This window comes from Geodermatophilus saharensis (assembly GCF_900188205.1).
Lineage (GTDB): Bacteria > Actinomycetota > Actinomycetes > Mycobacteriales > Geodermatophilaceae > Geodermatophilus > Geodermatophilus saharensis.
In genome coordinates this window covers 419387-477057 of record NZ_FZOH01000003.1, presented here as the reverse complement: position 1 = coordinate 477057, position 57671 = coordinate 419387, and the positions used below count along the sequence as shown (strand labels likewise).

Here is a 57671-nt window from a genome sequence, read left to right as displayed (position 1 = left end):
CGCGCTGCTGTCGGCGATGCGGGTGCTCACCGACCCCGCCGAGACCGGCGCGGTCACCCTCTGCTTCCCGCAGGACGTGCAGGCCGAGGCCTTCGACTGGCCGGTGGAGCTGTTCGCCGAGCGCACCTGGCACGTGGCCCGCCCCCAGCCGGAACCCGCGGCGCTCGCCCGCGCCGTCGAGGTCATCCGCTCCGCCCGCCGGCCCCTGGTCGTCGCCGGCGGAGGCGTCGTCTACTCGCACGCCACCGAGGCCCTCGACGCGTTCGCCACCGCCACCGGCGTCCCCGTCGCGCAGACCCAGGCCGGCAAGGGCGCCCTGGCCTACGACCACCCGCAGTCGGTCGGCGCCATCGGCTCCACCGGGACGACGGCGGCCAACGCCCTGGCCCGCGACGCCGACGTCGTCATCGGCATCGGCACCCGCTACCAGGACTTCACCACCGCCTCGCGCACCGCCTTCAGCGACCCGGACGTCCGCTTCGTCAACGTCAACGTCGCCTCCCCCGACGCGGTCAAGCACGCCGGCGTGGCGGTGCAGGCCGACGCCCGCGACACCCTCACCGCGCTGACTCGGGCCCTGGAGGGCTGGTCGGCCGACGACGCCCACCAGGCCCGCACCGCCGAGCTCGCCGCCGCCTGGGAGGCGACGGTGGAGGCGGCCTACCACCCGGAGGTGCCCAGCGCCGGCGAGGGCGGCCGGCTCACCCAGAACGAGGTCATCGGGCTGGTCAACGAGGTGTCCGCGCCCCGCGACGTGGTGGTCTGCGCCGCCGGCTCCATGCCCGGCGACCTGCACAAGATGTGGCGGGTCCGCGACCCGAAGGGCTACCACGTCGAGTACGGCTACTCGTGCATGGGCTACGAGATCCCCGGCGGCATCGGCATCCGGATGGCCGCCCCCGACCGCGACGTCTTCGTCATGATCGGCGACGGCTCCTACCTGATGATGCCGACCGAGCTGGTCACCGCCGTGCAGGAGGGCGTCAAGATCGTCGTCGTCCTGGTGCAGAACCACGGCTTCGCCTCGATCGGCGCGCTGTCGGAGCAGCTGGGCTCCCAGCGGTTCGGCACCCGCTACCGCGCCCGCGCCGGCAACGGCCGGCTCGAGGGCGGCCTGCTGCCGGTGGACCTGGCGGCCAACGCCGCCAGCCTCGGCGTCGACGTCCTCACCGCCCACGACGGGCCCGGCCTGGAGGCGGCGCTGCGCAAGGCGAAGGCGTCGGACCGCACCACCGTCGTCCACGTCGAGACCGACCCGCTCGTCGACGCCCCCTCCAGCGAGTCGTGGTGGGACGTGCCGGTCAGCGAGGTCTCCACCCTCGAGTCCACGCAGCGGGCCCGCGCCGTCTACGAGCAGTGGAAGGCCCGCCAGCACCCGTACCTGACGCCGTCCGAGCGTTCCTGAGCACCCCCTCCGAGGAGAGCAAGACATGACCGTGCAGCAGCCCGGAGGCGCCCGCATCCGCGTCGGGTCGGCACCCGACTCGTGGGGCGTCTGGTTCCCCGACGACCCCCGGCAGGTCCCCTGGCCGCGCTTTCTCGACGAGGTCAGCGCCGCCGGCTACGAGTGGATCGAGCTCGGCCCGTACGGCTACCTGCCCACCGACCCCGCCCGGCTGGGCGAGGAGCTGGCCGCCCGCGGCCTGCGCGTCTCGGCCGGGACCGTGTTCGAGCACCTGCACCGCCCCGACTCCTGGGACGACGTGTGGCGCCAGGTCGGCGACGTCGCCACGCTCACCGCCGCCATGGGCGGCACCCACGTGGTGGTCATCCCCGACGTGTGGCGCGACCACCGGACCGGGGAGGCCGTCGAGCCCCGCGAGCTGACCGCCGAGGCCTGGGCGCGCCTGGCCGCGGGCCTGGACCGGCTCGGCCGGGCGGTGCAGGAGGAGTACGGCCTGTCCATCGCCTTCCACCCGCACGCCGACAGCCACGTCGGGCGCCAGCCCGACATCGAGCGCTTCCTCGCCGAGACCGACCCGCGGTACGTGCCGCTGTGCCTGGACACCGGCCACGTCAGCTACTACGGCGGCGACAACCTCGACCTGATCCGCCGCCACCCCGAGCGGATCGGCTACCTGCACCTCAAGCAGGTCGACCCCGCCGTCATCGAGCGGGTGCACGCCGAGGACGTCCCGTTCCCGCAGGCCGTGCAGCTCGGCGCCATGATCGAGCCGCCGCACGGGGTGCCCGACCTCCCGCCGCTGCTGGCGGAGGTCGACCGGCTGGGCCTGGACGTGTTCGCCATCGTCGAGCACGACCTCTACCCCTGCCCGCCCGACGTCCCCCTCCCCATCGCGCAGCGCACCCACCGCCTCATCGGCTCCTGCGGGCTGCCCTCGCTGGAGATCGGCCGCCCCCGCACCCCCGTGCAGGAGCCGGCGTGACGGCGACCGAGGTCCTCCCCGCCTCCCCCGCGGCCGGGGCGGCCCCGGCGGAGCTGCGCGTCGCCGTGCTCGGCGTCGGGCTCATGGGCGCCGACCACGTCGCCCGGCTGACCCGCCGGGTCTCCGGCGCCCGCGTGGCCGTCGTCACCGACGCGGCCACCGAGCGCGCCGACCAGGTCGCCGCCGAGGTGCCCGGCTGTCGCGTGGTCCCCGACCCGCTGGCCGCGATCGCCGACCCGGACGTCGACGCGGTCGTCATCGCCACGCCCGGCCGGTTCCACGAGGAGCAGGTGCTGGCCTGCATCGAGCGCGGGATCCCGGTGCTGTGCGAGAAGCCGCTGACCATGGACGCCGCCAGCTCCCTGCAGATCGTCCGCGCCGAGGACGCCCACACCGCGCGCACCGGCCGGCGGCTGGTGCAGGTCGGGTTCATGCGCCGCTTCGACCCCGAGTACGCCGCGCTGCGCGAGCTGGTCGCCTCCGGCGGGCTCGGCGAGCCCCTGCTGGTGCACTGCGCGCACCGCAACCCCGCCGTCCCGCCGGGGGTCACCACCGAGTCGATCGTCAACGACTCCGTGGTGCACGAGGTCGACGTCGCCCGGTTCCTGCTCGGCGAGGAGATCGCCGCGGTCACCGTCCTGACCCCGCGGTCGACCCGGCACGCCGCCGAGGCGCTGTCGGACCCGCTGCTGGTGCTCCTGGAGACCACCGGCGGCCGGCTGGTCGACGTCGAGTGCTTCGTCAGCACCGGCCTGGCCTACGAGGTGCGCACCGAGGTCGTCGGCGAGGACGGCAGCGCGGTGATCGGCCTGCCGCACGGCCCGGTCCGGCAGTCCGCCGGACCGGGCGGCGCGGTCCGCGGCACCGCGGTCACCCCCGGCTTCCGCGAGCGCTTCGGCCTCGCCTACGACGTCGAGGTGCAGCGCTGGGTGGACGCCGCCCGGCGGGGCGACGTCGACGGCCCCGGCGCGTGGGACGGCTACGCGGCGCAGGCGGTCTGCGCCGCGGGGGTGGAGGCGCTGCGCACCGGCCGGCGCACCGAGGTCCGGATGGAGTCGCGAGGAGGAACCCCGTCATGAGGATCGCGCTGGACCCGCAGATGCTGCGGACCACACCCCTGCTGGAGCTGCCCGACGTGGTGGCCGGCATGGGCTACGAGTGGATCGAGCTCTCGCCCCGCGAGGACTTCGTCCCGTTCTTCAAGCACCCCCGGGTGGACACCGCCACCGTGCGGGCGTTCAAGAGCCGGCTCGCCGACGCCGGCGTCGGCGTCACCTCGCTGCTGCCGGTGATGCGCTGGTCCGGGCCCGGTGAGGTCGAGCGGCAGGCGGCGGTGCGCTACTGGCGCCGCGCCGTCGAGATCTGCGTCGAGCTCGGCGTCGACACGCTCAACAGCGAGTTCAACGGCCGCCCCGAGGCGCCCGAGCTCGCCGAGGCGATGTTCTGGCGCTCCATGGAGGAGCTGCTCCCGCTCCTGGAGCGGGAGGGGCTCAAGCTCGCCCTCGAGCCGCACCCCGACGACTTCATCGAGCTCGGCCGGCCCGCGGTCGACGCCATCCGCGGCATCGACAGCCCGTGCGTGTCCTTCCTCTACTGCACGCCGCACACCTTCCACCAGGGCGACGACGCCCCCGGCATCATCGCCGCCGCCGGTGACCTGCTCACCCACGTGCACGTCGCCGACTCGATGGACCACCGCGCCTCCGACGGGCTGCGCTACATCACCAACCCGCCGGGCAACACCACCCGCGTCCACCAGCACATGGAGATCGGGCGCGGCGACGTCGACTTCGACGAGGCCTTCGCCGCCCTCGCCGGGATCGGCTTCGACGGCGTCCTGACCACCTGCGTCTTCGGCTGGGACGACCAGGCCCGCGAGTCGGGCACCCGCATGCTCGGCGCCATCCGCGAGCTGGTCACCAAGCACTTCCCCGACGGCACCCTCACCTGAGGAGCACCCCCATGACCACGACCACGCACATCCCGCACTGGATCGACGGCGCCCGCCGCGAGGGCACCAGCGGCCGCACCGGCGAGGTGACCGACTCGGCCACCGGCGAGGTGCTCGGCGAGGTCGCCCTCGCCTCGACCGAGGAGGTCGACGCCGCCGTCGCCGCCGCCGTCGCCGCCTTCCCCCGCTGGCGGGACACCTCGCTGGCCAAGCGCACCGCGGTGCTGTTCCGCTTCCGCGAGCTGCTCAACGCCCGCAAGCCCGAGCTGGCCGCGATCATCACCGCCGAGCACGGCAAGGTCCTCGACGACGCCCTCGGCGAGGTCTCCCGCGGCCAGGAGGTCGTCGAGTACGCCTGCGGCGTCCCCTCGCTCGTCCGCGGCGGGTTCACCGAGAACGCCTCCACCAACGTCGACGTGTTCTCCATCCGCCAGCCGCTCGGGCCGGTCGCCGTGATCAGCCCGTTCAACTTCCCCGCGATGGTCCCGATGTGGTTCTTCCCCATCGCCATCGCCACCGGCAACACCGTCGTGCTCAAGCCCAGCGAGCAGGACCCGTCGGCGGCGCTGTGGATGGCCGAGCTGTGGAAGGAGGCCGGCCTGCCCGACGGCGTGTTCAACGTCGCGCAGGGCGACAAGGTCGCCGTCGACCGGCTGCTGGAGCACCCCGACGTCAAGGCGGTGTCCTTCGTCGGCTCCACGGCGATCGCCAAGTACGTCTACGAGACCGGCACCCGGCACGGCAAGCGGGTGCAGGCCCTCGGCGGGGCGAAGAACCACATGGTCGTGCTGCCCGACGCCGACCTCGACCTGGCCGCCGACCAGGCGGTCAACTCCGGCTTCGGCTCCGCCGGCGAGCGGTGCATGGCCATCAGCGCGGTGCTCGCCGTCGGCGGCATCGGCGACGACCTGGTCGCCCGCATCGCCGAGCGCACCCGCACGCTGCGCACCGGCGACGGCCGCAAGGGCTGCGACATGGGCCCGCTGATCAGCCGCAGGCACCGCGACCGCGTCGAGTCCTACGTCGAGGCCGGCGAGCAGGAGGGCGCGAAGGTCGTCGTCGACGGCCGGCAGGTGCAGCCCGACGGCGCCGAGGACGGCTTCTGGCTCGGGCCGACGCTCGTGGACCACGTCGAGCCGCACATGAGCGTCTACACCGACGAGATCTTCGGCCCGGTGCTGTCGGTGCTGCGGGTCGACACCTACGACGACGCCGTCGGGCTGATCAACCGCAACGAGTACGGCAACGGCACGGCGATCTTCACCAACGACGGCGGCGCCGCCCGGCGCTTCCAGCACGAGGTGGAGGTCGGGATGATCGGCATCAACGTGCCCATCCCGGTGCCGATGGCCTACTACTCCTTCGGCGGGTGGAAGAACAGCCTCTTCGGCGACTCCCACGCCCACGGCGCCGAGGGCGTGCACTTCTTCACCCGCGGCAAGGTCGTCACCTCCCGCTGGCTCGACCCCAGCCACGGCGGCCTCAACCTCGGCTTCCCGCAGAACGCCTGACCCCGCGCCGCTGCCGGCGGGCCCCCCACCGGCAGCGGCTCCCCCACCCGCAGAGACGAGGAACAGGACAGGACATGGCCTTCACGGCGTTCGACCCCCACCGCTTCGCGGGCCGGGTCGCCTTCATCAGCGGAGCCGGGCGCGGGCAGGGCCGGCAGTTCGCCGTCGACCTCGCCACGGAGGGCGCCGACGTCATCGGCTTCGACATCTGCGAGGACATCCCCGGCGCCAGCACCCCCATGGCCACCAAGGCCGACCTGGAGGAGACCCGCGCCCTGGTCGAGGCCACCGGGCGCCGGATGGTCGCCGAGCGGGCCGACGCCCGCGACTACGCCTCGGTCGAGGCCGTGCTGGCCAAGGGCCTGGCCGAGTTCGGCCGGGTCGACGTCGTGGTGGCCAACGCGGGGATCTGCTGCGGCGCCGGGCCGTTCTGGGAGATCGGCCTGCAGGAGTGGAAGGACACCGTCGACACCGACCTCACCGGGGTCTGGCACACCGTGCGCGCGGCCACGCCCGCGATGATCCGGGGCGGCCGCGGCGGCTCGATCACCATGGTCGCCTCGGCGGGGGCCACGAAGGGCTTCCCGAACATCACCCACTACGTGGCGGCCAAGACGGCGCTGGTGGGGATGCTCAAGCCGATGGCCGCCGAGCTCGGCCCGCACTCCATCCGGGTCAACGCGCTGTCGCCGACCAACGTCAACACGGCGATCTACATGACCGAGACCAACAAGCGGCTCTTCCTCCCGGACAACCCCGCGCCGACCGACGAGGAGTACGAGATCGCCTCCCGGCCGCAGCACGTGCTCCCCATCGGCTGGATGGAGACCCGCGACACCTCGGCCGCGCTGCGGTTCCTCGCCTCCGACGACGCCCGCTACATCACCGGGCTGGAGCTGCGGGTCGACGCCGGCGTCGTGCTGCGCTGACCCGCCGGCCGGCCGCCGTGCCCCGGACGCGGCGGCCGGCCCCCGGACCCGGCAGCGGGCCAGGGTGCCTCACGGGCGCGAGCGGCCCGCCCGGGCGCCGAGGGTGGGGCACCGGCACCCTGCGCACCGGAGAGGAACCCCGGCCATGGCCTCCGACCACCTGCCCACCACCCGCCGCCTCGAGCGGCTCCTCCAGAGCGACGCCCCCCGGGCCGAGGACCGCGGGCCCGACGACGGCGAGGACGCGCGGTGGGCGGTCGGGGCCGACTTCTCCCTCGACGGCGCCACCGACTGGGTCAACTCCCCACCGCTGACCGGCGCCGACCTGCGCGGCCGCGTCGTCGCGGTCAACTTCTGGACCCTCACGTGCATCAACTGGCTGCGCCAGCTCCCCTACGTGCGCGCGTGGGAGGAGGCCTGGCGCGACGCGGGCCTGGTCGTCGTCGGCGTGCACTCGCCGGAGTTCTCCTTCGAGCACGACGTCACCGAGGTCCGCCGCGCCGTCGAGGCCCGCTCGATCCGCTACCCCGTCGCCGTCGACTCCCACTTCGTGGTGTGGCGGTCCTTCCACAACCACTTCTGGCCGGCCCTGTACCTGGTCGACGCCGAGGGGCGGCTGCGCCACCACGCCTTCGGGGAGGGCGGCTACGAGGAGACCGAGTCGGTGCTGCGGCGGCTGCTCACCGAGGCCGGGGCCGGTGACCTCGGGCCCGAGCCGGTGCCGGTCGACGCCCGCGGCGTGGAGGCGCCCGCCGACTGGGACACGCTGCGCTCGGCGGAGAACTACCTCGGCTACGACCGGACCACCGGGTTCGCCTCCCCGGGCCGGCTGGTCGCCGACCGGGCGCACGTCTACGCCACGCCCGCGCGGATGCGCTCCGGGCACTGGGCGCTGGCGGGCGCGTGGACGATCGGCCGCGAGTCCTCGGTCGTCGAGGACCCGGGCGGGCGGCTGACCTGCCGCTTCCACGCCCGGGACCTGCACCTGGTCGTGGCGCCGCCGGCCGGCGGGAGCGCGCGCATCCGCGTGCGCCTCGACGGCCGCCCGCCGGGGGCCGACTCCGGGGAGGACGTCGACGCCTCCGGCGAGGGCGTGGTCACCGAGCCGCGGCTGTACCAGCTGCTGCGGCGGCGGGGCGCGGTCACCGACGCCACCGCGGAGATCGAGTTCCTCGACCCGGGCGCCGGGATCTACGCCTTCACCTTCGGCTGAGCCCGGCAGCACGGGACGCCGTCGGACGCCGCCGACCGCGTCTTCCGGTGGCACGCTCGGGGACGGGGGACATCCCCGCGCGCTACCGGCCGAGGGGGATGGGCCGATGTCGCTGTCGTGGACGGTGCCGGGGCCCCGGCGGTCGACACCGGCCGGACTCCTGGCCGCGAGCCTGGCGGCGTGCGTGCTGGCCGGCTGCGCCGCCACGGGCGGCGGTGCGGCCACCACCGGTTCTCCGGCGGCGGCGTCCGACCGCCGTGCTGCCACCTACCGCGTGACGTGCGACGGGATCGTCCCGGAGGGCATCCCCGCGACGCTCACCGGCGGGGCTGCGGAGGTGCCCGCCGACGGGAGCCGGCCCCCGTACTACGACCACTACGAGATCCGGTTGGCGGCCGAGGCCCGAGGCGACGTCGACGGGGACGGCGAACCGGACGCGGTCGTGCTGCTGCAGTGCTCCCCGCAGCCGTCCAACGGCACCCTCGAGGAGGTGCAGGTGTTCGCCGCGTCCGGCGAACGGCTCGGCCTGCTGCCCAGCCCGCGGACGCTGCGCGAGGGGACGATCCTGCCGCCGCTCTACGACCCGGCCGGGCTGTCCGTGCAGGACGGCGACATCGTCGCCGCGATGCGGGCCTACGCGCCGGAGGACTCCCACGCCAGCGGCCCGTCGCTGCCGATCACCGTGCGCTGGCACTGGGACGGACGGGAGTTCGTCCGCGTCTCCTGACCCGCGGACGAGCCGGCCACACGGCCGGACCGGCGCACGCGTGCCGGGCGGTGCGGTGGCCGCCACGGGCGCACACCACCCGCGGACCGGCCCCCGTGCGCCGGTCCGCGGGGCGGTCAGCCGGCGGCGGGGACCGTGCGGCGGCTGCGGCGCAGCAGCACCGCACCGACGCCGGCGGCCACGGCCACGCCGATGGCCGCACCGGTCCCGTTGCCGTCGGCCGGCATCTGGGTCGACGGCGGGCAGGCGGTGTCGGTCGTGCGGGCGGACAGGTTGGTGCTGCCCAGGTGCCACATCGGCCCGCCGCCGCCGGTCACCGTCACCGAGAACACGCCGCGCCGCAGGCCGGGGGCGAAGCGGGTCGGCTGCGGGGCGCCGTAGCCGGTGGGTGTCACCTTGTTGGCCGGCCCGACGGGGATGTCGACGGTCGCGCCGGTCCGGTTGTCGTAGCCGAACACCGCCGTCCAGCTGCCGTCGCCGTGCCGGGCGACGCAGTCGACGACCGGGACGACGTCGGGCGGGGCGGAGCGGTTCGGTGCCGCGCCGGCCGTGCCGGGGGTCAGCGCGACGACGGCGCCGACCGCCGCGGTGGCGGCGATCCGCAGCGCGCGGGACCGGCCGCGGCGGAGCGGGGTGCTCCTCGTGGGCGACGTCATGGGGCTGGCCGTCCTGTCGTCGGGTGTCTGCAGCTGACACCGGACCTTCGGCAGCCTCGCGGCCGCGGCACAGCCGAGTGCCGCGGTCCCACCCGCCCGGGTGAGGGCTACTCGAAGCGGACCGGCTGACCGGTGGCCTCCAGCACCGACATCCACAGGTCGCCGAGCGGGTCGACGTGGTTGCGGCGGCTGACCGCCAGGGGCATCGGGATGTGCACGAACCGCCGCCGCCGGCGGGCGACGATCACCTCGGTGCGGCCGGCCATCGCCGCGTGCACCGCGGCGTGCGCCAGGCGCAGGCAGTAGGCGCTGTCGTAGGGGTTGGCCGGCACGCTGCGGATGGCGTAGCTCGGGTCGAAGTAGCGGACGTTGTTCTCCACCCCGGCCCGGTCCAGGTGCTCGCAGATCAGCCGGCGCAGCAGCCGGCCGACGTCGCCCAGCCGCACGTTGCCCGAGGCGTCGCGGCCGGGCTCGTGCTCCTCGATGTGCTCCTGCCCGGCGCCCTCGGCCACCACGACGACGGCGTGCCCGCGGTCCTCGACCCGGCGGCGCAGGTGCTCGAGGAAGCCGCGCTCGCCGTGCAGCGCGAAGGGCACCTCGGGGATGAGCACGTAGTCGGCGTCGTCCTTGGCCAGCACCGAGTAGCAGGCGATGAAGCCCGAGTGCCGGCCCATCAGCTTGACCAGCCCGACCCCGCCGGGCGCCGAGCGGGCCTCGACGCTGGCGGCGTGGATGGACTTGGTGGCCTCGGCCATGGCGGTCTGGAAGCCGAAGCTCTGGTCGATGTAGGGGATGTCGTTGTCGATCGTCTTCGGGATGCCGACGACGGCGACCTTCAGGCCGCGCTCGCCGATGACCCGCACGACCTCCATGGCGCCGCGGATGGTGCCGTCACCGCCGACGACGAACAGGATGTTGATGTTGAGGCGCTCGAGCGCGTCGACGATCTCCTCGGGGTCCTGCAGCCCCCGGGAGGTGCCGAGGATCGTGCCGCCCTCGTCGTCGATGTGCTGGACCACCTCGGGGGTGAGGTCGACGACGTCCTCGCCGTAGTGCGGGATGAAGCCGCGGTAGCCGTTGCGGAACCCGACGATGCGCCGCACGCCGTAGTGCCGGCTCAGCTCCAGCACCAGCCCGCGGATGACGTCGTTGAGGCCGGGGCACAGCCCGCCGCAGGTGACGATGCCGACCCGGGTCTTGGCCGGGTCGAAGTAGATGCGCTTGCGCGGCCCGCCGGGCTCCAGGCTGGGCAGCTGCTCGACCGGCAGTCCGCGGGCGCCGGCCATGGAGATGGTGTCGTCGAAGAGGATCCGGTCCTCCTCCACCACCGAGTGCTGCGTCGTCTCCCGCGACGCGAGCCGCTCGGCCAGCGGTGAGTCGATGCGGCACGGACCCAGGGTCCGCACGGCGAGGTCCTCGTGTCCGATCACGGGGGAGAACGGTCCCACACCGGTGCCGGGTCCCCGCGCGCGGCACCCCGGTCGTCAGGACGTCATGTCGAATCCGTGACCGGTGACCTGCTGGAACGGCCCCGGTGCAGGGGCCCGCGCCGAGCGGAGCGAGGCGTGGAGGGCACCAGGCGGCCCCGCTGCAGGGTCCCGCCGCGAGCGTGCGAGTGGCGGGGGGCAGCGGGGTCCTTCCTCAGTCGACCAGGTCGAGGGCGGCGCCGACCAGCGAGTCGACGTCGAGGCCGTGGTACCGGTACACGCTGTCCAGGTCACCGCTCTGGCCGAACCGGGTGACGCCCAGGTGCGTGGCCGGCACGTTCCGCACGCCGGCGAGGAAGGCCAGCGTGTGCGGGTGCCCGTCGAGCACGGTGAGCAGCGGGGTGGCCCGGTCGGCGGGCAGCACGTTGTCGAGCACCCACGGCGAGGCCTCGTCCAGCCCGCGGCGGGCCTGGGCGGCGCGGAACAGCAGCCCGGGGCTGGTCACCACGACGACGTCGGCGGGGAACCCGAGCCCGTCCAGGCGCTCGGCGGCGGCGAGGGCCTCGGGGACGACGGCGCCCATCGCGGCCAGCGTCACCGCCGGGCGCGGCACCCGCCGCAGCGGGTAGGCGCCGGCCACCACCTGGCGACGGCGCCGCTCCCGGGCCGCCGGGTCGGCCGGCACCGCGGCCAGCGCCTGCTCCACCGGGCGCGTCGACAGCCGCACGTAGGCCGACTGGCCGCCGGGACGGCCCATCTGCCCGAGCGCGGCGAGCAGGCACCACTCGGTGTCCAGGGCGAACGCCGGCTCGTAGGACAGGCAGCCGGGCTGCTCCAGGCCGATCGACGGCGTGGTGATCGACTGGTGCGCGCCCCCCTCGGGCGCGAGCGTGACCCCCGACGGCGTGCCGACCAGCAGCGACTGCCCGCCGGCGTAGATCGTGAACGACCACGGCTCCAGCGCCCGCCCGACGAAGGGGTCGTAGAGGACGCCGACGGGCAGCAGCGGCTGGCCCCAGCGCGACCAGGTGGCGCCGAGCTCGCCGAGCGCGCCGACCAGGTTGGTCTCGGCGATGCCGAGCTCCACGTGCTGGCCGGAGGGCCGCTCGCGCCAGTGCAGGATCGTCTCGGGGTCGTCGGCGAACCAGTTCCGGCGGTCCTCGTGCGACCAGACGCCGACCTTGTTCACCCAGCCGCCGAGGTTGGTCGAGCTCGACACGTCGGGGCTGACGGTGACCACCCGCCGGCCGGCCTCGGGCGCGGCGCGGTTGAGGTCGAGCAGGGTGCGGCCCAGCGCCGCCTGGGTGGTGGCGGTGCCCGAGGGGGTGCGGCCGAGGTCGGCGGGGACGGCGGGCACGGCGACGTCGTCGACCGGGGGCCGGGCCAGCCGCTCGGCCGCGTCGGCGAGCAGCCGGGCCGGGGCGCTGCCGGCCGGGAAGCCGGCCCAGGGATCGGCCGGGTCGACGCCGACCCGGGCGGCGAGCTCGTGCAGCTGGGCCTCGGTGAGCAGTGCCGAGTGGTTCTGCGGGTGGCCCTCGGTGGCCAGGCCGTAGCCCTTGAGGGTGTAGGCGAGCACGACGGTCGGGCGGGTGTCGTCGATCTGCGCGAAGGCCTGCCGCAGCGCGGCGAGGTCGTGGCCGCCGAGGTTGCGCACGGCGGCGACCAGGTCGGCGTCGGGGACGCCCTCGATCAGCCCCGCGACCGCGGCCGCGCCCGGCCCCTCCCCCGGCAGGTGCGCGCGCAGCTCGGCCGGGGCGCGGCGGACCATCCGCTGGTACTCGGCGTTGCTCATGCCGTCGATGCGGGCCCGCAGCTCCGGCCCGCCGGGGCGGGTGAACAGCTCCTCGAGCAGCCGGCCGTACTTGACGGTGAGCACCTGCCAGCCGGCGGCGGTGAACATCCCCTGCAGCCGGGGTGCGCCCATCGTGGGGACGACGCGGTCGAGGGACTGCCGGTTGAGGTCGACGACCCACACGACCTCGCCGAGCTCGGCGACCATCGGGTCGAGCACGGCCTCCCAGATCGCCCCCTCGTCGAGCTCGGCGTCGCCGACCAGCGACCACTGCCGCCCGGTGCCACCCGCGCCGAACTGGGTGTTGACGTAGCGGCGGGCCAGCGCACCCCAGATCGGCGCGGTGGCACCGATGCCGACCGAGCCGGTCGAGTAGTCCGCCGGCACCGGGTCCTTCAGCCGCGACGGGTAGGACTGCAGGCCGCCGAACTCGCGCAGCGTGGTCAGCCACGAGGCGTCGAGCTGCCCGAGCAGGAACTCCAGCGCGTGCAGCACCGGGGAGGCGTGCGGCTTGACCGACACCCGGTCGTCGGCGCGCAGCTGCTCCAGCCACAGCGCCGTCATGATCGTCACCATCGAGGCGCTGGAGGCCTGGTGGCCGCCGACCTTCAGCCCGCTCGGGTTGGGGCGCACCCGGTTGGCGTGGTCGACCACCGCGGTGGCCAGCCACAGCACCCGCTGCTCGATGTCGCGCAGGGCGGCGTCGTCGGAGCCGGTGGCGGGCGGCCGCGGGGCGGCGATCGTCATGGTCTCTCCCGTCGGACGGTGGGGGGCCAGCATCCCGTGCGCCCCCGGCTCCCCCGCGCCGAGGTCCCGCCGCGCCCGGTGTCCGTGCGACGCTGGCCTCCACCGGACCGCCGTCCCGGGAGGCCACCGACCATGACCGAACCCGACCGCGACGAGGTCGTCCGGGCGCTGTACCGGGCCTACAGCGCGCACGACCTGGACGCGGTGCTCGACGTGCTGAGCCCCGACGTCGACTGGCCCAACGCCTGGGAGGGCGGCCGCGTGCACGGGCGTGACGCCGTGCGCGCCTACTGGGAGCGCCAGTGGGCGCACATCCGCCCCTCCGCCCGGCCGACCACCATCCGGGACCGCCCCGACGGTTCGGTGGAGGTCACCGTCGCGCTGGTCGTCCGCGACCCGGCCGGCACGCTGCTGTCGCGGACCACCGTCCGCCACGTGTACCAGTTCGCCGCCGACGGGCTGGTGCGGCGCATGGACGTCCGCTACGAGCGGTAGACCGCCGACGGCCCCGGGATGGTGAGGTGCGGGGACGGCCGCCCGTCAGGGGACGAGGATGGCGCGCCCGCGGACCTTGCCGGCGTCGAGGTCGCGGATGGCGTCCACGGCCCGCTCGAGCGGGTACTGCTGGGTGTGCAGGGTGACCTTCCCGGCCTGCGCGAGCACCATCAGCTCGGCCAGGTCGGTGTAGGTGCCGACGATGTTGCCGACGACGTTCTTCTCCGCGGCGACGAACTCCAGCGTCGGGATGCGCAGCTCGCCGCCGTAGCCGATGACGTACAGCGAGCCGGCCGGGGCGGTCATGCGCCAGGCGTCCATCTCCGCGCCCTGCTCGGCGACGAAGTCGAAGACGACGTCGGCGCCCCCACCGGTCAGCTCCTGCACCGCCTGCACCTGGTCGCCGTCGGCCACCACGGTCTCGTCCGCGCCGATCCGGCGGGCGAGCTCGAGGGCGTCGGCGTTGCGGTCGACGACGACCACCCGGGTGCCCGAGAGCGCCGCCAGGCACTGGACGCCGATGTGCCCGAGCCCGCCGGCGCCCTGCACGACCGCCGTCGTCCCCGGGGGCAGCAGCGGCAGGGCCTTGCGCACGGCGTGGTAGGCGGTGATGCCGGCGTCGGCGAGCGCGGCGACGTCGGCCGGGTTGGTCGAGGGGTCGAGCTTGACGCAGGCGCGGGCGGTGGTGCGCAGGTACTCGGCCATGCCGCCGTCGTCGTTGGACAACCCGGGGAAGAAGGCGTTCTCGCACTGCATGTCGCGGCCGGCGCGGCAGGCCAGGCACAGGCCGCAGCTGGGCTGCGGGTGCAGGATCACCGTGTCGCCGACGGCGACGTTGGTGACCCCCTCCCCGACGGCGTGCACCCACCCGGCGTTCTCGTGCCCGATCACGTACGGGAGGTCGGGGTCCTGCAGCTCGGCCCACTGGCCCTCGAGGATGTGCAGGTCGGTGCGGCAGACCCCGGCGCCGCCGATCTTGACGATGACGTCGAGGGGGCCCTGCAGCCGCGGCTCGGGGACGTCGTCGATCGAGGGGTCGACGTGGTACTCGTGCACGCGGACGGCCTTCATGAGCGCACCTCCAGGGGGATCAGCGGTCGGTCATCGGGGCGGGGCGTCTGGTCGGCCTCCGACCCCGGGTAGCGGGTGGTGAGCAGGCCCCGGCAGAAGTGCGCGTTGCCGTCGACGGAGATGCGCACCGAGCGGGCCCGGCGCAGCACCGCCTCGGCCTGCGCGGGGTCGGGGCGGCTGCCGTCGTCGTGCACGAGCACCGGGGCAGCGGGGTCGGTCGGCAGGCCGAGGGCCTCCCGGCGGCGCAGCAGCGCCGCGGTGGTGTGCTCCCCGGCCGGCAGGTCGCCGAGGGTGAGCGCGGCGACGTCGAGGGCGCGGTCGCGGCGCAGCAGCGCGGTCAGCGCCCGCTCCATCGCCGCGGTGTGCGCCTTGCGCCGGAAGGTGGCCCGCAGCCCGTCGAGGGAGTCCTCCGCCTCGTGCCCGAAGGTGCCCCGGTAGCCGAGCCCCGCGGCCAGCCCCCGGTTGATCAGGTCGGAGTCGGAGTGGTCGTCGAGCTCGACCACCACCGACGCCACCCCGGGCACCGCGGACACCGCGTCGTGGGCGTCGGAGACCATCAGCCAGGCGAAGTTGGGCGCGCAGAACGAGGTGGGCAGCCGCAGGTGCACCTCGACGGCGGCGCCCGCCGGCCCCTCGGTCACGGCCACCGAGCGCACGAATCCGACGTCGGTGATCGGCTCGTCGAGCTCGGGGTCGACGACGGTGCCCAGCGCCGCCCGGACGTCGGCCTCGGAGAGCCGCGCGGTGAGGACGGCGGCCATCACACCGACGCCAGGTCGGCCGCGGCCGGCTCGCGCGGGCCGGTCTGCGTCTCGTCGGCCCCGGGCAGCCGCAGGTGCTCCGGGACGTCGAGGCCGTAGAGCCGGGCGGCGTTGAGGCCGAGGACCTTCTTCTTCACCTCGGTGCTCAGCGGGGCGTACTCGGTCATGTCCTCGGGGATCTGGAAGTCCACGAACCGCTCGACCAGCCACTTGGGCGTCCACAGCGCGTAGTCGCTGGCGAAGAGGATGCGGTCCTCGCCGAGCCAGTACACGAGCTCGCCCATGATCTGCGCGAAGTACCGCGGCCGGGTGTGGATGAACGGGATCGCCACGGCCAGGCCCGCGTACACGTTGGGCTCCTGGGTGGCGATCCAGCAGAAGTCCTCCAGCCGCGGCAGGCCGCAGTGCTCGACGACGAAGTCGAGGTCGGTGAAGTCGGTGGCGGCGTGGTCGACGTCGGCGACGTCGAAGGCGTCGCGGTCCAGGGGGCGGATGGTGGGGCCCTTGTGGATGTGGATGTTGCGGATGCCGAGCTCGCGGCAGGCCTCCAGGTAGCGGTAGGCCATCGGGTCGGTGAGCTTCCAGCCGCGGGACTCCCCGTGCCAGTCGGCGGTGTAGAGCTTCACGCCCTGCAGGTTCATCCGCTCGGCGTTGGCCCGCAGCGCGTCCAGGCCGTTCTCGCCGTCGCGCGGGTCCCAGTAGTGGTTGTAGGTCAGCTTGTCGGGGTGGGCCTGGGCGAGGGCGAAGGCCTCCTCGGTCTGGCCGAACCCGCGGTGGTAGAACTCGGCGAGCCGGGCCGGCTGGAAGACCGCGTGGTCGACGATGCCGTCGGCGAACACGTCGCGCATCAGCCGCTCGCCGCCCTGGTAGAGGTACTCCTCGTAGCCCCAGACCTCGGACTCCGGGGACAGGTTGCGGTGGTAGTCGTAGAAGCAGTCGATGAACTGCTTGCCGTGGATGTTGCGCTGGTTCTCCGGGCGGGCGTCCCACAGCGCGATGTGGGAGTCCACCACGTAGTACTGCTCGCCGTCCTTGGTGTACATCCGTCGGCCTCCGTCGGCTCCGGTCTGTGAGGCGGGTCACCTCTGCAGCGTCGACGCTAGAGACGCGGGGATCGGTTGCCCACGGCCCGGTCGTCTCACTCTGAGACACCGCTCTGCGCCCTCGGGCCGCGTACATTGCCGTGACACAGGCCACACGTCGCAGACCCCGACGGCCGGCCGGGAGGCCCCGTGGACGAGCTGGTGCCGGTGCCGGATCCGCTGCCTGATCCGCTGCCCGACCCGGCGCTGGCCGCCCGGGGCGCCGCGCCGCGGGTGCGCGCCTCCTGGCGGCGCAGCCAGGGCTACGGAGTCCCCCCTGACGAGGTCGTGCCGGTGTTCACCGGGTCGCCGGACACCGGCTCGCTGCTCTACGAGTGCGCGCACCGCGTGCTCACCGACCTGCAGGCCACGATCGCCAACGAGCCGGTGAGCCTGATGGTGGCCGACCCCGCCGGGTTCGTGCTGGCCCGGCTCGGCGACGACGCCTCGATCCGCCGGGCGCTGGACCGGGTGCACCTGGCGCCGGGGTTCTCCTACAGCGAGCGCCACGCCGGCACCAACGGCCTCGGGCTGTCGCTGGCCGACCGGACGCCGACGCTGGTGCGCGCCGGCGACCACTGGTGCACCGAGCTGCGCGGCTACACCTGCGCCGCGGCCCCCGTGCTCGAGCCCGCCACCGGCGAGCTGGCCGGGAGCATCAACCTCACCACCTGGTCGGACTCCTCCTCCGACCTGCTGCTGGGCCTGGCCCAGACGGCGGCCAGCGCGACCAGCGCCCTGATGGCGGTGCGCACGGGAGGGCACGGCGGCGGGCGGCCCCTGCTGCGGCCGGCGCCGCGGGGGGAGGTGTACCGGGTGGTCGGCGGGTCGCTGGCCCTTGACGACGGCGACCCCTGCGTGTCGGCGGCGTGGCGGTCGGCGGTCGACGCCGCGGGCGCCGCCGTCGCCGGGGGCCGGGCGGCCGTCGTCGTCGGGGAGCCGGGCGCGGGCAAGGCGACGCTGGCCGCGCTCGCCCGGCGGCGGCTGCCCGGCCGGCAGCGGCTGCTGCACGCCCGCGCGCCCGAGGCCGGGGACGTCGCGCCGTGGCTGGACCTGTGGACCCCCGCGCTGCGCGACGCCGACACCTGCGTGATCGTCTCCGGGCTGCACACCCTCCCGGCGTGGGCGACCGGGGAGCTCGCCCAGGTGCTGGCGGCGGTCCGCCGTCCCGGCCGGCCGCAGCCGTTCGTGCTCACCGCTCCGGACTACGCCGCGCTGCCCGACCCGCTGGCCCGCCTGGCCGACGCCGTCGTGGAGGTCCCGCCGCTGCGCACCCGGCCCGACGACGTGCTGCCGCTGGCCGGCTGGACGGCGCGCCACGAGCGCCACCGCAGCGTGTCCTTCACCCCGCGGGCCGCCCGCGCGCTGGCCGGCTACGGCTGGCCGGGCAACGTCGCGCAGCTGCGGCGGGTGGTGCGCGAGGCGGTCAGCCGCGCCGACGTCGTCGACGTGCACCACCTGGCACCGGAGGTGCTCGACGGCGGCGGCCGCCCGCTGTCGCGGCTGGAGCGGCTCGAGCGCGACGAGATCGTGCGGTGCCTGACCGAGCCCGGCACCACGATGACGCGCGTCGCCGAGGAGCTCGGCATCGGCCGGGCCACCCTCTACCGCAAGATCGCCCAGTACAAGATCGCCGTCCCGCCCCGCTCGGGCTGAGCCTGCGCACGCGGGTGCTCCTCGCCGAGCTGATCCCCGCCCCCGCTCCGCCGAGATCCCGTGTTCTCGACCCGCCTGGCCCGTCCCGGCGGTCGAGATCACGGGATCTCGGCGTCCAGGGCCGCACCCGGGCCGCCGCCCTGCCCGGGCCGCCGCACCGCCCTAGGGTCGCGGGCAGGAGGTGGGGCGGTGTCGGACGGGCTCTACGTCACCGGCTGCGAGCCGGCCACCGGCAAGTCCGCGGTGGCGCTCGGGGTGTTCGAGCTGCTGGCCCGGCGGGTGGGCCGGCTCGGGGTCTTCCGGCCGGTGGTGTCCGCGCGGGAGGGCACCGACGGGGTCGTCGACCTGCTCCTCCCCCGCGCCTCCACCGACCTGCCCGCCGACGCCTGCACCGGGGTGACCTACGCCGACGTGCTCGCCGACGAGGACCGCGCCCTGTCGGAGATCGTCGCCCGCTACCGGGCGCTGGCCGCCCGCTGCGACCGGGTGCTGGTCGTCGGCTCGGACTTCAGCGAGGCCGGCGCCGCCCGGGAGCTGGCGCTCAACGCCCGCATCGCGGCCAACCTGGGGCTGCCGGTGCTGTGCGTGGTCTCCGGCCGCGACCGCGGGCCCGACGACGTCGCCGTCGCCGTCGGCGTGGGCTGCGACGCGATGGCCGACGCCGGCACCGAGGTGGTCGCCGTCGTCGCCAACCGGGTGCCGCCGCGGCTGCTGCCCGCCGTGCGGGAGCGGGTCGCCGGCCTCGAGGTGCCGGTGTACGTGCTGCCGGAGGTCGCGGTGCTGACCGCGCCGACGATGGCCGAGGTGGCCCGCGCCTGCCGCGCCCGGCCGCTGGCCGGCGACGAGGCCACCCTCGGCCGGGAGACCTCCGGCGTCCTGGTGGCGGCCATGACCATCCCCAACCTGCTCGAGCGGCTGGTCGACGACGTCGTGGTCATCACCCCCGGCGACCGCGCCGACGTCGTCCTCGGCGTGGTCGCCGCCCACCTCTCCGGCGGGCTGCCCGCCCCGGCCGGCCTGGTGCTCACCGGCGGCATCGAGCCCGCCGCCCCGCTGATGCGGCTGCTGGAGCACCTGCCGGCGGCCGTGCCGGTCGTGCTCACCGGCGAGGACACCTACGTCACCGCCACCCTCGCCGGGTCCGCGCCCGGCCGGATCCGGCCCGGCGCGCAGCGCAAGATCGACGTCGCGGTCGGCCTGGTCGAGGAGCACGTCGACGCCGAGGAGCTGCTCGACCGCACCGCGGTGGCCCGGCCGCGGGTGACCACGCCGCTGATGTTCGAGCACGAGCTGCTCGACCGGGCGCGCGCCGACCGCCGGCACGTGGTGCTGCCCGAGGGCACCGACGAGCGGGTGCTGCGGGCCGCCGAGCGGCTGCTGCGCCGCGGCGTCGTCGACCTCACCCTGCTCGGCGACCCCGCCGAGGTGCGCGCCGCGGCCGCCCGCGCCGGGGCCGACGTCGGCGGCGCGCGGCTGCTCGACCCCTGCGAGCCGGGCCTGCGCGAGGAGCTGGCGGTGGAGTACGCGCGGCGGCGGGCGCACCGGGGCGTGACCATGGACGCGGCCCGCGACCTCGTCGTCGACGTCTCCTACGCCGGCACGCTGATGGTGGCCCTCGGCCGGGCCGACGGGATGGTGTCCGGCGCCACCCACACCACCGCGCAGACCATCCGCCCGGCGCTGGAGCTGATCAAGACCGTCGACGGTGTCTCGATCGTCTCCAGCGTCTTCTTCATGTGCCTGGCCGACCGGGTGCTCGTCTACGGCGACTGCGCGGTCAACGTGCACCCGACCGCGGAGCAGCTGGCCGAGATCGCGGTGACCTCCGCGCAGACCGCGGCCCGCTTCGGCGTGGAGCCGCGGGTGGCGATGCTGTCCTACTCCACCGGCCGGTCGGGCAGCGGGGAGGACGTCGACCGGGTGCGGGCGGCGACCGAGCTGGTGCGCGAGCGGGCGCCCGGGCTGTCGGTGGAGGGGCCGATCCAGTACGACGCCGCCGTCGACGCCGGGGTCGCGCGGACCAAGCTGCCCGGCAGCGAGGTGGCCGGTCGGGCCACGGTGTTCGTCTTCCCCGACCTCAACACCGGCAACAACACCTACAAGGCGGTGCAGCGCAGCGCCGGGGCGGTGGCGGTCGGCCCGGTGCTGCAGGGCCTGCGCGCGCCGGTCAACGACCTCTCCCGCGGGGCGACGGTGCAGGACATCGTCAACACCGTGGCGATCACCGCCGTCCAGGCGCAGTCGTGACCGGGCGGGTGCTCGTCGTCAACTGCGGCTCGTCGTCGCTGAAGTACCGGCTGGTCGACGTCGCCGCCGGGGAGGCGCTGGCGTGGGGGCTGGCCGAGCGGGTGGGGCAGCCCTCCGGCCGGCTCACCCACTCCCGGCCCGGACGGCCCCCCGACGTGGTGGAGCAGCCGCTGCCCGACCACGCGGAGGCGCTGGCGGCCGCGCTCGCCGCCTTCCAGCGGCGCGGCCCGGCGCTGGCCGACGCCGGGCTGGTCGCCGTCGCCCACCGGGTGGTGCACGGCGGTGACCGCTTCTCCGCCCCGGTGCTCGTCGACGACGCCGTGCTGCGCGCCATCCGGGAGCTGGCCACGCTGGCCCCGCTGCACAACCCGGTCAACGCCGTGGGCATCGAGGTGGCCCGGCGGACCTTCCCGGGCCTGCCGCACGTGGCGGTGTTCGACACCGCCTTCCACGCCACCCTCCCGCCGTCCGCCTACACCTACGCGGTGCCCCCGCAGTGGGCGCACGACCACGGCGTGCGGCGCTACGGCTTCCACGGCACCTCGCACGCCTTCGTCTCCCGCGCCGCCGCGGAGTTCCTCGGCCGGCCGGTGGCGGAGGTCAACAGCGTGGTGCTGCACCTGGGCAACGGCGCGAGCGCCACTGCGGTCGCCGGGGGCCGCAGCGTGGACACCTCGATGGGCATGACCCCGCTGGAGGGGCTGGTCATGGGGACGCGCTCGGGCGACGTCGACCCCGCCGTCGTGGCGCACCTGCACCGGGTGGCCGGGCTCGGCCCGGAGGAGGTCGACCGGGCGCTGAACTCCTCCAGCGGCATGCTCGCGCTGGCCGGCTCCAACGACCTGCGCGAGGTGCACCGGCGCATCGCCGACGGCGACGACGCCGCCGCGCTGGCCCTCGAGGTGTTCTGCCACCGGCTGCGCAAGTACGTGGGCGCCTACCTGGCCGTGCTCGGCCGCACCGACGCGATCGCCTTCACCGGTGGCATCGGGGAGAACGATCCGGTCGTGCGGGCGCGGTCGCTGGCCGGGCTGGAGCGGCTGGGCATCCGCCTCGACGAGGAGCGCAACGCCGCCCGCGAGCCGGGTGCCCGCCGGGTCTCGGCCGACGACAGCCCGGTCGCCGTCCTGGTGGTGCCCACCGACGAGGAGCTGGAGATGGCGCGCCAGACCGTCGCCCTCCTGGACGGCCACCAGCGCGACGAAGGCCGCCCGGGGAGCCAATAGCGCTACGAAGGCCCCTCGGGCGACGTGCTGGAACGGCCCCCTCGCACGCTCCCACCCCGAGCGTCAGCGAGGGGTGGGGGCGAGGGGGTCCTTCACTCGTCGTCGGTGCGGTAGCCCAGGTTGGGTGCGAGCCAGCGCTCGGCCTCGGCGAGGGTCCAGCCCTTGCGGCGGGCGTAGTCCTCCACCTGGTCGCGGCCGAGCCGGCCGAGGTTGAAGTAGCGGGCCTGCGGGTGGGCGAGGTAGAGCCCGCTGACCGCCGCGCCCGGCCACATCGCCATCGACTCGGTCAGCCGCAGGCCGATGGAGGCCTCGACGTCGAGGAGCTCCCAGATCGTCTGCTTCTCGGTGTGCTCGGGGCAGGCCGGGTAGCCCGGCGCCGGGCGGATGCCGCGGTAGCGCTCGGCGATCAGCGCGTCGTTGTCCAGCCGCTCGTCGGCCGCGTAGCCCCAGAACTCGCGGCGCACCCGCTCGTGCAGCCGCTCGGCGAAGGCCTCGGCCAGCCGGTCGGCCAGCGCCTCGAGCAGGATCGCCGAGTAGTCGTCGTGGGCGGCCTTGAACGCGGCCACCCGCTCGGCCGAGCCGATCCCGGCGGTGACGGCGAAGGCGCCGACGTGGTCGCGCAGCCCGGTCTCCCGCGGCGCGACGAAGTCGGCCAGCGACGTGCGCGGGGCGCCGTCGCGGCCCTCGGTCTGCTGCCGCAGCTGGTGCAGCACCGCGCGCACCTGCGTCCGCGACTCGTCGGTGTAGACCTCGATGTCCTCACCGGGCCCGTCCTCACCGTCGACCCGCGCCGCCGGGAACAGCCCGAACACGCCGGAGGCGGTCAGCCAGCGCTCGGCGACGATCCGGTCGAGCATCGCCTGCGCGTCGTCGAACAGCCGCCGCGCCGCCTCGCCGGTGGCCGGGTTGTGCAGCAGGTCGGGGAAGCGGCCGCGCATCTCCCAGGCGGTGAAGAACGGCTGCCAGTCGATGTAGCCCCGCAGCTCCTCCAGCGGGTAGTCGCGCAGCACCTGCACACCGGTCCCCGTGCGGGGCCGGGGCGGCTCGTAGGACGACCAGTCGATCGCCGGCGCCGCGGCGCGGGCGGCGTCGAGGGACAGCAGCGTGCGGGTGTCGGTGCGGGCGGCGTGCCGCTCGCGCAGCGCCGCGTACTCGGTGTCGGTGGCGGCCAGCAGCCCCGGCCGCTGCTCGTCGGACAGCAGCGCGGCGACGACGGGCACCGACCGCGAGGCGTCCTTCACCCAGATCACCGGGCCGTGGTAGCGCGGCGCCACCTTGACCGCGGTGTGCGCGCGCGACGTCGTCGCCCCGCCGATGAGCAGCGGCACCTCGAAGCCCTGCCGCTCCATCTCGGCGGCCAGGCCCACCATCTCGTCCAGCGACGGGGTGATCAGCCCGGACAGCCCGATGACGTCGGCGCCGACCTCCTTGGCGGTGTCGAGGACCTTCTGCGCCGGCACCATGACGCCGAGGTCGACGACGTCGTAGTTGTTGCACTGCAGCACGACGCCGACGATGTTCTTGCCGATGTCGTGGACGTCGCCCTTGACGGTGGCCATGACGACCCGGCCGTTGGTGCGCTCGACGTCGCCGGGCTGCTTCTCCGCCTCGATGAAGGGCACCAGGTAGGCCACGGCCTTCTTCATCACCCGCGCGGACTTCACCACCTGCGGCAGGAACATCTTGCCGGCGCCGAACAGGTCGCCGACGACGTTCATGCCGCTCATCAGCGGGCCCTCGATGACCTCGATCGGCCGGCCGCCGCGCGCGGCGATCTCGGCGCGCAGCTCCTCGGTGTCGGCCTCGACGAACTCGTCGACGCCCTTGACCAGCGCGTGGGTGATCCGCTCGGCCACCGGCAGCGACCGCCACTCCTCGGTCGCGGTCTCCCCCGCGGCGCCGGAGGCGGCGTACTCGCCGGCGATCTCCAGCAGCCGCTCGGTGGCGTCGGGCCGGCGGGCGAGGACGACGTCCTCGATGCGCTCCCGCAGCGGCGCGGGGACCTCCTCGTACACCTCCAGCGCGCCGGCGTTGACGATGCCCATGTCCATGCCGGCGGCGATCGCGTGGAAGAGGAACACCGCGTGGATGGCCTCGCGGACGCGGTTGTTGCCGCGGAAGGAGAACGACACGTTCGACACGCCGCCGGAGACGAGCGCGTGCGGCAGGTTCTGCTTGATCCAGCGGGTGGCCTCGATGAAGTCCAGCCCGTAGCGGGCGTGCTCCTCGATGCCGGTGGCCACCGCGAAGACGTTGGGGTCGAAGACCACGTCCTCCGGCGGCAGGCCCACCCGGTGCACCAGCACGTCGTAGGCGCGCCGGCAGATGGCCTGCCGGCGCTCGAGGGTGTCGGCCTGCCCGTCCTCGTCGAAGGCCATGACGACGACGGCGGCGCCGTACCGGCGGCACAGCTCGGCCTGCCGGACGAACTCCTCCTCGCCGTTCTTCAGCGAGATCGAGTTGACGATCGACTTGCCCTGCAGCTGCTTGAGCCCCGCCTCGATGACCTCCCACTTGGAGGAGTCGACCATCACCGGCACGCGGCAGATGTCGGGCTCGGCGGCGACCAGGCGGGTGAAGCGGGTCATCGCCTCGACGCCGTCGATCATCCCCTCGTCCATGTTGACGTCGATGACCTGCGCGCCGGCCTCGACCTGCTGCCGGGCCACGGCGAGCGCGGTGGCGTAGTCGCCGTCGCGGATGAGGCGGCGGAAGCGCGCCGAGCCGGTGATGTTGGTGCGCTCGCCGACGTTGACGAACAGCGAGTCCTCGTCGACGGTCAGCGGCTCCAGCCCCGACAGCCGCAGCGCCGGGCGGACCGACGGCGGCCGGCGCGCCGGGAGCCCGGCGACGGCCGCGGCGATGGCGGCCACGTGCGCCGGCGTGGTGCCGCAGCAGCCGCCGACGACGTTGACGAACCCCTCCTCGGCGAACCCCCGCAGCACCCCGGCGGTCTCCTCCGGCGCCTCGTCGTACTCGCCGAAGGCGTTGGGCAGGCCGGCGTTGGGATAGCAGGAGACGAAGGTGTCGGCGACCCGCGACAGCTCGGCGACGTAGGGCCGCAGCTCCTTCGCCCCCAGCGCGCAGTTGAGCCCGACGGCCAGCGGCCGCACGTGCCGCACCGAGTGCCAGAACGCCTCGGTGGTCTGCCCCGACAGGGTGCGGCCCGACGCGTCGGTGATCGTGCCGGAGACGATCACCGGCCAGCGGCGGCCGCGCTCGTCGAACAGCGTCTCCAGGGCGACGATCGCCGCCTTGGCGTTGAGCGTGTCGAAGACCGTCTCGACCAGCAGCAGGTCCGCGCCGCCGTCGACCAGGCCGCCGGCCTGCTCCCGGTAGGCGGCGACCAGCTCGTCGAAGGTGACGTTGCGGGCGCCGGGGTCGTTGACGTCGGGCGAGATGGACGCCGTCTTCGAGGTCGGCCCCACGGCGCCGGCGACGTAGCGCGGCCTGTCCGGCGTGCGGGCGGTCATCGCGTCGGCCTCGCGGCGGGCCAGCCGGGCGGCGGCCTCGTTGATCTCCCGGGCGAGGGAGCCCATGCCGTAGTCGGCCAGCGAGATGGCGGTGGCGTTGAAGGTGTTGGTCTCGACGACGTCGGCGCCGGCCTCGAGGTACTCGCGGTGGATGCCGGCGACGAACTCCGGCTGGGTGAGCACCAGCAGGTCGTTGTTGCCCTGCAGGTCGGTGGGCCAGTCGGCGAACCGCTCGCCGCGGTAGCGGGCCTCGCTGGGCCGCTCGCGCTGGATCGCCGTCCCCATCGCGCCGTCGAGCACCAGGATGCGCTGCTCGAGCAGGGCGGTGAGCTCCGCGGTGGCGTCGGGGCGGAGCTGCGGGGCGTCGGTCACGGGCGTCCTCGGGGTCGGTCGGCGGCACGTCCTGCTGCACGGGGCAGCAGCCGCTGGCCCGCGCGTGTTCCCCTGCGCCGTCGGAGGCGGTCCCGCGGGCCCGTGCCATCCTCCCACCCGCGCCACGCGGGCGGCGCGGCCTGACCGACGTAGGCTCGCAGGGGTGACCGACCCGAAGTCCGCTCCCGAGGACCTGCCCCAGCTGAACCAGCCGGTGGCGGTGGTCGCCTTCGAGGGCTGGAACGACGCCGGGGACGCCGCCACCGGGGCGCTCGAGCACCTCGAGCTGATCTGGGACGCCACTCCCCTCGCGGCGCTCGACCCCGAGGACTACTACGACTTCCAGGTCAACCGCCCCACCGTGTCGCTGGTCGAGGGCGTCAGCCGGCGCATCGAGTGGCCGACGACGCGGGTCTCGGTCGCCCGCCCGCCCGGCAGCGACCGCGACGTCGTGCTCATCCGGGGCATCGAGCCGAACATGCGCTGGCGCGGCTTCTGCGCCGAGCTGATCGAGCTGTGCCAGGAGCTCGACGTGCAGACCGTCGTCGCCCTCGGCGCGCTGCTCGCCGACACCCCGCACACCCGGCCGACGCCGGTCAGCGGCTCGGCCTACGACCAGGAGTCCGCCCGCGCCTACGGGCTGGAGACCTCCCGCTACGAGGGCCCCACCGGCATCCTCGGGGTGTTCCAGGACGCCTGCGTGCAGGCCGGGCTGCCGGCGGTGAGCTTCTGGGCCGCCGTCCCGCACTACGTCTCCCAGCCGCCCTCCCCGCGGGCCACCGTCGCGCTGCTGCAGCGGGTCGAGGAGGTGCTCGAGCTGCCGGTGCCCCTCGGCGGGCTGCCCGCGCAGGCCGACGACTGGGTCAAGACCGTCGACGAGATGGCCCAGGAGGACGCCGAGGTCGTGGAGTACGTGCGCTCGCTGGAGGAGCGCGCCACCGAGACCGACCTGTCCCAGGCCAACGGCGACCAGATCGCCCGCGAGTTCGAGCGCTACCTGCGCCGGCGGGGCTCCTCGCCGAGCTGATCCCCGCTCGCCTCACCCGCCGAGATCCCGTGATCTCGACCCGCCCGGCCCGTCCCGGCGGTCGAGATCACGGGATCTCGGCGTCCGGGGGGTCCTCCGGCGCCACCCTCCCGCGCCCGGCCACCGGTGTGCGTCAGTAGTTGGGGATGACGGTCGGGACGGCGACGGTGCGGGCGTTCCTCGCCCACCACCGGTGGTGCAGCACCGGCACGGCGCGGGGAACGCCCGCGATGCCGGCCCGCACTACCGTGTCGCCGGCGCCGCGTCCCGGCGGCGGTCCCGGCCCCGCGAGGAGGTGGCGTGTCGATCCGGCACCGGCTGCGGCCCTTCGACGACCTGTCCCCGTCCCTGGACCGGTTCGGCGCCCTGCTGGCCCTCACCGTCGTCGCGCTGGTCACGCTGTCGCTGGCGGGGGTCACCCCGGGGCGCGCCGGGCCGGCGGAGTCGGCGGCGCAGGTCGTGGTCACGGTGTTCGTCGGCGCGACACTGCTGCTGGCCCTGCGAACCTCCGGGGTGGCCCGGCACTGGCTGCGGGTGGCCGGCGTGCTGGTCGGGCTGAGCGTGCTGGTGACCGTCACAGGGATCGTCGCCCGGCTGCCCGGGGCCACCGACGAGGCCGCCGTGGCCCACTCCGGGACCGCCCCGGTGCTGTGGATCGTGCTGTCCGCGCTGGCCCCCGTCGCAGTGATCCGCCGCCTGCTGCAGCACGACGAGGTGACGCTGCGGACCGTGCAGGGCGCCGTGGCGGCCTACCTGCTCATCGCGCTGGCGTTCTTCTTCGCCTTCCTCGGCGTCCAGGGCGCCCAGGACGACTTCTTCGGCCGCCCTGAGCCGACGACGACGTTCATGTACTTCAGCCTGTCGACGATCACGACCGTGGGCTACGGCGACCTCGCCGCGGTCTCCCCACCCGGCCGCCTGCTGGCCGTCACCGAGGCGCTCGTCGGCCAGGTCTTCCTCGTCACCTTCGTCGCCCTGCTCGTCGGCCTGCTCGGGGAGCGGTGGCGCGGACGGCAGCCGGGCTCCCGGGCCGACGACGACCCGGTGGTCTGAGCGGCGGTCAGCGGCGCAGCAGCGGGGTCATCCGGGCGGCGGCGTCGTCGTCGAAGAGCCGGTCGTGGGTGGCGAGGGCGAAGCGGTCGGTCATCCCGGACACGTGGTCGACGACCTGGGTGACCAGGTCGGCCTCGGTGTCGCGGTAGGTCGGCGGGATGAGCTCGGGGTGGGCCAGGTGGTGGTCGACCAGCCGGCGGATGACGTCGATGGCCAGCTGCTTCTGCCCCGCGGCGGTCTCGGAGACGTAGACGTGCTCGAACATGAACGCCCGCAGCTCGTGCATCGCCGCCAGCGGCCCGGGCGCCATGACCACGCGGCCGCCGTCGGCCAGGGACCCCTCGACGACGGCGTCGACCATCGTCCCCACCATCGCGCTGCCGGGCTCGCCGAAGGCCGCGCGGGCGACCGCCGGGAGGTCGCCGGGCTGCAGCACGCCGGCGCGGACGGCGTCGAGCGCGTCGTGGGACAGGTAGGCGATCCGGTCGGCGTAGCGGACGCACTCGCCCTCGCGGGTGGCCGGGGGCGGGGTGATCTTCCAGCTGTGCGCGCGGATGCCGTCGCGCACCTCCACCGTGAGGTTGAGGTGCTCGAGCACCTCCACGATCCGCACCCCCTGCGCGGCGTGGTGCCAGCCGCCGGGCACGTAGGGGTCGAAGGCGTCCTCGCCGATGTGCCCGAAGGGTGAGTGGCCGACGTCGTGGGCCAGCGCGATCGCCTCGGCGAGGGTCTCGTTGAGGCCCAGCGCACGGGCGATCGCGCGGGCCACCTGGGTGACCTGCAGGGTGTGGGTGAGGCGGGTGACGAAGTGGTCGCCGTCGGGGTTGAGGAACACCTGCGTCTTGTGCTTGAGCCGGCGGAAGGCCTTGGCGTGCAGGATCCGGTCGCGGTCGCGCTCGAAGGCGGTGCGCAGCCGGTCCTCGGGCTCGTCGACGGCGCGGCCGCGGGTGGCCGCCGCGCGGGCCGCGGCCGGGGCCAGCGCGGACTCCGCCGCCTCGCGGGCCGCGCGGCCGGTGAGCCGGAACCCGCCGGACACTCAGCCCTCCTGCAGCGCGACACCGAGCAGCGCGTCGACGGCGTCGGCCACCATCGCCGGGGCGCCGTCCTCGGCCTCACCGTCACCGGCCAGGGTGGCCGCCGCCCAGGCGTCGACGACGGCGATCGCGCCGGGGCTGTCGAGGTCGTCGGCCAGCCGCTCGCGCAGCCCGGCGAGCACCGGCGCGGCCGGGGCGCCTGCGGGCAGCGCGGCCGCGCGGCGCCAGGTGGCCAGCCGCGCCTCGGCGGCCGACAGCAGGTCCGGCGTCCAGGCGCGGTCGGTGCGGTAGTGGCCCGACAGCAGCGCCAGCCGGATGGCCATCGGGTCGACGCCCTCGCCGCGCAGCTTGGAGACGAAGACGAGGTTGCCGCGGCTCTTGCTCATCTTCTCGCCGTCGAGGCCGATCATCGCCGCGTGCACGTAGGCGCGGGCGAAGGGCGTCTTCTCCCCCGTCTCGGCGGCGGTGAGCGCCTCGGCGTGGACGGCGGAGTACTCGTGGTGCGGGAAGACCAGGTCGCTGCCGCCGCCCTGCACGTCGAAGCCCGTGCCGATGGTGTCCAGCGCGATGGTGGCGCACTCGATGTGCCAGCCGGGCCGGCCGGCGATGCCGCGCGGGCCGGGCCAGGAGGGCTCGCCCTCGCGGCGGCCGCGCCACAGCAGCGGGTCGAGCCGGTTGCGCTTGCCGGGCCGGTCGGGGTCGCCGCCGCGCTCGGCCGACAGCGCCAGCATCGTGGCCTCGTCGTAGCCGGACTCCGCGCCGAAGCCGGGGGCCTGGGAGACGTCGTGGTAGACGTCGCCGGTGCCGTCGTCGAGCACGTAGGCCAGGCCCTCGTCGAGCAGGGTCTCCACCTGCGCGACGATCCGCGGGATGGCCGCCACCGCGCCGACGTAGTCCTCGGGCGGCAGCACGCGCAGCGCCGTCATGTCCTCGCGGAACAGCGCCGTCTCGCGCATGCCCAGGACGACCCAGTCCTCGCCGTCGCGCTCGGCGCGCTCGAGGAGGGGGTCGTCGATGTCGGTGACGTTCTGCACGTAGTGCACGGCGTGCCCGGCGTCGCGCCACACCCGGTTGACCAGGTCGAAGGCCAGGTAGGTGGCCGCGTGCCCGAGGTGGGTGGCGTCGTAGGGGGTGATGCCGCAGACGTACATCCGCGCCACCGAGCCGGGCTCGGTGGGCACCACCTCACCGCGCGCGGTGTCGAACAGGCGCAGCACCGGGCCGTGGCCCGGGAGGGTGGGGAGCAGCGGGGCGGGCCAGGCGAGCACGACGCCGAGCCTAGTTGCGTGTCCGGCCGTCCCCTCCGGAGCGCCCCGACCTGGGGACGGCGGCCGCCGGTCGTCGGTTCGGCTCCTGGCCCGCCAGGTCCCGACCTCGGGGGAGCACGGCAGGTGCAGGGTGGTCGCCCTGAGGAGGGGCAACGAGTCCGGCCGAGGGGCGATCCCCCTACCACCGTTGCCGGCGACCGCACACACTGCCGATACAGGAACGGCCGTTTCTGTCTGGATGAGCGATGGACGACGAGGACAGGACCGCCGTCGTCCTCGCTCTGGCCAACCACTGAGCGGAGCACCACGATGAGCGATCCCGGGAACCACGATCCCGAGCACCGCGGCGGGCCGCCGCAGGGCTACGGGCCCCCGCAGGGCTACGGGCCCCCGCAAGGCTACGGGCCCCCGCAGGGCTACGGGCCCCCGCAGGGCTACGGGCCCCCGCAGGGCTACGGGCCGCCGCAGGGCTACGGACCGCCGCAGGGCTACGGGCCCGCGCAGGGCTACGGGCCTCCTCCGGGGACGGCGGCGCAGATGCCGGCGCAGCGGACCAGAAAGCCGATCTACGGGCGGATCTGGTTCTGGCTGCTGATCGGCCTGGCCGTGGTCATCGCAGCGGCAGCCGGTGGGGCCGGGGGAAGCGCGACCACGGCCTCCGACCGCTCCACGCCCAGGGCTGAGCAATCCGCCGACAACGGAGGGTCGGCGGCTTCCTCCAGCCCGGCTCCCGCGCCGGCAGCGCCCCCGACCCCCAGTCCCAGTCCCACCCCCACACCGGCACCAGCGCCGGCACCGGCGACCACGTCGACGCCTGCACCTGTACCTGCACCCGCCCCCGAGCCGGCAGTGACGGTCAGCCAGCAGAACGCCCTGAGGAAGGCCGAGAGCTATCTGGACTACCAGGCGTTCTCGCGCTCGGGACTCATCGAGCAGCTCGAGTTCGAGGGCTTTCCGACGGCCGACGCCTCCTGGGCCGTCGACCAGCTGACCGTCGACTGGAACGAGCAGGCGGGCAAGAAGGCCGACAGCTACCTCGAGTTCCAGGCGTTCTCGCGCTCGGGACTCATCGAGCAGCTCGAGTTCGAGGGCTTCTCGACCGCCGAGGCCACCTGGGGCGTCGACAACACGCCCGTCGACTGGAACGAGCAGGCGGCGAAGAAGGCCGACAGCTATCTCGAGTTCCAGAGCTTCTCGCGCTCGGGCCTCGTCGACCAGCTCCTCTTCGAGGGGTTCACGCCCGAGCAGGCCGAGTACGGGGCCTCCGCGGTCGGCCTCTGACGGCGGGCACCCGGCCCCTGCCCTCCGGACGGGAGCCTCGACCGATCAGCCGGCGGCGAGTCGGATGCCACATCTCGTCGCCGGGTCAGGGCCGGGTCCCGGGATCGGCCGACGGCGACGGTGAGGCCGCTGCGGCCAGGGCCTCCGCGGCCGCGGCGACGTCGTCGAGGGCGAGCGCGGGGTCGAGGAGCCGGTGGAGCACCAGCCCGTCGAGGGCCGCCAGCAGGAGGGTCGCCAGCCCCTGCGGCTCGGCCTCCCCCGTCGCGGACAGCCAGGGCACCAGCCGGGCGCGGGCGTCGGCGAGCGCGGAGCGCACCAGCTCCCCGACCTCGGGGTCCTGCAGCGAGGCGACGACGAGCTCGGCGGTGATCCGCGCCGCCCGGGGCTCCTCCGGCTGAGCAGTGGTGCGCAGGACCGCCGCGACGCCCGCCGGCCAGGAGGTCTCGGCCGTGAGGGCGGCCACGGCGGGCTCGAAGACCTCGAGCACGGCCGTCTCGGCGACCGCCCGCTTCAGCGAGGGGAGCCCGCCGAAGTGGTAGTGCACGAGCCCCTGGTGCGTGCCGGCGCGTTCGGCGACGGCCCGCGCGGTCAGCCCCGACCACCCCCGCTCGGCGAGCAGCTCCAGACCCGCCCGGACCAGCTGGTCCCGCCGCCGCGCGCCGCGCGCCGATCCGGCCGGCCCGGTCCCGTCGTCGATCTCGTCCGGCACCCGCCCACCGTAGGGCCGCGACGCCGCCGTCCCTGGAGTCGGTCTTGACAGCGGCTTGGTCACTCGACCAAGTTAGCCGCATGGCCAACACCTGTCGAGACGGAGGGATCGACTGGGCGCTCCCGGACGGGCCCCCGGACTGGCTGCTGGGCACCGGCGCGGTGCCCGGCGAGCGCCGGCTGGTCGGGACGGCGAGCGTCGTGGCCACCGGGGCGGTGCTCGCCGTGGCCGCGGTCCAGGACGTCGCCTGGTCGTGGTGGCAGTGGGTGCTCGTCGCCGCGCTCACCGTGGACGTCGCCGGTGGCGTGGTGGCCAACGCGCTCGGGTCGGCCAAGCGCTTCTACCACTCACCGGTCCCGCCGGGGCTGCCCCTGCCGCAGCGCGTCCTCCGCAGCCCCGTCGGGTTCGCGGCGGTGCACGTGCACCCGTTCGTCCTGGCCGCGCTCCTCCCCGACGCCACCCTCGGCTGGGCCGCCGCCTGGTACGTGCTCTGCCTCGCCGGCACCGCGGCCGTCGTCGGCGTGCCCCTCCACCTGCGCCGGCCGCTGGCCGCGGCGATCGTGACGGTCGCGGTCGTCGCGGCGCCGCTGGTCGCGGCACCCGCCGGGCTGGCCTGGTTCGGGCCGGTCCTGGCCCTGAAGCTGGTCGCCGCGCACGCCGTCCGCGAGGAGCCCTACCGGCCCCTCACCGCCGTGCAGCGCGGCTGATCACGCCAGCCGGGCGTGCACACCGCGCGGCGCCGGTCGTCAGCGGCGGGGCAGCCCGATCAGCACGTCGTCCTGCCCGACCGGCGGGCGGGCATCCCCGTCACCGACCTGCCGCGCCGCCCGCCACTGCCCGGGTGCCCACGCGCGGGTCAGCAGGCCCTCGTCCGACAGCGCGACGAGGGCGCCCCCCTCGGTCGCCAGCAGCCCGGCCTCGATCCGCTCGTCCTCGCCCGCGGCGGTCTGCACGGTCCAGATCGGCATCCGGTTCTCCCCCCTCACGGCACCGCTCCCCGGCGCCCGGTGCCAGCAGACAACGGGGCCGGGTGCCCGGGTGCAACCCTCCCCCGGCGCGCCATGGCGGTCCGTAACGGAACGACAGAGGACGGATCGGGCGGGCGTCAGTCGTCCTCGTCGACCCAGTCGAGCGTGCGGGTGACCGCCTTCTGCCACTTGCGGTAGTAGCGCTCGCGCTGCTCGGCGGGCATCTGCGGGGTCCAGCGGCGGTCCTCGGCCCACTGCGCGGTCAGCTCGTCGCGGTCGGCCCAGAACCCGACCGCCAGGCCGGCGGCGTAGGCGGCCCCCAGCGCGGTGGTCTCGGCGATCCGGGGCCGGACGACGTCGACGCCGAGGACGTCGGCCTGGAACTGCATGAGCAGCTCGTTGACCACCATGCCGCCGTCGACCCGCAGCTCGCGCAGCGCCACCCCGCTGTCGGCGTCCATGGCCTCGACCACCTCGCGGGTCTGGTAGGCGGTGGACTCCAGCACCGCCCGCGCGACGTGCCCGCGGTCGACGTAGCGGGTCAGCCCGACCAGCGCGCCGCGGGCGTCGGAGCGCCAGTGCGGGGCGAACAGCCCGGAGAAGGCGGGCACGAAGTAGGCGCCGCCGTTGTCCTCCACCGAGCGGGCGACCGCCTCGATCTCACCGGCGCCGCCGATGAGCCGCAGGTTGTCGCGCAGCCACTGCACCAGCGAGCCGGTGACCGCGATCGAGCCCTCGAGGGCGTACACCGGCTTCTCCTCCCCCAGCCGGTAGCACACCGTGGTGAGCAGGCCGTTGTCGGAGCGGACCGCCGTCTCCCCGGTGTTGAGCAGCAGGAAGTTGCCGGTGCCGTAGGTGTTCTTCGCCATCCCCGGCGTGAAGCAGACCTGGCCGAAGGTCGCCGCCTGCTGGTCCCCCAGGGAGCCGGCGATCGGGACCCCGGCCAGCGCGCCGCCCTTGCGCCCCTCCCCGTAGACCTCGGAGTTGGAGCGGATCTCGGGCAGCATCGACAGCGGGATCCGCATCTCCGCGGCGATCGACTCGTCCCACTGCAGCGTGGCCAGGTCCATGAGCAGCGTGCGCGAGGCGTTGGTGACGTCGGTGAGGTGCAGCCCGCCGTCGGGGCCGCCGGTGGCGTTCCACAGCAGCCAGCTGTCGATCGTGCCCATCAGCAGCTCGCCGGCCTCGGCCCGCTCCCGGGCGCCCTCGACGTTGTCGAGGATCCACCTCACCTTGGGCCCGGCGAAGTAGGTGGCCAGCGGCAGGCCGGTGCGCTCCTTGTAGCGGTCGGCGCCGCCACCGAGCTCGCCGAGCTGCCGGCAGATCGCGTCGGTGCGGGTGTCCTGCCAGACGATCGCGTTGTACACCGGCTCGCCGGTGGCCCGGTCCCAGACGACGGCGGTCTCGCGCTGGTTGGTCAGCCCGACGGCGGCCAGGTCACCGGCGACGGCGTCGGCGCGGGCCAGCGCCAGCCCGACGACGTCGCGGGTGTTGCCCCAGATCTCCCCCGGGTCGTGCTCCACCCACCCGGCGCGCGGGAACACCTGCCGGTGCTCCTCCTGCGCGCTGGCGACGACCGACCCCGCGTGGTCGAAGACGATGCAGCGGGTGCTCGTCGTCCCCTGGTCGACGGCGGCGACGTACCGGGTCAACGCTGACCTCCTGGCTGGGATGGGACGGGTTCAGGCGGACGCGGCGAACGGCCGGATCTCGGGTGCCTGCAGGCGGGCGCGCTCGGCGGAGGTGTCGTCGGGCATCGCCTCGGCGGCCCGCTCGGCCTCGACCCGCGCCAGGTAGGTGGCGATCTCGCGCTCGCGCTGCGCGTCGTCCCAGCCCAGCAGCCGGGCCATCAGCTCCGCGGCCGGGCGGGCCGACGCCGTCCCGCGGTCGGCCTGCTCGTAGGACAGCCGGGTGCGGCGGGTGAGCACGTCCTCCAGGTGCAGCGCGCCCTCGGCGGTGACGGCGTAGACGACCTCGGCGCGCACGTAGTCCGGCGCGCCCTCCAGCGGCCGGCCGAGGTCGGGGTCGGCGTCGACGAGGGCGAGCAGCTCGTCGACGAGGCTGCCGTAGCGGTCGAGCAGGTGCTCCACCCGGGTCTCGGTCCAGCCGTGCGCGCGGGCGAGGTGGGCCTTGCGGTTCCAGCGCACCCGGTAGCCGTCGGCGCCGGCCAGCGGCAGCTCCTCGGTCAGCGAGGCCGGGACCGGCGCGTCGGGGTCCTCGCCGGGGGCGCGGTCGGCCAGCGCCATGTCGACGACGTCGCGGGCCATGACCCGGTAGGTCGTGTACTTGCCGCCGGCGATGACGGTCAGCCCGGGCCGCACGGTGGCCACGGTGTGCTCCCGGGACACCTTCGTCGTCGCCGCACCCTCCTCACCGACCGGCTGCAGCAGCGGCCGCAGCCCGGTGTAGACCCCGACGACGTCGTCGCGCGACAGCGGCCGCTCCAGCACCTCGTTGGCGCGCTCGAGGAGGTAGTCGACGTCGGCGGCGGAGGCGACGGGGTGGTCCTTGGCCAGGTCCCACGGCGTGTCGGTGGTGCCGATCACCCAGTGGGTGGGCCACGGGATGATGAACAGCACGCTCTTCTCGGTGCGCAGGATGATGCCGTCCTCGCCGGCGATGACCTCGCGCGGGACGGCGATGTGCACCCCCTTCGACGCCCGCACGGTGAGGCCCTGGGCGCGGAAGAGCTCCTGGGTCTGGTCGGTCCACACCCCGGTGGCGCCGACGACGTGGCGGGCGCGGATGGTCAGCTCGCGGCCGGTCTCCAGGTCGACGGCGCGCACGCCGGCGACCCGGCCGTCCTCCTCCAGGTAGCCGACCACCTGGGTGCGGCTGGCGGCCAGCGCGCCGTGGCCGACGGCGGTGCGCACCAGCACCTGCACGAGGCGGGCGTCGTCGACCTTGGCGTCCCAGTAGCGGATGGCGCCGACGGCGGCGTCCTCCCGCAGCGACGGCGCCACCCGGCGCAGCGCCTTCTTCGACAGGTGCCGGTGCAGCGGCACGCCCTGCCCGCCGACGCGGCCGAGCAGCCCGCCGAGGACGTCGTAGAGCGCGATGCCGGCGCCGGTGTAGGCCCGCTCCCACACCCGGTGGCGCAGCGGGTAGAGGAACGGCACCGGGTGCACCAGGTGCGGGGCGAGCCGGCCGACGAGCAGGCCGCGCTCGTGCAGCGCCTCGCGGACGAGGGCGAAGTCGAGCATCTCCAGGTAGCGCAGCCCGCCGTGGACGAGCTTGCTCGCGCGGCTGGAGGTGCCCGAGGCCCAGTCGCGCTGCTCGACCAGGCCGACGGTGAGGCCGCGGCTGGCCGCGTCGAGGGCGGCGCCGGCGCCGGTCACCCCACCGCCGATGACCAGGACGTCGAGCACGTCGGCGGACATGCGGGCGAGGGCGCGCGTGCGGACCTCGGGCGAGAGGGCGGTGGACACCAGCAGCACTCCTGGGTGGGGACCATGGCAGTGCGCGGGCCGGGACCCGCGCACACCCGCGAGTCTCCCCCACCGGCGACGCCGGCGGGTGGCCCGGTCGGCCGCCGGTGGCGTTAGCGTCGCCGGGCGGGCACGAGGAGGGACGGCGATGCACACCGACCGGATGCACCCCCATGCGATGGACACCTCGGAGTACCTGCCGGCGCTGAGCCGGACCGACGCCCGCTTCGCCGACGCCGCCGCCGAGGCCGTGCTGGCCGCGGGCTGGCGGGCACCGGTCCCCGGCTGCCCGGACTGGACGCTCACCGACCTGGTGCGCCACCTCGGCGAGGTGCAGCACTTCTGGGCCTGGGTGGTGCGCACCCGGGCCACCTCCCCGGAGGGCTACCCAGAGCCGCCGCGCCACCCCGACGACGAGCTGCTCGGCTGGTCGGTCGCGCAGGCCGCGGAGCTGGAGACGGCGCTGGCCGCCGCCGACCCCGCCGACCCGGTGTGGACGTGGGCGCCGCCGCACGACGTCGCCTGGGTGCTGCGCCGGCAGTGCCACGAGGCGGTGGTGCACACCGCCGACGTCGAGCAGGTCCTCGGCGACGTCCGGCCCATCCCGGCCCGGCTCGGGCTCGACGGCCTCGACGAGTGGCTGGAGGTCATCGTCCCCGGCGCGCTGCCCGACGGGCCGCCTCCGGGCGCGCACCCGGTGGTGCTGCACGCCATCGACGCGGGGGTGGAGCGGACGCTGTTCGCCGGGTCGCGCCCGCGCCCGGTGGCCACGCTGCGCGGCAACGCCGGCGACCTGCTGCTGGCCTGCTGGCGGCGACTGCCGCTGGAGGTGCTCACCGTCGACGGCGACGGCCTGCAGGCGGCCGCGATGATCGGCGCCGTGCGGACGGAGTAGCCCCGCTCAGGGCCACGTGCGGGCGTGGCGCTCGAACGCCTCGCCGGTCTGGACGCCGACGACGCAGAACACCAGCCCGGCGGGGTCGGTCATCTGCCAGAAGGAGCCCATGTCGGCCTCCCGCCGGGCGCCGAGGGCCTCCAGCCGCGCGACCTCGGCGGGGATGTCGTCGGTCTCGACGTCGACGTGCCAGCGCGGCGGCGTCCCCTCCCCGGTGCGCTGGACCTCGAGGGAGACGGCGCCGCCGAGGAACCCGAGGGAGTTCCAGGTGGGGTCGGCCATGTCGGGTTCGACGGGGTTGCCGGTGGCCGCCGACCAGAAGTCGAGGCCGGCGGGGTGCACCTCCGGCGGCAGGTCGAGCAGCAGGACGGCGAGGCGGCTGCGGTGCGGCATGCCGGTCAGGCTGGCAGAGCGGGTGCGCCGGCGCCGGGTTCCGGGGCGTCGAACGCGGCGCGGGCGCACACGCGCTCGAGGGTGTGCGCCGGCGCCGGGTTCCGGGGCGTCGAACGCGGCGCGGGCGCACACGCGCTCGAGGGTGTGCGCCGGCGCCGGGTTCCGGGGCGTCGAACGCGGCGCGGGCGCACACGCGTCGCTCAGAAGGGCGGCCAGGGCAGCGCGGGCCAGTGCCCCGACGGCTCGGGGTGCAGCTTGCTGCGCAGCAGCTCGGCCACCCGCTGCTGCGTGCAGCGAACCTCGCGGCGGGTCAGGTGTTCGTGCAGCGCCTCGCCGAGGTCACCGCGCAGGTCCTCGGCCAGCCGCTCGAGCACCTCCAGCGCCGCCAGGGGCAGCGGCTTGCCCGCCCAGCGCCACAGCAGGGTGCGCAGCTTGGGGTCGGGCGAGAAGCAGATGCCGTGGTCGACGCCGTACACGTGGCCCTCGGCCGTGGGGATGATGTGCCCGCCCTTGCGGTCGGCGTTGTTGACCACGGCGTCGAACACCGCCATGCGGCGCAGCCCGGGGTGGTCGGAGCGGACGAAGGCGGCCAGGTCGACGGCGGGGTCGCCGTCGATCCACAGCTGCACCATGCCGGGGCCGAAGGGGCCCTCGCGCAGCACGGTGGGCGGCACGACACCCCACCCGGTGGCCTCGCTGACCAGCGCCGCCGACACCTCGCGGCCGGCCAGGGTGCCGTCGGGGAAGTCCCACAGCGGCCGCTCGCCGGCGACCGGCTTGTACACGCACTCGGCCTCGAGCGCGGCGGTGCGGATGGCGCCGACCAGCGTGACGTTGCTGGCGTCGAGCATGCGCCCCTCGAGGTCGATCTCCCCCTCGAGCAGCAGGGCGCGCGCCTCCGCGTCGCTGCCCGGCGCGCGCAGCTCCTGCGCCGGCCGACCGCTGGTCATCGCACCGGCCCCGTGCTCAGCGGCGGTAGCCGTTCTGCCGCGGGCACACGTGCCCGGTGGGGTCCAGCGGCAGCGAGCACAGCGGGCAGGAGGGGCGGCCGGCGGCGACGACGCGGCGCGCCCGGGCGACGAAGGACCGCGCCGCGCCGGGGGTGATGGTGACCCGCAGCGCGTCGGGGCCCTCCTCGGCGTCGGAGAGGATGGCCTCCTCGTCGACCGGCTCGTCGGTGGCGGCGACGGCCTCCACGACGACGGCCTGCGCCTCGCCGTCCCAGGCCAGCCCCATCGCCGCGACGCGGAACTCCTCGTCGACGGGGGCGGTGAGCGGCTCGAGGTCGTCGACGTCGGCGGTCGCGGGGACGACGGTGCCGGGCCGGGAGGCGATCTCGTCGAGCAGCTCGTCCATGCGCTCGGCGAGCACCTGCACCTGCGACTTCTCCAGCGCGACGCTGACCACGCGGCCGTCGTCGTCGGAGGCCTGCAGGTAGAAGGTGCGATCCCCCGGCTGACCCACCGTGCCGGCGACGAACCGGGTCGGACGCTCGAAACGGAAGACCTGGCGCGGCACGCTGCCAGGTTACGCGGCGGTACGGACACCGGCCGCGACGTCGGGGACCGCGCCGTCAGGTGGCGCCGGCTCCCCCGCCGACGACGGCGTCGGAGTCCCTGCCCCGCCGGCGGCGGGGGCGCTTCTTCGGCGGGACGAGCGCGGCGACGTCGCCGCCGGTGTCGTTGACCCGGACGACGAAGGGGCGGGTCTGGGTGTAGCTGACCACCGAGATCGACGCCGGGTCGACGACGATCCGCTGGAAGGCGTCCAGGTGCAGGCCCAGCGCGTCGGCCAGGACGGCCTTGATGACGTCGCCGTGGGAGCAGGCCAGCCACACCGCGTCGGGGCCCAGCCGGGCGTTCCACTCGCGGACGGCGGCCACCGCGCGGGCCTGGGTCTGCGCCAGCCCCTCACCCTCGGGGCCGGGGAACACCGCGGCGGAGGGGTGCTGCTGCACGACCTTCCACAGCGGCTCCTTGACCAGCTCCTTGAGCGACCGCCCGGTCCAGTCGCCGTAACGGGCCTCGCCGAGGCGGTCGTCGGTCCGCAGCTCGAGGTCGCGGCCGTCGAGCACCGCCCCGGCGGTCTGCCGGCAGCGGTCGAGCGGGCTGCTCACCACCGCGGCCAGCGGCACGGGCGCGAGCCGGGCGCCCACCGCGGCCGCCTGCGCCTGCCCGGTCTCGTCCAGCTCGACGCCGGGACTCCAGCCGGCCAGCACGCCGCCGGCGTTCGCCGTCGTCCGGCCGTGTCGCAGGAGGATGACGGTGGTCACGGCGCCGAGCGTATGGGACCGGCGCCGTCGGCCTCCCCCACCGCGGGTTCGGTGAGCTGCTGGAACGGCCCTCCTCCAGGGGCCCGCCGCGAGCGTGCGAGCGGTGGGGGCAGGAGGGCCCCTCGTCAGTTCGGCGCGAGCACCCCGGCGCCGACCAGCGCCAGCAGCGCCAGGCCGAGCACCACCCGGTAGACGACGAACGGGGTGAAGGTGCCGCGGTCGAGGTAGCGCAGCAGCCAGGCGATGACCGACAGCCCGACGCCGAAGGCGATCACCGTGGCCAGCACGGTCGGCCCCCAGGAGATCGTCTCGCCCTCGACGCCGCCGGTGAACGTCTCGTAGACCTGGAAGAAGCCCGACCCGAGCACCGCCGGGATGGCCAGCAGGAACGAGTAGCGGGCGGCCGCGGCGCGGGTGTAGCCGAGGAACAGGCCCATCGTGATGGTGCCGCCGGAGCGGGAGACGCCGGGCACCAGCGCCATCGCCTGCGCCAGCCCGAACAGCAGCCCGTCGCGGACGGTCAACCGGCGCAGCTCGCGGTCCTTGCGGCCCACCCGGTCGGCCCAGTAGAGGACCAGCGAGAACGCGACCAGCGCGATCGCCACGATCCGCAGGTCGCGGAAGGTCGTCTCGATGTCGTCCTGGAACAGCAGCCCGAGGACCACGATCGGGATGCTGCCGACGATGATCAGCCAGCCCATCCGGGCGTCGGGGTCCGACCGCAGCGAGCGGTCGGTCAGCGCCCGCAGCCACGCGACCACGATCCGCGCGATGTCCCTGCGGAAGTACAGCAGGACGGCGGCCTCGGTGCCGATCTGCGTGATCGCGGTGAACGCCGCGCCCGGGTCACCCCAGCCCGACGCCTCCCCGACCACCCGCAGGTGCGCGCTGGAGGAGATCGGCAGGAACTCCGTCAGGCCCTGCACCAGCCCCAGGACGATCGCCTCGAACCACCCCACGCCGCTCAGCCCCGGCGGCGGGTCGGGCGGCGGACAGGGCGGGACGGGGGTCGCGACGGCACGGGGGGACAGCCTAGGCGCGCCGCCGCGGCCGACCCGGGCACGACCCGGCGCGGCGCCGTCCACACCCGCCGCGCCCCCCGGCTCCCGTCGGCCGGCGGCGGTAGGTTGGCCCGTCGTGGAACAACGGGCGCTGGGGCGCAGCGGCCTGGTCGTCTCCCGGCTGGCGCTGGGCACCATGACCTGGGGCCGGGACACCGACGAGGACGAGGCGGCGATGCAGCTGACCGCCTTCGTCGACGCCGGCGGCACCCTCGTCGACACCGCCGACGTCTACTGCGACGGCGACAGCGAGCGCACCCTGGGCCGGCTGCTGGCCGACGTCGTCCCCCGCTCGGAGGTACTGCTGGCCACCAAGGCGGTGGGGCGCACCGGCCCCGGCCCGCTGGGCCGCGGCGCCTCCCGCGGGCACCTGCTCAGCGCCCTGGACGCCTCGCTACGGCGGCTGGGCGTCGACCACGTCGACCTGTGGCAGCTGCACGCCTGGGACGACCTCACGCCGCTGGAGGAGACCCTCACGGCCTGCGACGCCGCCGTCGCCTCCGGCCGGGTGCGCTACGTGGGGGTCAGCAACTTCACCGGCTGGCAGACCGCGCAGGCGGCCACCTGGCAGCGCGCCTGGCCCGGGCGGACGCCGCTGGTGAGCACCCAGGTGGAGTACTCGCTGCTGCAGCGCGGCATCGAGCGCGAGGTGGTGCCCGCCGCGGAGGCGCTCGGGCTGGGCGTGCTCCCCTGGTCGCCCCTGGGCCGCGGGCTGCTCACCGGCAAGTACCGCACCGGGACGCCGGAGGGCTCCCGCGGCGCCTCGGCGCAGTGGGCCGGGTTCCTCGACGACCTGCGCTCGGCCACCGCCGACCGGATCGTGGAGGCCGTGGTCACCGCCGCCGACGGGCTGGGCACCACCCCGCTGGCCGTCGCGCTGGCCTGGGTGCGGGACCGGCCCGGCGTCGTCGCCCCGGTGGTCGGCGCGCGCACCGCCGTGCAGCTGCAGGAGTCCCTCGACGCGGAGGCGGTGCGGCTGCCGGCGGCGATCCGGACGGCGCTCGAGGACGTCTCCGCGCCGCACTTCTCCTACCCCGACCAGCGGGCCGCCCGATGACGACTCCCTCGACCAGCACGGCACCCTCTCCCGCCGCGCCGGACCCGGTCTTCGCCGCCTTCTGCGCGGCCGGGCTGTGGCCGAGCCTGGGCAAGCGGGCGGCCGCCGAGCTGCCCGCCGCCGGCATCACCACGCCCGACGACGTCACCGTCGCCAAGCTGCTCAAGCTCCCGCGGGTGGGCAAGCAGCGCGCCGAGCGGCTGTTCTCCTCCTTCCTCGCCGCGGCGCCCACCTACGACGTCGTCACGCTGCTGGTGCGGGCCGGGCTGGAGGCGAAGCTGGCGTCCTCGGCCGCCGACACCCTCGGCGACGACGCCGCCCGCCGGCTGCGCGACGACCCGTGGGCGCTGCTCGGCCTGCACGGCGTCACCCTCACCGACGCCGACCGGCTGGCGATCTCCGTCCTGCCCGGCGCCGACCGGCAGGACGGCCGCCGCGGCCGCGCGATCGTCGTCATGACGCTGCGCACCGCCAGCCGCGACGGGCACACCGTGCTGCCGGCCGACCTGGTGGTGGCCGCGCTGCGCGCCGAGGGTGTCGCCGACCCCGCGGCGGCGATCGTGGCGGCGGTCGAGTCCGGCGACGTGCTCGACCACGACCCGCCCGAGCCGGAGTGGGACGAGGACTCCGACACCGGACCCCCCGAGCCCGACCCGGCGCTGCGCACGCTGTCGCTGGCCCGCTACGGCATGGCCGAGGAGGCCGTCGCCGAGGGCGTGGCGCGGCTGGCCGCCACCGCGGAGCGGATCGCCGACCCCGCCGCGGTCCGGTCGGTGGCCAAGGGCCTCGACGAGGCGCAGAAGCAGGCCGTCGCCCAGGTGCTCGGCGCCGGCGTCTCGCTGCTCACGGGCGGGCCGGGCACCGGCAAGAGCCGCACCGTGGCCGCCGTCGTCCGGCTGCTGCGGGCCAAGGGCGCCGAGGTGGCGCTGGCCGCCCCCACCGGCCGGGCGGCCAAGCGGCTGGAGGAGCTCACCGACCACCCGGCGGTGACCGTGCACCGGCTGCTGGGCGCGCAGGGCTTCGGCGGCGGGTTCGCCCGCAACGAGGAGTGGCCCCTCGACGCCGAGGTCGTCGTCGTCGACGAGGCCTCCATGCTCGACGTCGAGCTCACCGCGGCGCTGCTGGAGGCCTGCCCCGACGGCACCCACCTGCTGCTCGTCGGCGACCCGGCGCAGCTGCCCTCGATCGGCCCGGGCCACGTGCTCGGCGACCTCATCGACTCCGGCGCGGTCCCGGTGACCGAGCTGACCACGCTCTACCGGCAGGCCGAGGGCGGGGCGATCGCCCGGCTGGCGTCGGCGGTGCGGACCGGGCAGCTGCCGCCGGTGGACTCCCCCGACCGCGAGGTCGTCGTCGTGCCCGCCACGGGCAGCGGCGAGGCGGCGCGGCGGGTGGTGCAGCTGGTCACCGACTCCATCCCCCGGGCGCTGAAGATCGAGGCGCGGAACGTGCAGGTGGTGACGCCGGTGCACCGCGGGCCGGCCGGCACCATCGAGCTGAACCGGGCGCTCAAGGAGCGGCTCAACCCCGGCGAGGGCACGGTGTTCGGCTTCGACGTCGGCGACCGGGTGGTGGCCACCGCCAACCACCTCGACCTGGAGCCGATCGGGTTCGCCAACGGCGAGGTCGGCGTGGTCACCGCCACCGGCGAGGGCTCGCTGACCGTCGACTTCGCCTCCGGGCCGGTCACCGTGCCCGGCGACGCGCTGCCCGACCTCAAGCACGGCTGGGCGATCACCGTGCACCGCGCGCAGGGGTCGGAGTGGCCCGGCGTCGTCGTGGTGCTGCCGCCGGAGGCCGGGGGGATGCTGTCGCGGCCGCTGGTCTACACCGCCCTCACGCGGGCGCAGCAGCACCTGTCGATCGTGCACGCCTCGGGTGCGGCGCTGGCGCGGGCGGTGCGGGAGGTCGACGTCCGGCCGCGGCGCACCCGCCTGGCCCGCCTGCTGCGCGAGGAGGCGTCCCAGGCATAGGAAGCGCTCCGCACGTCCCGGGGCCCGGGACGTGCGGAGAGCCTCCTATGCCTCGCGGCTCCCGGCGCGCAGGGCGCACAGCAGCCGCGACGTCGCCGCGTTGAGCTGCCCGGCGCAGGTGAGCGGGCGCGCGAAGGGCACCCGGACGTCGCGGTGGCCGCCGGGGCCCTCGATGCGCAGCCGGTAGCCGAACCGGTCGAGGCCCAGCGGGCGCGCCGTCTCCCCCGCCGCCACCGGCACCGGGCTGCGCAGGACGGCGAGCACCTCGGGGTGGTCGCGGTCGAGGTGGCGCAGCACCCGCTCCTCGATGCCGGCCAGCGGGTCGGGCCGGGCGGCGGCGTAGTCGGCCGGGGACACCTCCGCGCAGCCGGGGCCCTCGCGCAGCACGACCTCGGCAAGGTCGAGGCGCAGCAGGGCGGCCGCCCCGCCGACGTCGAGCAGCGCCTCCTCCGGGCGGACCTCGGCGAAGGCGACGGCGGCCGCGCGCCGCTCGGCCTCGGGCACCGGGGTCAGCCAGCCCGACAGCCAGAGCGTGCCGCGCACCGGGTCGCGCAGCGGCACCGGCGCGCGGTCGCTGACCATGAGCAGCGCACTGACGTCGGGAGCACGGTCGAGGGCCGCGGTGACCTCGCCGTCACCGGGGACCAGCACGAGCACCTGCCCGGCGGTGGTGGTGGCGTGCGCCAGGGGCCGGCTCGGGTCGCGCCCGGCGAGGCAGAGCGCGGCCGCGGCGCGGGTGGCCACGGTGCGCGCCCGCTCGGCAGCCGCGGCGACGGACGGCGCCTGCGGACCGTTGCAGGTGGTCATGGCTCCCCCGGGTCGAGTTAGGAAAGCCTAACCACAGCGGACCGTCCGGGGAAGTGGTGACGCCGCTCAGGACAGCGGTGGCCCGCTGTTGCGCGAGATGGCCCGCCGGGGGCCGGTCGCCACGCGCCAGGCCGGGTACACGAGGAGGAGCGGCCACAGCAGCGCACCGGCGACCGGCGACAGGGCCCAGCCGTCCTCGGCCGCCCGGGAGGCGAGGCCCGCGCCGGCCACCAGCAGCACCGCGGCCCACAGCAGCAGCCACACCCGCCGCCCCCTCGACCTGCGCGGCCTCGGCGGGCCCCAGGCGGTGCCGGCGCACCAGCTCGCGGTAGAGGTCGGGCTCGGCGCCGGGACGCAGGCGTCCCCAGGACCGCCGTCCGCCCAGCCGGGACGCCAGCAGCGGCAGCCCCACGAGCAGGACGACGATCGAGACGACGGCGGCGGTCACGCCGGCGATCGTCGGGGCCGCCGGCGGTCGGCGCGACGCGCTCCCCCGATGGGGTGCCGCACCTCGCGGGCGCGGACGGGGCGGCTCAGAGCGAGCGGTCGTCCTCGTCGTAGGGCACGTCGGCCTCCTGTTCGAGGACGTCGGCCTCGTTGGCGTCGACGTCGCCGACCGACCGCACCGACCCGGCCGCGCCGGGAGCGGCGGCCAGCTGCTGCTCGAGGGCGTCGGCCTCGGGGACGCCGTCGGCGATCGGGTCGGCCTCCCCGGCCAGCTCGGGCGCGGCCGGTTCGAGGAGCGCCTCCTGCTCCGCGCGGTCGGCGTCGCTCGCGGTACCGGGATCGGTCACGGGTCCTCCTGGGGTCGTCTGGGGTGCTGCGGACGGTGCTCGGGTGAGGCGCTGCCCATCCTGCCGCCGGACCGCAGCGGGAGCAGACCGGGAGGCGGCCGACACATGACCGGCGGGTGTCGTGCGTGGCACCATCGGCCGGGTGAGCGCGGCCGACGACTGGGAGTACGCGCCGCTGCGGATCCCGCCGGGTACGTCCCGTTCCGCAGCGGCGACCATGCTGAGCCTGCAGGTGGACGTCGGCGGCTGGGAGCTCGCCCGTCTGCAGCTGCACGCCGACGGCACCCGCAAGGCGATCCTGCGGCGCCGGGCGCGGCTGTCCTACCTGCCGATGCCCGTCACCTGAGCCTCAGGGCACCAGCACGACCTTGCCGACCGTGCCGCGGTCGGCGAGTGCGGCCAGCGCCTGCGGCGCCTGCTCCAGCGGGAGCACCTGGCCGATCAGCGGGTCGATCGCTCCCTCGGTGACCAGCCGCACCAGCGCCTCGTGCGTCTGCCCGATCACGGCCGGGTCCTTCTTCTTGTACAGGCCCCAGTGCAGGCCGACGACGCTGTAGTTCTTGACCAGCGCGTGGTTGGCCGGCGCCTCGGGGATGCGGCCGCTGGTGAACCCGACGACGACCAGCCGGCCCTCGAAGGCGATGCACCTGCGGCTCTTGTCGAACACGTCGCCGCCCACCGGGTCGTAGACCACGTCGGCGCCCTCGCCGCCGGTGACCTCCTTGACGACGGGGACGAAGTCCTCGGCGGTGTAGTCGATGACGTGGTCGGCGCCGAGCTCGCGGCACACCTCCACCTTGTGCGCGCCGCCGGCGGTGGCGATGACCTTCGCGCCGGCGGCCTTGCCGAGCTGGATCGCCGCCGACCCGACGCCGCCGGCGCCGGCGTGCACCAGCAGCCACTCCCCCGCCTGCAGGTTCGCGCGGCGGTGCAGGCCGACGTGGCCGGTCTGGTAGGTGAGGTAGAGCGCGCCGGCCTTCTCGTCGCTCAGCGAGTCGGGCACCGGCCAGGCGTCGTCGGCGTTCATCAGCGCGTACTCGGCGAAGGCGCCCGGGCCGCCCGCGGGGCTGCCGATGACCCGCCGGCCGTCCTCGGTCTCCCCGCACAGCTCGACGCCGGGGGTGTAGGGCAGCGGCGGGCGCTCCTGGTACATGCCGGCGGCCATGAGGACGTCGGGGAAGTTCAGCGCCGCCGCCCGCACCTTCACCAGCAGCTGCCCCTCGGCCGGGGTGGGTGTCTCGACGTCCTCCAGCTGCAGGACCTCCGAGGGGTCGCCGAGCTCGTGTACCCGCCATGCGCGCATGCGCCCGACCCTGCCAGACGCCCGGTGACCGCCGTCACCGGCCCCGGTGGGTGCGGCCGCGCGAGACCACCTCACCTGGTCGTGCGGCGTCCTGGCTCACCTCCTCCGGTGAGCCAGGACGCGTCAACGTGAGGGAGGACGCCGTCAGAGCATCGACGGCGGGCGCAGCGCCTCCGGGACGACGGCGGTCTCGCCGGTGGCCGTCTTCGCGCTGGGCACGCCCTTGAAGCGGTAGGGCACGGTGCCGACGCCGGGCTGGATGACGTAGGCCGCGCCCGGCTCGCCGGACTCCCAGGCCATCACCATCGCGTCGGCCACCTCCGCGGCCGGGATGACCGGGAAGCCCGCGGCCTCGAACTGGTCGCGGATGCGGTCGATGATCGCGGTGTCGGCGAACCCCGGGCAGATGGCGGAGATCGTGGTGCCCTCGCGCGTCAGCCGCGGCGCCATCGACCGCACGAACGCGATCGCGCCGCTCTTGGCCACGCTGTAGCCGGGGTCGGTGGGCATCGGCGACAGGCCCGCCAGCGAGGCGGTCACCACGATCGCGCCGCCGCCGGCCCGCGCGATGGCCGGGCGGGCGGCGACCGCGCCGTAGACGACGCCGAACAGGTCGACGTCGACGACCCGCATGAACTCCTCGAGGTCGAGGGCGTCGTCGCTCTTGGCCGCGGAGATGCCGGCGTTGAGGTAGGCGGCGTCGAGCCGGCCGTGCTCGGCCTCGACCTGCGCGACGACGGCCTCGTTGGCCGCGCGGTCGGTGACGTCGAGCACGGCGAACGGGCACCCGAGCTCCTCGGCGACCGACCGGTTGCGCTCGGTGTCGAGGTCGGCGAGGACGGCGGTGACGTCCCGCTCGCGCAGCTTGGCGGCGAGGGCGCGGCCGAAGCCGCCGGTCCCTCCGGTGATCAGGGCGACGGAACCGGGGCGCAGGCGCGTGGGAGAGGTCACCCCGGCATCACACCACGAGCGCCGACGGCGCCAGCGCGGCGTCGACGGCGGCGGTGGCGTGCAGCCGCGCGGAGGGCAGGAGCGGCACCGGGGAGTCCTCCGGCCGCAGCAGCAGCTCCAGCTCGGTGCACGACAGCGCGACGGCGTCGGCGCCGCGTGCGGCCAGCCGGGCGATCACCGCGCGCAGGTCCGCGCGGGTCCCGTCGGAGAGCACCCCGCGGCACAGCTCGCCGAAGATCGCGGCGTCCACCCGCTCGACGTCGTCCTCCGGCGGCACCAGCACCGTGAGGCCGGCCGCCGCCAGGCGCTCCCGGTAGAACGGCTCGCGCACGGTGCCGGCCGTCCCGAGCAGCCCGACGACCGGTCCGGGCGCGGCCGCGGCCACCGCGTCGGCGATGTGCAGGAAGGGCACCGACAGGGCGGCCTCGATCGCCGGGGCGACCTTGTGCATGTAGTTGGTGCAGAGCACCACCAGGTCGGCGCCGGCGGACTCCAGGGTCCGGGCCTCGGCGGTGAGCAGCGCCGCGGCGTCGTCCCACCGGTCCTCCACCTGGCAGGCGCGGACCTCGCGGAAGTCGAGGCTGCGCACCAACAGCGAGGCGCTGGCCAGGCCGCCGAGCCGGTCGCGGACCAGCTCGTTGGCGACGCGGTAGTACAGCGCGGTCGACTCCCAGCTCATGCCGCCGAGCAGTCCGATCGTCCTCATGGGGCCCAGCCTCGCCGCGGCGGACCTCTCCCACCAGACCGCGGGATCGACCGGCGGACCCAAGCGCTGCTTGGATGTCGCCCGTGGACTCCCGCCGCCTGCTCGTCTTCCGGGAGGTCGCCCGCGCCGGGTCCCTGGCCGGCGCGGCCCGGGCTCTGGGGTGGACGCAGCCGGCGGTGAGCCAGCAGGTCAGGCGACTGGAGGCCGAGGCCGGGACGCCGCTGGTGGTGCGCGAGGGGCGGGGTGTCGTGCTCACCGAGGCCGGCCGGCGGCTGCTGCGCCACGCGGAGGCGATCGCCGACCGGCTGGCCGCGGCCGAGCAGGACATGGCCGCCCTGACCGGGCTGGCCACCGGGGTGGTCCGGGTCGCCGCGTTCCCGACCGCGGCGGCGGTGCTCGTCCCCCCGGCGCTGGCCGCGCTGCGCGAGCGGGCGCCGGCGCTGGAGGTCCACTTCGCCGAGCTGGAGCCACCCGAGGCGGAGGCTGCGGTGCGGGAGGGCGCCACGGACCTCGCCGTCGTCTTCCGGCACGAGGACGACGACGACGACGAGGTGCCCGGCGACCTGCTGCGCGAGCCGCTGGCCCGCCACCCGGTGCAGGCGGTCGTGCCCGACGGGTCCCCGGTGCCCGCCGCGCTGGCCGACCTGCGCGACGAGCCGTGGATCGCCGGGTGCGTCCGCTGCCGCCGGCACCTGCTGCGGTGCGCGCGCCGCGCGGGCTTCGTCCCCGACGTCCGGTTCGCCACCGACGACCACGTGGTGGTGCAGCGGCTGGTCGCACGCGGGCTCGGGGTGGCGCTGCTGCCGGCGTGGGCGTTCGCGGTCGGCGCGCAGCCGGGCGTGACCGCCGTCGAGCTGGCCGACGTCGACGGGCGGGTGGTGGAGACCCTCGTCCGGCCCGACGCGCGGCGGGTGCCCGCCGTGGCCGCGGCGCTCGAGGCCCTGCGCGCCGCCGGCTGAGGTCAGACCGCCCGGAGGAACCGGTCGAGCACCCGGACGCCGAAGCGCAGCGACTCCACCGGCACCCGCTCGTCGATGCCGTGGAACAGCGAGGCGAAGTCGAGGTCGGCGGGCAGCCGCAGCGGGGAGAAGCCGAAGCAGCGGATGCCCAGGCGCTCGAAGCTCTTGGCGTCGGTGCCGCCGCTCATGGTGAACGGCACCGGCCGCGCGCCGTCGTCCTCGCTCTTCAGGGCGGCGACCATCTGGTCGACCAGCGGGCCGTCGAACGTGGTCTCCACGGCTTGGTCGTGGACGATCCACTCCCGCTGGATCCCCTCGCCGATGAGCGAGGCGAGCTGGCGCTCGAACTCCTCGGCCTGCCCGTGCAGGAAGCGGCCGTCGACGGTGGCGCTGGCGGTGCCGGGGATGACGTTGGTCTTGTAGCCGGCGTCGAGCATGGTCGGGTTGGCGGTGTTGCGCAGCGCCGCGCCGATCATGCGGCTGATGCTGCCGAGCCGGGCGAGGGCCTCCTCGGGCTGGTCGGGGTCGATCTCGATACCGTAGGCCTCCTCGACGGCGGCGAGGAACTGCCGCATCGGCGGGGTGAGCACGGTGGGCAGTCGCGCCGAGCCGATCCGCGCGACGGCCTGGCACAGCCGGGTGACGGCGTTGTCGTCGTGGACGAACGAGCCGTGGCCGGGCTTCCCCCCGGCGGTCAGCCGCATCCACGCCAGGCCCTTCTCCGCCGTCTGCACCAGGTAGAGGCGCAGGTCGTCGCGGACGGTGATGCTGAACCCGCCGACCTCGCTGATCGCCTCGGTGCAGTCGGCGACCAGGTCGGGGTGCTCGTCGACCAGCCACCGGGCGCCGAGGGTGCCGCCGGCCTCCTCGTCGGCGAGGAAGGCGAGCACGATGTCGCGGGGCGGCCGGACGCCGGTGCGTGCCCAGTCGCGCACGAGCGACAGGACCATCGCGTCCATGTCCTTCATGTCGACGGCGCCCCGTCCCCAGACGTAGCCGTCGCGCTCCTCGCCGGAGAAGGGGTGCACGCTCCACTCGGCGGGGTCGGCCGGGACGACGTCGAGGTGGCCGTGGACCAGCAGCGGCGGCCGCGAGCGGTCGGCGCCCTCGACGCGGGCGACCAGGCTGGCCCGGCCCGGCTCGGACTCCAGGACCTGCGAGGCGATGCCGACCTCGTCGAGCTTGCCGGCCACCCACTCGGCAGCGACCCGTTCCCCGGCGCTGGTGGCGGTGTCGCCGGTGTTGGTGGTGTCGATCCGGATGAGCTCGCTCAGCAGTTCGGCGACCTCGGCCTGGGCCTGGACGGGACCTTCGCTCTCCACCCGGCGAGCGTAGGGCTCCGCGGCCCGCCGCAACCCGACGCCGGACCCTGCTCCGGAGCGGGCCGGTGGGTTGGTATCGTGGTCCCGCACTCGTCCGGGTGGCGGAATGGCAGACGCGCTAGCTTGAGGTGCTAGTGCCCTTTATCGGGCGTGGGGGTTCAAGTCCCCCCTCGGACACCGAGTTGAACCCCCACGGCCATCAGGCCGATGGGGGTTCACTTGTCTCAACTGTCGGCACGCTCGTCCGATGCCTGAGCACCAGCACCAGCACCAGCACCAGCACCAGCGAGCCTGCTCGCCGGGCGGGCGGGGCGTTGTGAAGCGCCTGCCCTGCACGTAGCGCCTCGTGCATGGCACGGTCGCGGTCATGACGTCGCCTGCCACCCCACCGAGCGCCACGCTCACCGCCCGCGCCCATGCTCAACCCGCACCGCGCCCTGAGATCGCGCAGGCTTGGACCGAGGCCCCTGTCGCCCGCACGGTGCCGCCGCTGCCGGAGGATGTCTGGACGGTCGCACCGTGACGTCCCAGCTGGGCCCGACCCTCGAGCACCGGGTGAGCCGCGCGACCCGCTACATCGAGCAGCAGCTCGACACCGCGGGCACCACCACCTGGGATGACACCCGGGAGCACCTCGCCAAGACCCTCGGCATTGCGCCGGCGCTCACCATCGACCCCGTCTTGCGGGCCGTGATCGACCTGGAGTCGACCGGCGCGCTCGCCCACGACCTCGAGACCGAGGAGTACCGGCGGGCTCGACCGACCGACCCGCGGGAGGCGCCGCTCGCCGAGGTCGCCGATGCCGTGCTCGCCCTCGGCTGGCCGACCAAGGCCGACGGTGGGCACCGGACGATCTACCAGACCTTCGTGGCGCTCGACGGCAGATACCGGCACGCCGACGTCTACCGGGCGATGCACGAGCGGCTCAAGGGACGCGAGCTCGAGCTGTACGCCATGAAGTGCTGGCGCGCCCGCGGCGAGCTGGCACTCGCCGCGACCCGGCTCGCGGATCCGGACACCACGGTCGCGCAGGCTCTCGCCGATGAGAGGAGGCTCGAGGCCCACCTCGTCGCCTCCTACATCGCGACGCTCGGCTACAGGCCGAGGCTTGAGTACCGGATCGGGAGGGACGGGGGCACGGACCTCGTCGCGGACATCTACGACGAGCATCGCCGCCTGATCGTCGAGGCGAAGGCCACCGTCGACGGACTGTTCCCGGCGATCGGGCAGGTGCACCGGTACCGGTACCTTGTGAACCTCGCCGCCGACCGGACGCTCGTCGACCGAGTAGCCGTACTGCTGCCCGGCGAACCTTCCCAGGACGACCTCTCATGCGCCGCGTCCATGTACCTGGATCTCGACGTGATCTGGCAGGACGGCGAAGACTTCGAGCACCGGGTGCTCAGGTGACCACGGCGGCACAGTCATCGTTGCCACAGGGATCCCTCGGGCGGACTGCTGACCGAGATTCCGCCGGGCGGCATCGGGCCCGACTACCGGACCGCCGAGCCGCGACACCCGACCGCGCCAGCGGGCCGCACTATGCCGCCGTCAGCGTCATCGACGACTTCGAGCTCGAGCCGCCGTTGCGAGCGCAGGCAGTGCGTTGACCTTCGTCGATGCCCGTGCACGGGTGGCCGGCTGCCCCACGACGGACTGGCCCACCACGGACGTCGGTTCCTCCGGCCCTAGCGATGGGGAAGGCAGCTGCCACGCGCACGACCTCTCGCGCAGGGCGGCGGCCCGGACCAGGTCGGCGGCGACCGGCCGGCGGAGCGGTCGTGACCGGCCGAGTCAGGCCGGAGGCGGTCTCACCGGACTGCCGAGCGGTCCGACGACGGAGTTGGCTCCGCCCTCGGTAGCCGGGGGGCGAGGAAGCGGGCGGTCTGGCTCCCCGGCGCGGTGGCCACCCGTTCCGGCGTGCCGGCGGCCACGATCCTGCCGCCCTGGTCACCGGCTCCAGGCCCGAGGTCGATGACCCAGTCGGCGTCGGCGACCACGTCCATGTCGTGTTCCACCACCACCACGGTGTTGCCCGCGTCGATGAGCTGGTGGAGCTGGCGCATCAGCAGTGCCACGTCAGCGGGGTGCAGCCCGGTGGTCGGCTCGTCGAGAACGTAGAGCGTGTGCCCCCGTCGGGCCCGTTGCAGCTCGCTGGCCAGCTTCACCCGCTGCGCCTCGCCGCCGGACAGCTCCGTCGCCGGTTGTCCGAGGCGCAGGTAGCCCAGACCGACCTCCTGCAGCACGCGCAGGCTCTTGGCCACCGGCGCGAGGTCGGCGAGGAAGTCCGTGGCCGCGTCGACGGTCAGGTCGAGCACCTCGGCGATGTTCTTGCCGCGGTGTGTGATCTCCAGCGTCTCGGGGTCGTACCGCGCACCGTGGCAGGTCGGGCAGGGCGAGTACGTCCCGGGGAGAAAGAGCAGCTCCACGGTCACGAAGCTCTCGCCCTGGCACGTCGGGCAGCGCCCCTCGGCCACGTTGAAGGAGAACCGCCCGGCGCCGTAGCCGCGCCTGCGGGCCTCCTCGGTGGCCGCGAAGAGCTTGCGCACCGCGTCGAAGAGCCCGGTGTAGGTGGCCAGGTTGGACCGGGGGGTCCGGCCGATGGCCTTCTGGTCGACGCGCACGAGACGGTCGACGGCCGCAGGCCCCTCGAGCTGCACCGTCACCCCCGCGGTGTCCTGGACGACGTCGTCCGGGTCGGCAGTCGGGTCCTCACCGGCGTCATCGGCGCCGTCCGGGGCCGTCGCGGGTGAGCCGAGCCGCCGGGAGACGACATCGGCCAGCACCTGGCTGACCAGCGTCGACTTGCCCGAGCCGGAGACGCCGGTGACCGCGGTGAAGACCCCGAGCGGGAACCCCGCCTCGACGTCGCGCAGGTTGTGCCGGTCGATGCCACCCAGGCGCAGCTGCCCCGCGGGCTGCCGTCGCGGCCGACCGATCGGCGGCTCCCGGTCGAAGAGGAAGCGCCGGGTCACCGACGTCTCGACACGGGACAGGCCGGCGACGGGCCCGCTGTAGAGGACGCGGCCGCCTTGCTCCCCTGCCAGCGGGCCGACGTCGACGATCCAGTCGGCCCGGTGGGCCAGCGCCATGTCGTGCTCGATGACGAACAACGAGTTGCCGGCCGCGGTCAGCTGGTCCAGGACCTCCAGCAGCGGTTCGGCGTCGGCCGGGTGCAGCCCCGCGGACGGCTCGTCCAGGACGTACACCACGCCGAACAGCCCCGACCGCAGCTGGGTCGCGATCCGCAGCCGTTGCAGCTCGCCCGGCGACAGGGTCGGGGTCGTACGGTCCAGGCTGAGGTAACCGAGGCCCAACACGGTGAGCACCTCGATCCGGCCGAGGAGGTCCGCCGTGATCCGCGCCGCGACGTCGGTCGCCTGCGGTGCCCGGCGGAGCGTCTCCATGAGCGCGGCCAGCGGCAGGGCGGCCAGTTCGGCGATGTTCCGGCCGCCGACGGTGACGGCCAGGGACTCGGGCCGCAGCCGGCTGCCCGAGCAGACCGGGCAGGTCGAGGTCCGCACGAACCGCAGGACGCGCTGCCGCATGGTCGGGCTCTTGGTGTTGGCCAGGGTGTGCAGCACGTAGGCCCGTGCGCCGGTGTACCGGCCCTGGTAGTCGCGCTGGACCTGACCCACCCCGCGGACGGGCCGCACGGTGACCTCCGGCTGCTCGTCGGTGAACAGGATCCAGTCGCGCTCGGCTTGCGGCAGGTCCCGCCACGGCCGGTCGATGTCGTGGCCGAGCTCGACCAGGATGTCGCGCAGGTTCTTGCCGTGCCAGGCCCCCGGCCAGGCGGCGATCGCGCCGTCCCGGATGCTGAGCGATGCATCGGGGACCAGGCTGTCCTCGGTCACCAGGTGCACCCTGCCCAGACCGGAGCACTCGGGGCAGGCGCCGGCGGCGGTGTTGGGCGAGAAGGCGTCGGAGTCCAGCCGGCCGGTCGACCCCGGCGGGTAGGTGCCGGCGCGCGAGAACAGCATCCGCAGCGAGTTGGACAGCGTCGTCACGGTGCCGACGGTGGATCGGCTGCTGGGGGTGCCCCGGCTCTGCTGCAGCGCCACCGCCGGCGGCAGCCCGGTGATCTCGTCGACGACGGGTGCGCCGACCTGGTGGATGAGCCGCCGGGCGTACGGGGCCACGGACTCGAAGTACCGGCGTTGCGCCTCCGCGTAGATCGTGCCGAAGGCCAACGAGGACTTCCCGGAACCGGAGACGCCGGTGAAGACGACCAGGGCGTCCCGCGGCACTCGGACGTCGACGTTGCGCAGGTTGTGCTCGCGGGCGCCGCGCACCCGGACGAACCGGTCCGTCGGCGAGGACGCGCGGCCCGGTTCGTCGGTCATGGCTCCAGCCTGACCCGCGCCCGGGCCGGAGGGGCACGCGGGGCACACACCCGGTCACGCCGGCGTCGCTCGGACCGTCGATGCGGGCACCGAGCGGGACGTCACCCGAGCCGGGAGGCATCCAGATGCTCAGCCTGGCCAGGAGTCCACGTCCCCCTGGGACACAGCATCGCCCCGGTGTTCCTGCAGGTCGGGAGCCCGGGCGTGTGATCCAGGGCGAGCACGGTCCCGCCGGGGATCAGCCGGCCAGGGTCAGCACGCGCTCCCCGCCCTCGGCCCGGAAGCCGGTCCGGGCCAGGTAGGCGTCCGCGGCCCGCACGTCCCGCGCGGCGAGGACCCGGCGCACCCCGCTCGCCGCGAAGGGACCGTCGGGGCGGTACACGAACTCGCCGGGCGTGAAGTCCCGGTAGCGCGGCAGCACGTAGTCCACGTCGATCCGCGCCGTCGCGGGCTCACCGGTGCGGTGTGCCAGGACGACGCCCGCCGTCTCCCCGTCCCCGTCGCCGACCGCTAGCACGAGGAACGCCAGCGGTTCCCCCTCGACCGGCGGCCACTGCACGTCGGGGTGGAAGCGCTGGATGTCCTCGCCGTGGCGCTGCAGGACGTGGCGCAGGTAGGGCTCCTCCGGACCGATCGGGACGACGTCGTACCGGCGCACGTCGTGCCGGCCGCGCTGCATCCGCCAGATGACCCCGGCGTTGATGGCCGCGATGACGACGTTCATCGCCACCATCGGCCACACCGCGATGACGGCGTTGTAGCCGACCAGGACCAGCGCCGCCAGCAGGTTGAGGACACGGAAGCGCAGGACCCGCGTCTGCAGCAGCGAGTAGACGAGCAGCGCCGACCCGGACCAGCCCACGAGGTCGATCACACCCACGCCACGAACTCCTCCGGCTCCCTCAGGACCCCGGACGGGACCGTCACGGGGAGCCCACCGACACACCGGCCGTGCGCACGAGCGCGGACGAGCCCGGCGGGAGGGCCAGGACACCCGGCTCCCGCCGCGGACCGGTCGGACCCACCGCAGGGTAGCCGCGGCGCCGACGGGTCACCTCACTCGTAGTAGAGCTTCTGCGGACCCGGGTACACCCAGGACAGCGCGTCGCGGAGCCGGTCCCGCCAGTTCTCCCAGGAGTGGCCGTCCCGGGCCTCGGTGTAGCGGACCTGCATGCCGGCGTTCTCGAACACGTGCACCATCGACCGGTTCGGGACGATGAGCTCCTCGTAGACGCCGCACGACTGGAAAACCCGGTCGGCGACGGCCCGCGGCTTGGCCCGGAACCGGTTCACGAACTTCACGACCGGGTCGAAGAGCGGCCCGCCACCGTGGTCGGTGCCGATGTCGGTGAACACGAACGACCCCGACAGGAGCACCAGCGACCCGTACGTGTCCGGCGACCGGTAGGCGGCCGACAGCGCGGCGACCCCGCCGAACGACGAGCCGAGCAGGCACCGCCCGGCCGGCTGCCCGACCAGCGGCAGCGAGGACTCCAGCTCCGGCAGCAGCTCCTGGGTGAGGAACCGCGAGTGGGCCGGCGAGTTCGCGTACTCGGTCAGCCGCTCCCCCGGGTGCGTGAAGGCGACGACGGTCTCGGCGACGTCGAGCCGGTGGATCAGGTTGTCCAGCACCGTCTTCATCGAGGCGTACTGCAGGAAGTCGCCGCCGTCGTGCACCACGAGCAGCGGATAGGACGCCGTCGGCCGGAACCGGGCGGGCAGGTACACCGAGACGTGCGCGTCCCGGCCCAGCGCCCGGCTGCGCAGCACCAGGTCCTTGAGCTCGCCCGGGCGCGCCTCGGGGTCGTGCAGCACCCAGTCGGGCGTCTCGTAGCCGGCGCCGAAGGCGAGGGACGACGAGCCGACCGGCCCGTGCGACCGCTTCTCGTTGAGCGGGTCGTTGAAGCGGTCGTGGTGGTCGCCCCGCCGGATCTCGATCTGGTACTCGACCCGCGACCCCTCCGGCAGCTCCAGCACCAGGTACCACAGGTCGGTGCCGTGCAGCCGGCGCATGGGGATCCGGTCGGGCAGCCCGACGATCCGCTGGCAGACCCACGCCTCGTCCGCCTCGCCGCGCCAGAGGAACGTGCACCGGTCCCCCTCGACCACGGGGATCTCGTGGCGGGCGAGGAACCGGTCGACCGCCTCGCCGTCGAGCGGCTTCGCCGACTTCAGCCGGTTGACGGCCAGCCGCGCGCTCGCCGACCGCACCGCCGTCATGCCGCCGTCCCCTCGGTGATCCGCCCGTCGTCCCCGACCAGCCGGGCATCCGGCGGCAGGGCGCCGCCGGGGCCGAGGTCGATCCGGACGCCGTCGTCCAGGACGACGCACGTGGCCGGCG

51 protein-coding genes and 1 tRNA gene (2 of these 52 running past the window's edge) are annotated in these 57671 nt (G+C 75.1%); 23 read left to right on the top strand and 29 right to left on the bottom strand.

What is annotated here, in order from left to right:
* The 8 genes from iolD to CHC04_RS10155 all read left to right on the top strand — a co-directional run.
* Window positions 1-1405, top strand: partial view of a 3D-(3,5/4)-trihydroxycyclohexane-1,2-dione acylhydrolase (decyclizing) gene (iolD, locus tag CHC04_RS10190; RefSeq protein WP_089403781.1) — the 3' portion only. The gene continues 533 nt to the left of window position 1, outside the view; only the last 1405 of its 1938 coding nucleotides appear in the window; its start codon lies beyond the left edge, outside the window; its stop codon occupies window positions 1403-1405.
* A gap of 25 nt (window positions 1406-1430) precedes the next feature.
* Complete coding sequence (locus tag CHC04_RS10185) at window positions 1431-2387, top strand: sugar phosphate isomerase/epimerase family protein (RefSeq protein WP_089403780.1); 957 nt, start codon at window positions 1431-1433, stop codon at window positions 2385-2387.
* The gene (locus tag CHC04_RS10180; RefSeq protein ID WP_245817098.1) at window positions 2384-3466 is read left to right on the top strand and encodes a Gfo/Idh/MocA family protein; all 1083 of its coding nucleotides are present in this window, start codon (window positions 2384-2386) and stop codon (window positions 3464-3466) included. Before CHC04_RS10185 ends, CHC04_RS10180 begins: the two co-directional genes overlap by 4 nt.
* Window positions 3463-4338 (top strand): sugar phosphate isomerase/epimerase family protein, encoded by an 876-nt coding sequence (locus CHC04_RS10175; protein WP_089403779.1) that lies wholly within the window; start codon window positions 3463-3465, stop codon window positions 4336-4338. Before CHC04_RS10180 ends, CHC04_RS10175 begins: the two co-directional genes overlap by 4 nt.
* Window positions 4339-4349: 11 nt before the next feature.
* Window positions 4350-5849 (top strand): CoA-acylating methylmalonate-semialdehyde dehydrogenase, encoded by a 1500-nt coding sequence (locus tag CHC04_RS10170; protein ID WP_089403778.1) that lies wholly within the window; start codon window positions 4350-4352, stop codon window positions 5847-5849.
* Between the two features lie 74 nt (window positions 5850-5923).
* Entirely contained in the window at window positions 5924-6778 is an 855-nt protein-coding gene (locus CHC04_RS10165; protein ID WP_089403777.1) for a mycofactocin-coupled SDR family oxidoreductase, read from the top strand.
* Window positions 6779-6923: 145 nt separating this feature from the next.
* Entirely contained in the window at window positions 6924-7991 is a 1068-nt protein-coding gene (locus CHC04_RS10160; RefSeq protein ID WP_089403776.1) for a redoxin domain-containing protein, read from the top strand.
* Between the two features lie 106 nt (window positions 7992-8097).
* Complete coding sequence (locus CHC04_RS10155; protein WP_089403775.1) at window positions 8098-8718, top strand: hypothetical protein; 621 nt, start codon at window positions 8098-8100, stop codon at window positions 8716-8718.
* Between the two features lie 116 nt (window positions 8719-8834).
* Here CHC04_RS10155 and CHC04_RS10150 read toward each other — a convergent pair whose 3' ends face one another.
* The 3 genes from CHC04_RS10150 to CHC04_RS10140 form a co-directional block, all read right to left on the bottom strand.
* Complete coding sequence (locus CHC04_RS10150; protein WP_089403774.1) at window positions 8835-9374, bottom strand: hypothetical protein; 540 nt, start codon at window positions 9372-9374, stop codon at window positions 8835-8837.
* Between the two features lie 107 nt (window positions 9375-9481).
* Window positions 9482-10804 (bottom strand): ATP-dependent 6-phosphofructokinase, encoded by a 1323-nt coding sequence (locus CHC04_RS10145; RefSeq protein ID WP_089404033.1) that lies wholly within the window; start codon window positions 10802-10804, stop codon window positions 9482-9484.
* A gap of 211 nt (window positions 10805-11015) precedes the next feature.
* Window positions 11016-13340 carry a transketolase-like TK C-terminal-containing protein gene (locus tag CHC04_RS10140; protein WP_089403773.1) on the bottom strand — a complete coding sequence of 775 codons (2325 nt, stop codon included), beginning with the start codon at window positions 13338-13340 and terminating at the stop codon, window positions 11016-11018.
* Window positions 13341-13472: 132 nt separating this feature from the next.
* On the opposite strand from CHC04_RS10140, the gene CHC04_RS10135 reads away from it, so the two are divergent.
* A complete protein-coding gene (locus CHC04_RS10135) occupies window positions 13473-13835 on the top strand; it encodes a nuclear transport factor 2 family protein (RefSeq protein ID WP_089403772.1) in 363 nt (120 codons plus the stop codon).
* A 45-nt stretch (window positions 13836-13880) separates the two neighbouring features.
* Here the strand turns inward: CHC04_RS10135 and CHC04_RS10130 are convergent, their stop codons facing one another.
* From CHC04_RS10130 to CHC04_RS10120, 3 genes are read right to left on the bottom strand one after another with little or no spacing between them, the layout of a single operon-like run.
* Window positions 13881-14906 carry an NAD(P)-dependent alcohol dehydrogenase gene (locus CHC04_RS10130; RefSeq protein ID WP_089403771.1) on the bottom strand — a complete coding sequence of 342 codons (1026 nt, stop codon included), beginning with the start codon at window positions 14904-14906 and terminating at the stop codon, window positions 13881-13883.
* A complete protein-coding gene (locus tag CHC04_RS10125) occupies window positions 14903-15667 on the bottom strand; it encodes an iron-sulfur cluster assembly protein (RefSeq protein ID WP_089404032.1) in 765 nt (254 codons plus the stop codon). Before CHC04_RS10125 ends, CHC04_RS10130 begins: the two co-directional genes overlap by 4 nt.
* A complete protein-coding gene (locus CHC04_RS10120; protein WP_089403770.1) occupies window positions 15667-16710 on the bottom strand; it encodes an amidohydrolase family protein in 1044 nt (347 codons plus the stop codon). The genes CHC04_RS10125 and CHC04_RS10120 overlap by 1 nt, the downstream gene beginning before the upstream one ends.
* A 189-nt stretch (window positions 16711-16899) precedes the next feature.
* On the opposite strand from CHC04_RS10120, the gene CHC04_RS10115 reads away from it, so the two are divergent.
* The 3 genes from CHC04_RS10115 (at window position 16900) to CHC04_RS10105 (ending at window position 21878) form a co-directional block, all read left to right on the top strand.
* Window positions 16900-18405 (top strand): AAA-type ATPase lid domain-containing protein, encoded by a 1506-nt coding sequence (locus CHC04_RS10115; protein WP_245817097.1) that lies wholly within the window; start codon window positions 16900-16902, stop codon window positions 18403-18405.
* 189 nt (window positions 18406-18594) lie between these two features.
* On the top strand, window positions 18595-20652 hold the full coding sequence (gene pta, locus CHC04_RS10110) for a phosphate acetyltransferase (protein ID WP_089403769.1): 2058 nt from the start codon (window positions 18595-18597) through the stop codon (window positions 20650-20652).
* The gene (locus tag CHC04_RS10105; RefSeq protein ID WP_089403768.1) at window positions 20649-21878 is read left to right on the top strand and encodes an acetate/propionate family kinase; all 1230 of its coding nucleotides are present in this window, start codon (window positions 20649-20651) and stop codon (window positions 21876-21878) included. Before pta ends, CHC04_RS10105 begins: the two co-directional genes overlap by 4 nt.
* 92 nt (window positions 21879-21970) lie before the next feature.
* On the opposite strand, the gene metH is transcribed toward CHC04_RS10105, so the two are convergent.
* Window positions 21971-25723, bottom strand: a complete 3753-nt coding sequence (metH, locus tag CHC04_RS10100) for a methionine synthase (RefSeq protein WP_089403767.1) — start codon at window positions 25721-25723, stop codon at window positions 21971-21973.
* A 163-nt stretch (window positions 25724-25886) separates the two neighbouring features.
* Here metH and CHC04_RS10095 point away from each other — a divergent pair, with 163 nt between their 5' ends.
* Window positions 25887-26750: a PAC2 family protein gene (locus CHC04_RS10095; RefSeq protein ID WP_089403766.1), complete on the top strand. Its 864-nt coding sequence runs from the start codon at window positions 25887-25889 to the stop codon at window positions 26748-26750.
* A gap of 300 nt (window positions 26751-27050) precedes the next feature.
* A complete protein-coding gene (locus CHC04_RS10090; protein ID WP_089403765.1) occupies window positions 27051-27803 on the top strand; it encodes a potassium channel family protein in 753 nt (250 codons plus the stop codon).
* Window positions 27804-27810: 7 nt separating this feature from the next.
* Here CHC04_RS10090 and CHC04_RS10085 read toward each other — a convergent pair whose 3' ends face one another.
* Window positions 27811-28839, bottom strand: coding sequence for an HD domain-containing protein (locus CHC04_RS10085; protein WP_089403764.1), 1029 nt, complete (start codon window positions 28837-28839; stop codon window positions 27811-27813).
* Window positions 28840-30105 (bottom strand): cysteine--1-D-myo-inosityl 2-amino-2-deoxy-alpha-D-glucopyranoside ligase, encoded by a 1266-nt coding sequence (mshC, locus tag CHC04_RS10080; protein ID WP_089403763.1) that lies wholly within the window; start codon window positions 30103-30105, stop codon window positions 28840-28842. It abuts the gene before it with no gap.
* Between the two features lie 849 nt (window positions 30106-30954).
* Here mshC and CHC04_RS24545 point away from each other — a divergent pair.
* Window positions 30955-31386: an Ltp family lipoprotein gene (locus CHC04_RS24545; protein WP_217897283.1), complete on the top strand. Its 432-nt coding sequence runs from the start codon at window positions 30955-30957 to the stop codon at window positions 31384-31386.
* Window positions 31387-31471: 85 nt separating this feature from the next.
* On the opposite strand, the gene CHC04_RS10065 is transcribed toward CHC04_RS24545, so the two are convergent.
* Window positions 31472-32095, bottom strand: a complete 624-nt coding sequence (locus CHC04_RS10065; protein ID WP_176449928.1) for a TetR/AcrR family transcriptional regulator — start codon at window positions 32093-32095, stop codon at window positions 31472-31474.
* 80 nt (window positions 32096-32175) lie between these two features.
* Here CHC04_RS10065 and CHC04_RS10060 point away from each other — a divergent pair, with 80 nt between their 5' ends.
* Window positions 32176-32802 (top strand): hypothetical protein, encoded by a 627-nt coding sequence (locus CHC04_RS10060; RefSeq protein WP_089403761.1) that lies wholly within the window; start codon window positions 32176-32178, stop codon window positions 32800-32802.
* A gap of 39 nt (window positions 32803-32841) precedes the next feature.
* Here CHC04_RS10060 and CHC04_RS10055 read toward each other — a convergent pair whose 3' ends face one another.
* The 3 genes from CHC04_RS10055 to CHC04_RS10045 form a co-directional block, all read right to left on the bottom strand.
* A complete protein-coding gene (locus CHC04_RS10055; protein WP_089403760.1) occupies window positions 32842-33063 on the bottom strand; it encodes a hypothetical protein in 222 nt (73 codons plus the stop codon).
* 137 nt (window positions 33064-33200) lie between these two features.
* Entirely contained in the window at window positions 33201-34715 is a 1515-nt protein-coding gene (glpK, locus tag CHC04_RS10050) for a glycerol kinase GlpK (protein WP_089403759.1), read from the bottom strand.
* Window positions 34716-34745: 30 nt separating this feature from the next.
* Window positions 34746-36491: a glycerol-3-phosphate dehydrogenase/oxidase gene (locus CHC04_RS10045; RefSeq protein ID WP_245817096.1), complete on the bottom strand. Its 1746-nt coding sequence runs from the start codon at window positions 36489-36491 to the stop codon at window positions 34746-34748.
* Between the two features lie 148 nt (window positions 36492-36639).
* Here CHC04_RS10045 and CHC04_RS10040 point away from each other — a divergent pair, with 148 nt between their 5' ends.
* Window positions 36640-37386: a maleylpyruvate isomerase family mycothiol-dependent enzyme gene (locus tag CHC04_RS10040; protein ID WP_245817095.1), complete on the top strand. Its 747-nt coding sequence runs from the start codon at window positions 36640-36642 to the stop codon at window positions 37384-37386.
* Between the two features lie 6 nt (window positions 37387-37392).
* On the opposite strand, the gene CHC04_RS10035 is transcribed toward CHC04_RS10040, so the two are convergent.
* The 5 genes from CHC04_RS10035 to CHC04_RS10015 form a co-directional block, all read right to left on the bottom strand.
* Window positions 37393-37779 carry a VOC family protein gene (locus CHC04_RS10035; protein WP_089403758.1) on the bottom strand — a complete coding sequence of 129 codons (387 nt, stop codon included), beginning with the start codon at window positions 37777-37779 and terminating at the stop codon, window positions 37393-37395.
* A gap of 200 nt (window positions 37780-37979) precedes the next feature.
* Window positions 37980-38729, bottom strand: a complete 750-nt coding sequence (locus CHC04_RS10030) for an SCO1664 family protein (RefSeq protein WP_089403757.1) — start codon at window positions 38727-38729, stop codon at window positions 37980-37982.
* Between the two features lie 16 nt (window positions 38730-38745).
* The gene (locus CHC04_RS10025; RefSeq protein WP_089403756.1) at window positions 38746-39297 is read right to left on the bottom strand and encodes a DUF3090 family protein; all 552 of its coding nucleotides are present in this window, start codon (window positions 39295-39297) and stop codon (window positions 38746-38748) included.
* Between the two features lie 55 nt (window positions 39298-39352).
* Window positions 39353-40051 (bottom strand): histidine phosphatase family protein, encoded by a 699-nt coding sequence (locus CHC04_RS10020; RefSeq protein ID WP_089403755.1) that lies wholly within the window; start codon window positions 40049-40051, stop codon window positions 39353-39355.
* 125 nt (window positions 40052-40176) lie between these two features.
* Window positions 40177-41010, bottom strand: coding sequence for an undecaprenyl-diphosphate phosphatase (locus CHC04_RS10015; RefSeq protein ID WP_089403754.1), 834 nt, complete (start codon window positions 41008-41010; stop codon window positions 40177-40179).
* A 178-nt stretch (window positions 41011-41188) separates the two neighbouring features.
* Between CHC04_RS10015 and CHC04_RS10010 the strand changes: the two genes are divergently transcribed.
* Both CHC04_RS10010 and CHC04_RS10005 read left to right on the top strand, forming a co-directional pair.
* A complete protein-coding gene (locus tag CHC04_RS10010) occupies window positions 41189-42169 on the top strand; it encodes an aldo/keto reductase (RefSeq protein ID WP_089403753.1) in 981 nt (326 codons plus the stop codon).
* Complete coding sequence (locus tag CHC04_RS10005) at window positions 42166-44142, top strand: AAA family ATPase (RefSeq protein ID WP_089403752.1); 1977 nt, start codon at window positions 42166-42168, stop codon at window positions 44140-44142. The genes CHC04_RS10010 and CHC04_RS10005 overlap by 4 nt, the downstream gene beginning before the upstream one ends.
* A gap of 45 nt (window positions 44143-44187) precedes the next feature.
* Here the strand turns inward: CHC04_RS10005 and CHC04_RS10000 are convergent, their stop codons facing one another.
* From CHC04_RS10000 to CHC04_RS09990, 3 genes are all read right to left on the bottom strand, one after another.
* Window positions 44188-44949, bottom strand: coding sequence for a DUF2470 domain-containing protein (locus CHC04_RS10000; RefSeq protein ID WP_089403751.1), 762 nt, complete (start codon window positions 44947-44949; stop codon window positions 44188-44190).
* 66 nt (window positions 44950-45015) lie between these two features.
* Window positions 45016-45213: a hypothetical protein gene (locus tag CHC04_RS09995; RefSeq protein ID WP_089403750.1), complete on the bottom strand. Its 198-nt coding sequence runs from the start codon at window positions 45211-45213 to the stop codon at window positions 45016-45018.
* A gap of 269 nt (window positions 45214-45482) precedes the next feature.
* Complete coding sequence (locus CHC04_RS09990; protein ID WP_089403749.1) at window positions 45483-45743, bottom strand: hypothetical protein; 261 nt, start codon at window positions 45741-45743, stop codon at window positions 45483-45485.
* Between the two features lie 142 nt (window positions 45744-45885).
* Here CHC04_RS09990 and CHC04_RS09985 point away from each other — a divergent pair, with 142 nt between their 5' ends.
* A complete protein-coding gene (locus CHC04_RS09985) occupies window positions 45886-46089 on the top strand; it encodes a DUF5703 family protein (RefSeq protein WP_089404027.1) in 204 nt (67 codons plus the stop codon).
* A gap of 3 nt (window positions 46090-46092) precedes the next feature.
* On the opposite strand, the gene CHC04_RS09980 is transcribed toward CHC04_RS09985, so the two are convergent.
* The 3 genes from CHC04_RS09980 to CHC04_RS09970 form a co-directional block, all read right to left on the bottom strand.
* A complete protein-coding gene (locus CHC04_RS09980; protein WP_089403748.1) occupies window positions 46093-47046 on the bottom strand; it encodes an NADPH:quinone oxidoreductase family protein in 954 nt (317 codons plus the stop codon).
* A gap of 144 nt (window positions 47047-47190) precedes the next feature.
* Window positions 47191-47997, bottom strand: coding sequence for an SDR family oxidoreductase (locus tag CHC04_RS09975; protein ID WP_089403747.1), 807 nt, complete (start codon window positions 47995-47997; stop codon window positions 47191-47193).
* Between the two features lie 7 nt (window positions 47998-48004).
* On the bottom strand, window positions 48005-48703 hold the full coding sequence (locus tag CHC04_RS09970; RefSeq protein ID WP_089403746.1) for an aspartate/glutamate racemase family protein: 699 nt from the start codon (window positions 48701-48703) through the stop codon (window positions 48005-48007).
* Window positions 48704-48786: 83 nt separating this feature from the next.
* Here CHC04_RS09970 and CHC04_RS09965 point away from each other — a divergent pair, with 83 nt between their 5' ends.
* Window positions 48787-49662 carry a LysR family transcriptional regulator gene (locus CHC04_RS09965; protein WP_089404026.1) on the top strand — a complete coding sequence of 292 codons (876 nt, stop codon included), beginning with the start codon at window positions 48787-48789 and terminating at the stop codon, window positions 49660-49662.
* A gap of 2 nt (window positions 49663-49664) precedes the next feature.
* Here the strand turns inward: CHC04_RS09965 and CHC04_RS09960 are convergent, their stop codons facing one another.
* Window positions 49665-50984, bottom strand: a complete 1320-nt coding sequence (locus tag CHC04_RS09960) for a M20/M25/M40 family metallo-hydrolase (RefSeq protein ID WP_217897282.1) — start codon at window positions 50982-50984, stop codon at window positions 49665-49667.
* Window positions 50985-51076: 92 nt separating this feature from the next.
* Between CHC04_RS09960 and CHC04_RS09955 the strand changes: the two genes are divergently transcribed.
* Together CHC04_RS09955 and CHC04_RS09950 are read left to right on the top strand one after the other, a co-directional pair.
* Window positions 51077-51161 (top strand) — tRNA-Leu (locus CHC04_RS09955).
* Window positions 51162-51503: 342 nt separating this feature from the next.
* Window positions 51504-52394 carry a hypothetical protein gene (locus tag CHC04_RS09950; protein ID WP_089403744.1) on the top strand — a complete coding sequence of 297 codons (891 nt, stop codon included), beginning with the start codon at window positions 51504-51506 and terminating at the stop codon, window positions 52392-52394.
* A 401-nt stretch (window positions 52395-52795) separates the two neighbouring features.
* On the opposite strand, the gene CHC04_RS09945 is transcribed toward CHC04_RS09950, so the two are convergent.
* From CHC04_RS09945 to CHC04_RS09930, 4 genes are all read right to left on the bottom strand, one after another.
* Complete coding sequence (locus CHC04_RS09945) at window positions 52796-55330, bottom strand: excinuclease ABC subunit UvrA (RefSeq protein WP_089403743.1); 2535 nt, start codon at window positions 55328-55330, stop codon at window positions 52796-52798.
* 238 nt (window positions 55331-55568) lie between these two features.
* A complete protein-coding gene (locus tag CHC04_RS09940; protein ID WP_089403742.1) occupies window positions 55569-56210 on the bottom strand; it encodes a hypothetical protein in 642 nt (213 codons plus the stop codon).
* 176 nt (window positions 56211-56386) lie between these two features.
* A complete protein-coding gene (locus CHC04_RS09935) occupies window positions 56387-57550 on the bottom strand; it encodes an alpha/beta hydrolase-fold protein (RefSeq protein WP_089403741.1) in 1164 nt (387 codons plus the stop codon).
* On the bottom strand, window positions 57547-57671 hold the 3' end of the coding sequence (locus CHC04_RS09930) for a hypothetical protein (protein WP_089403740.1). Its footprint extends 802 nt past the window's final position; the window shows 125 of its 927 coding nt (coding positions 803-927); its start codon lies off the right edge, out of view; the stop codon is at window positions 57547-57549. Before CHC04_RS09930 ends, CHC04_RS09935 begins: the two co-directional genes overlap by 4 nt.

Coding starts and splice junctions, on each gene's coding strand:
- CHC04_RS10185 (WP_089403780.1), top strand. CDS start 1,431: ATGACCGTGCAGCAGCCCGGAGGCGCCCGCATCCGCGTCGGGTCGGCA.
- CHC04_RS10175 (WP_089403779.1), top strand. CDS start 3,463: ATGAGGATCGCGCTGGACCCGCAGATGCTGCGGACCACACCCCTGCTG.
- CHC04_RS10170 (WP_089403778.1), top strand. CDS start 4,350: ATGACCACGACCACGCACATCCCGCACTGGATCGACGGCGCCCGCCGC.
- CHC04_RS10165 (WP_089403777.1), top strand. CDS start 5,924: ATGGCCTTCACGGCGTTCGACCCCCACCGCTTCGCGGGCCGGGTCGCC.
- CHC04_RS10160 (WP_089403776.1), top strand. CDS start 6,924: ATGGCCTCCGACCACCTGCCCACCACCCGCCGCCTCGAGCGGCTCCTC.
- CHC04_RS10155 (WP_089403775.1), top strand. CDS start 8,098: ATGTCGCTGTCGTGGACGGTGCCGGGGCCCCGGCGGTCGACACCGGCC.
- CHC04_RS10150 (WP_089403774.1), bottom strand. CDS start 9,374: ATGACGTCGCCCACGAGGAGCACCCCGCTCCGCCGCGGCCGGTCCCGC.
- CHC04_RS10140 (WP_089403773.1), bottom strand. CDS start 13,340: ATGACGATCGCCGCCCCGCGGCCGCCCGCCACCGGCTCCGACGACGCC.
- CHC04_RS10135 (WP_089403772.1), top strand. CDS start 13,473: ATGACCGAACCCGACCGCGACGAGGTCGTCCGGGCGCTGTACCGGGCC.
- CHC04_RS10130 (WP_089403771.1), bottom strand. CDS start 14,906: ATGAAGGCCGTCCGCGTGCACGAGTACCACGTCGACCCCTCGATCGAC.
- CHC04_RS10125 (WP_089404032.1), bottom strand. CDS start 15,667: ATGGCCGCCGTCCTCACCGCGCGGCTCTCCGAGGCCGACGTCCGGGCG.
- CHC04_RS10120 (WP_089403770.1), bottom strand. CDS start 16,710: ATGTACACCAAGGACGGCGAGCAGTACTACGTGGTGGACTCCCACATC.
- CHC04_RS10060 (WP_089403761.1), top strand. CDS start 32,176: ATGGCCAACACCTGTCGAGACGGAGGGATCGACTGGGCGCTCCCGGAC.
- CHC04_RS10055 (WP_089403760.1), bottom strand. CDS start 33,063: ATGCCGATCTGGACCGTGCAGACCGCCGCGGGCGAGGACGAGCGGATC.
- CHC04_RS10040 (WP_245817095.1), top strand. CDS start 36,640: ATGCACACCGACCGGATGCACCCCCATGCGATGGACACCTCGGAGTAC.
- CHC04_RS10035 (WP_089403758.1), bottom strand. CDS start 37,779: ATGCCGCACCGCAGCCGCCTCGCCGTCCTGCTGCTCGACCTGCCGCCG.
- CHC04_RS10030 (WP_089403757.1), bottom strand. CDS start 38,729: ATGACCAGCGGTCGGCCGGCGCAGGAGCTGCGCGCGCCGGGCAGCGAC.
- CHC04_RS10005 (WP_089403752.1), top strand. CDS start 42,166: ATGACGACTCCCTCGACCAGCACGGCACCCTCTCCCGCCGCGCCGGAC.
- CHC04_RS10000 (WP_089403751.1), bottom strand. CDS start 44,949: ATGACCACCTGCAACGGTCCGCAGGCGCCGTCCGTCGCCGCGGCTGCC.
- CHC04_RS09980 (WP_089403748.1), bottom strand. CDS start 47,046: ATGCGCGCATGGCGGGTACACGAGCTCGGCGACCCCTCGGAGGTCCTG.
- CHC04_RS09970 (WP_089403746.1), bottom strand. CDS start 48,703: ATGAGGACGATCGGACTGCTCGGCGGCATGAGCTGGGAGTCGACCGCG.
- CHC04_RS09945 (WP_089403743.1), bottom strand. CDS start 55,330: ATGACCGACGAACCGGGCCGCGCGTCCTCGCCGACGGACCGGTTCGTC.
- CHC04_RS09935 (WP_089403741.1), bottom strand. CDS start 57,550: ATGACGGCGGTGCGGTCGGCGAGCGCGCGGCTGGCCGTCAACCGGCTG.